Below are 42,391 nucleotides of genomic sequence, written 5' to 3'. Positions count from 1 at the left end.
ATTGGTTGCCCAGAATTGGGCAACATTAATTTAGCTCACTAAAAAGTAATTAAGTTAGCAAGAAGCAATTGATAGTTCTTCAATTACCTCTTCTTCACTCTGCTTTTCATTACCAAAAATAATCATATTTAGAAATAGATTTATGTAATACAAAGCATTTAATAAGACTAACGTAATTCCAACTTCTGGTTGAAATGAATTTTCTAGATGATAATAAACCATAAATGTAGCAATGCCCATTGCTAAAACAGAAGCGAACGTCAATCCTTTGTATCTTTTTATGTTTTCCATAATGCTTTCTGAATCATTTGCTTTTTTGCCTGTTGGTTTCCAACCCTGAGACTTTCCTGTTACATAATTGAATACAGCTTTAGCTGAAACCCACGTAATAAAACTATTCATAACAAAAAATGCCACATAACCATTTATTAAATTTTTTATAAAACTTTTATCAGAGGGTTGTTTGAAAATGTTACCAATCACATTAATAATTGAAGGTATATTTAATAACAAGACATAATAAAGCCAAAAATATGAGTCTTTATATAACAAAACCCCTAAAATAGAGAAGATCGGTGTTAAAACAGTTGTAAAAGAGAACATTTGGTTAAATATATCTAACTTTTCTTTAAAGGTGATATGATTAGAATTAATAATTTTGGAAAAATACTTGTGAGTAATTTGTAAGTTTCCATAAGTCCATCTCATCCACATTGATTCACATTCTTTTAATGAAGTAGGTACCCATTCGCCAGAATCAATCCATATTGATTTTCCATAAAATCCTTTAAAATAGCACCTCATTGAAGCAGCAACGTCTTCAACGATCATTGGCTCACCTTTGTGTTCTTCAAGCCAAGGACCAATCTTTTCAAGTGTTTGTTTAGACCAAATTGAATTGTGTCCTTGAAAAATAACAAATCCAGTTTTACCAATCAGGTTCATTGTGTAGCGCAAGAGATTTTGCGATATACAACCTATTTTAGCAAAATAACCTGACGTAAAGTTAGTGCCTTTAATAAGAAACGAAGCAAAGCCAAGCTTGGGATCTTTAATAAAATGGGGCATTACATCATTTAATGTATTCGGTAACAGAGTAGAATCAGCATCTAAAAGCATCACATATGGTTGTGAAACATGTTCCATACCAATATCTAGATTTTTGGGTTTAAATCCAACAGTTGAATTTCTATGTATAAATTTATAAGTGGTTCCATTATTTAAATTTTGATGCTCCTCCACATAATTTTTCCATTTATTCAAATCAGGATGCGCTAAATCACTGTTGTCAACAATAATTATTTCTTTTTTATGATTAGGGTAAGAGAGATTATTCGCAGAATCAAAAGTTAATTTACAAACATCAAACGGTTCGTTTCTAGTTGCTATCATCATTGAGCAACCAGGTAATTCGACATTATTTGATTGCAGCGTACTAGAGTCAAGTTTTGGTCTTTCAACTAAATATTGAATACTAATTAAAAATTTGTAGTATAGTTGAAATGTTAAAGGAGTAAGTAGGAAAATAATTGAATAGGCAATGGCGTTTTCATAAAACTGATTCATGAATAAATAATTATTAAACATGGTCATAATAGCGGGAATAATGACAAACACTTGAGATATCATAAAGCTACTATGTCTTTCAGTGTTACTAGTTAGCTTAAAATATATGAGTCCTAAAACTAAAAAAGAAAAATTTAAACTAATAGAGATTAAATCATTACTAGTCATTAAAGAGAAAAAAAATGCAAAAACATTTAATATTAAGGAAAGTACAACAATATATTTAGAAAGCTCTAAAATATTTGTTTTAGATTGTTCAGGGTTCATGTGTATTACCAAATCAATTAATTGAAAAAAATTTTAGTGGTCAATTTTACACCATTTTTGTTATCTTTTGTTATGTGAATGTTAAAACAACAATAAATATAAAAATTCTTAAATTAAATTGATTTTTCAATTTAATTTAAAATTTTGATGGATAAATATAACATGGTACATCCTATGATAAAGTCTAGAACTTTCCAAGATATCTGTTTTGAAAAATTGGTAATAAAAATCTAGATAAATAACCAAGTGATAAAAACCATAAAATTGAGGCTATAAAAGTTCCAAGTGTAAAATAAATTTTATTTAAACTATCAAATTGCGTTGAAATACTACCAATTAAAATTACAGTATCTAAATAAACGTGGGGATTTAAAAGGCTGAAAGCCAATAATGTTATAAATATTGTTTTTTTGGATTGTTTGTTTTTTGTTTTATCTTGTTTCAGGCATCTATCACTTGAGAAACAACTTTTAAAAGAGAGTAAAGCATATAGAAACAAAAATGATGCTCCACCATAAGTTGCAATCTTTAACATGATATGAGAGTTTTTGATTAACTCACCAAATCCCAGAACACCAAATGTTATTAAAAAAATATCAATGGTAATACATACAAATACACATAACAGTATATTATTTTTTCTAATCCCTTTTTGAGAACGTAGTTATTTTGTGCACCAATTGAAACAATTAAAGACAAACCAGTGCTTAATCCTGAAATTAGGGCATTCATTAAAGTAATTCCTTGAATTTAAAGTTATATATTGCATAATGCTATAGCTTTTGCTATAAGTAAAATTAATAAATATTATTGGTTATTAGATTATCTTATATGAGATTTGAGTTAAAAGGTATTGAAGCTTTATATTACATATTTCAAGAACAAAGCTTTGAAGAAGCCGCAAAAAAACTATTTATTACACAATCTGCAGTATCTCAGAGGTTGAAAAGCATACAGAAACTTTATTCAGATTCATTAATCATAAAATCAGATCAATATTGTTTAACTTCTAAAGGAAAAATTTTAATTAGATATTTTAAGCAAATTATTAATTTAGAGCAGGGGTTAGAAGCTGATTTATTTCATAAAAAAAATTACAATCTATTTCTTTTGCAATCAGTAGAGATAGTCTTGAAAGTTGGTTTATGAGGTTTTTGATTAACGACTGTTTATTAAATCAATTCAATATAGAAATTATTGCAGACAATGAAGACTTAACTTTGAATTATTTAAGAGATGGTTTGGTATCTTCAAGTTTTTCATCTAAATTAATGAATGTAAATAATTGTGAGCGAATTTTTTTAGGCAATTTGAAGTACTTTTTGGTAGCGTCTCCACGATTTATGGAAAAATTCAAAATAAAAAATATTAAAGATTTGTCTGACTGTTTTTCAATAAAATTCGATAAAAATGATAGATTAACAGATCTATATTTTGAAAATTATCATAATATAGCAACTCATGAAAATTATCATACTATTCCATCTATCGAGGGTTTTAAACAGGCTGTACTGAGTAGTAATTGTTTTGCGTTGATACCTGAAATACAAATCAAAGAAGAGCTGAAAGATGGAAGTTTAATAAAAATCGAGCCTCAAATAACTATGGATATTCCAATTTATTTTTATTTCTGGAAATATTTGGATTCTGTTGAAAAGCGATATTATGAAAACCTAATTGAAAAGATTAAAAATATTTTATGCTAAAGTGATTAAATGTGACGAATTATGATTTAGATAAAGAATTTACACCTGAAAGAAAATGTTAAAAGCTTTTAAAAAACAGACTCATGTTACAGAATATATTTAAGCTATTTAAGTTAAGCCCCAAAGGGTCACGTGTAAATTACTAAAATTTGGTTTAAAATATGTTTTATGTAAAATAATTTGACCGCTCCTGTATTGAAATAATTGGCTTTATCTGATTAAAATATGAAGAAGTTCGAGGTTATTAAACTTTTGAGTTTTAAGATAACTTTTTTCGTTGAAATTATGATGAGTATAATGCAATTAGATATCATTAAGTTAGACTCGTTGAATCACAGAATATTAGCAAAAGGAAAAAGAAAAATGAAAATTTCACTAGTTGTACCAGTTTACAATGAAGAATCTGCCATTCCTTTATTCTACAAAGCTATTAATGAAACATTAAAGGAATTTAATATTGAAATAGTATTCATTAACGATGGAAGCTCTGATGGTACGGAAGCACTAATTGATAGCCTATCAGAAAAAGATAGTAGAATTAAATCTATAAGCTTAACTAGAAATTTTGGTAAAGAGCCAGCATTAATGGCTGGACTTGAAAACGCCACTGGAGATGCAATCATTCCAATTGATGTTGACCTTCAAGATCCGATTGAGGTCATACCAAAATTAATTGAAAAATGGAAAGAAGGTTATGATGTGGTTTTAGCCAAAAGAATAGACCGTTCATCCGATACTAAATTAAAAAGATTAACGGCTTCTATGTTTTATAGTTTTCACAACAAAATAAGTGATACAAAAATAGAAAATAACGTAGGTGACTTTCGATTACTGTCTAAAAGTGTTTGCGATAATATTGTAGCTATGCCCGAAAGGAACCTATTTATGAAAGGGTTACTTTCATGGGTAACGGATAAACAAGCAATAGTAACATATAAAAGAGAGGAACGAAGTACAGGTGAAACGAAGTTTAACGGTTGGAAATTATGGAATTTAGCCCTTGAAGGAATAACAAGTTTTTCAACGGTTCCCCTTAAATTGTGGACATATATTGGCTTTTCTATTTCATTTGTCTCATTGATTTATGGTTTATTCATGATTTTTGATAAATTAATATATGGTAACCCTGTCCCAGGGTACCCATCTTTATTAGTATCCATTTTATTTTTAGGGGGTATTCAATTAATCGGTATTGGGGTTTTAGGTGAATATTTAGGTAGAGTTTATCTAGAAGTAAAGCAAAGGCCAAGGTACTTAATTAAAGATAAAGATAAAGATATTAAAAAATAATATGATTTAGAAACTATCATCTTACACGTTAGCAGGGTTACTCAATACTGAATTACATTGGGTAATCTTTTCTTTTTAGTAAGAAATGTTGAACAAGTGTAGTCAACTTCAAATGAAATAGCTTTTTGTGTTGGATTAGTTGATGGTATATTTTAAATGCTTGTTTTAATAACAGTAAAAATTTTTTCGTCCGTCAACTTACTAATTTGGTTTTTAATTAGCAATAAGATATATAATTAAATAAATATTATCAATTCTTTTTTAATGAAAGGCATCTCAACAAAGCGTTTTCGAATATTTAAATAATCTAACATTCAGATAAAGTAATATTAACCTACATTTTATCTTTCTCAAATTATTAAGTAAGATTTCAATTTATTCACTTTAATTATATCTAAAACTAATTTTTTATATCTTCACAATAAAAATATGTTAATTGAATATATATACCTACTTTTATATACTGACACATTGCAAAATTAATTTCCTTTTTAGCTAATCTAATAATTGGTTTCTTATTTAAGAAGAGTAGAATCAAGTGAAAATTCCAAAATTCGATATTATAAATTTTACTGATGTATTAAATCGTGAGCACTTTAATAAAAAAGTTTTAATGATTCTTTTAATTGCTTCCTTGGCTTTTTATTATCCAGTTATTTATGCAGGTAGTTTATACGCGGATGATGTTTTTCGTGTTTTTCAAGGTAGTTATGGTTGGAGTGGTTTAGGTCGTTTTTTCGCAAATGATATAGCAAGACTATATAGTGGTATGCATGGAGATATTCTAGATATCTCTCCATTAACCTGGTTTTTATGTATTGGTTTAATTGGTTTTTGTGCCAAATTAATATTTGTAAAATTTAACCCAAGATTTCCTAAATTTGCTTTCACCTTAGCACTTGTTTTTATCATTAATCCATTTTTTATTCAGAATCTTCTTTATCGATATGATAGCCTAGGAATGACTTTGGCATTATTTTTTGTAGTGTTGTCTTTCAGTATAAATGACGATTATAAAAATTATATATCTGCGCTTTTAAAAGTTATATTACTAATAATATCTTTGAATTTTTATCAGCCCATGTCTAATTTATTTTTAGGGTTAGTAGGCATTGAATTTTTATTGATGACTTGGGACAAAGCAAAGTTTAGATCTTTGTTTAAATTTATTCTTCTTAATGTGGCTATTTTTGTTGTAGCTAATATTTTTTACCTATTTGAATTGAAAGTATTTGGAGTGTCGTCAAGAGGTCAGCTTTTGCCTCTTGAGCTTAATTCTATTTTAAAAATTACTAATAACCTTATAGAAGGATTCATTCCATTTGTTACCTTTTGGAGTTATTACAAGAAGTCTCTAATGTTATTACTCCCTTTCTTAATTATCTCGTTAAGTTATATTTTGATACATAAAAATTATCATGTGTTAGTTGGGTTTGTTTTTTCCAGTATTATTGTGATATTTTCTGGAATTGGGGGAATGGCCATTTTAACTCAGCAAATTTATGCTCCTAGAACCCTAAGTTATTTTCCCATATTGATGATGCTCGTTGTTCTTTTTTTATCCTTCGGTAAAAACAAATTAAAATGGGCTATTTTAATTCCAATTTTTTATTGTTTCATCTTCTCTTCCAATGTGGGGAACATACTAAAAACTCAAAGTGAGTTTGAAAAACCAATCTTTGAAAATTTGACAGTAGACCTTTATAGTTTGAAAAACATCAATTTTTATCATTCTATTGGTGGAGTAAAATACTCTCATTACTTAGATAACATTCTAAAAGAAGTTCCATTTAATGGGTATCTAGAAAGATCTGGATGGAATACAGTTGGACGTATTATGGAGTATGATGGAATGAAACAAGTAAAATTTGAATGGTCTGGTCCACTCAAGAAAACACTAGAAAAGTATAATAAAATCAAAAATGACTTAGTATTAAAAATTGATAGAACTCCGTTTTATAAAATTTACACGTACAATAAAGTTGGCTATATCGTTTGGTTATAAATTAGTAATAGTTAAAGGGATTATTCATAAATAAACACCATTATTTGATGCTTAATTTTAGAGAAACCTCTGCAATACTGTTTTGTAATGTTAATGATGAATCAAATTTATATTTATAAAACGTATATATGTAAAATAGAAATTTTTATATAGGAGTTTATTATATTGTAGGAGTCAATAAACAGCTTAGTAATGTGTAGTTCAATAACTAAGCTGTTTTTTTACATAAAAAGAAAATGTTAAACAGTAAAGAATATATGGCTGTAAAAACCAATAGCAATAAAGGTACTTGCGGCGCTAAAGGCACAAAGCATTGGGGTTTTCGCGTTAGGGTAACGTTCAATAAATAATAATAAGCCCAGAAAAGTAGGATATAAACCAAAAGCATAACGAGGCATAGCATTTAAGCTTGAAAATAGAGGTATTATCAAACAGATAAACATAAATAGTGCCTCTGCGTAGTATTTGCGAGTTAGTAAATAGATATTTAAAAGAAATGCAAGTAACGATACTATTGTTAGATAGAGTTTGGCTCCACCGTTTTCAAAGCCATATATAAGCCAATGAATAGGGTTGGTTAACTGGCGTCCCCAAGCGATTTGAATATGAGCAAAAGCAAGTGCATCACCTACATGAAAGTAAAGGTAAGCCATGTATGTAAAAAAACCTAAAGGAATCACCCAAATTGCTGCCATCACTTTAAGACAGGGAGTTTTAAAGCGTAGAAAGTTATTTATTCCATAATGTTGGATAGCAATAATTAGAACTGGAAAAACCAAAAAAACACCAAGATTACGTGTGATTGCAGCTAAAAGTCCTAAAATGGCTACCCAACCCCATTGTTGTCTGTAACTAAAAAGAAACACTCCGGTGACTAAAGCAATAAAGAGAGGTTCAGTATAGCCAGCAGTTGAATATACAGTGTAAGGTGAAAAACACAATAGCCATATTGCAGCATATTGTGAAGATTTGCTAAAGTTAAGCTGTTTTAACGCCATCAAAGTCATGGGTAAGCTGATTAAAAAAGCTATGTTTGATGCAATGATTAAGCCTATACGAGCGTCGTTGATTGGATCAGAAAAAACACTGAATTTTGAAAAAAACCATCCTAAAAAGGGTTGTAATGGCATGAAAGCCCAGCTTGCAGCATTTTTTTGGCTTAACCATTGTGGTGCTAAATCATAGCCATTTTCTATAATTCTATAAAACCATACGCAATCAAATCGGCAAATAGTTTGAAGTAGAGGCTCTTCAGCATATTGACCAGAAGCAAACTCAGATACACCCCATAAGCCTAAGCTGTATATGACAATACGGCTTAAAATAACGGCGATAATAATAGTGAACCACTCATGTTTACTAATTTTGATTGAAGGTAAGTTAAGAGAAATCATTTGAACACCTCAATTTTAGAAAGAATCAACTTAATACATGTGACTCGTTTATAGTACTTAGAATAAATTAGTGACAACGTATAGTCTGGGTTTTTAAGGTTGTTATGCATTTTTGGATGACCTTATTTTAGTGATCTCAAGATGACGTTTGAATTAAAGGTATTGATTTTTTGTGGCTTATTGCATTTAAAGTTGTAAATGAAATTTTCACGTTTTTCAATAACAAAGGCGTTGACGTATTAAATTGTAAGAATTGTAAAGCATGATTGGCTTTGAATGCTACTATAGGAATTTCAGCCTCTACAATGTTAGCTCTTTTTTGTGGAGTGAATACTCCTTTCCATTTATTCATAGAAAAATGAACCGGTGAGGTCAGTGGAGACGCGAGAGTCAGAGTTACCTTGATATTTTTTTTCAGTATGAATGGTAAAGTAAAATATAATCCACCAGAGCTGTTTAACTGTCTATATCCATTATCAGCATTTTTATCCCAACCTTTACGAGATAGGTATGGAGATTTTTTTGTAACATCTAAAAATGATGGGATATTAAGTGAAAGGTTTGGTTTGTTGGGCTGCCAGAAAAGTGTCTGGGTTTTAATATAATATGCTTTGTAAGCAGTACTTACATTTGGGGTGACCGCTTTGTATAAAACCCATAGGTAATAACATGATAAAATTAAAATTAGAGCTATTAATGTAAAACGTAATGTTATTGAAGCACGATTATATTCTATTTCTTTATTTTTGGTATTACTTAAATCTTTGAATTTCATAACATATCCATAAAATTGTTTTGTATTATTGTTATTATGAATGACTAAATTTTAAATTTTTATTTTCAAAGCAATATTCATTTTACAGATAATACATATTTTTTTGTTCATTAATTATCATAGTAAAATATCACGATAATTGAACTACTGCTACCTAACACATGAAGTTGATGATCTCTCCTATTAATATGGTTACATCTAGGATACCAATTCGCTGAAGAGTTAAATATATGAGTATGGATGTAGGGTGTATATGATAAGCTTTATACTTAATATCTCCATAATGATATAGCGACACCCAATTAAATTTAATTGCTTGTTGATTTAGTATATTGGTACGACCGAGTGGATTCGAACCACCGACCCCCACCATGTCAAGGTGGTGCTCTAACCAACTGAGCTACGGTCGTATTCAGAGATAAATTTTATAAATAATAAACTTATTTGCAATATTTTTTTCTGAGTAAATAATGCATATAAATAACTTATTAAATTTACTAAACTTTTAATTATTTAATAAATTGGTACGACCGAGTGGATTCGAACCACCGACCCCCACCATGTCAAGGTGGTGCTCTAACCAACTGAGCTACGGTCGTAAAAAAGAGAATAGATTTTATAAACATTTTTTTTCTTTTTCAAGTATTTTTACTGATTTAATTCTTAATTGATTGAAATACACCCAAATAATTTAATATTATGAATATCTCTGTAGCCATATTATTGAGATTGTAATATTTGAGTAATCTCTTTAAATGTCTTGGGATGAGATATGAAAAATCCTTGAAATAAATTTATGTCTAATTTTTTACAAAGATCCCAACAAAAATTATTTTCTATACCTTCAGCAGTTACGTTGATGTTGTTTTTTTTAAATAGTTTAACTTGCTTTTTCAGCTTATGAATTTTTGAAATTTGTTGAGCATTTTTTGGAATTAAAGATTTATCAATCTTAACATTAGTAAAGTTAAAAAAGTCTAGTACTTTTGAGTTACTATAACCGGAACCAAAGTCATCCAATGATAAATTAAACCCTGCTTGTAATAACCTTTGAAAATTACTAAGGAATCTTTCGTTTCTTTTTAAACATTGAGTTTCTGTTATTTCTAAGGTTATTTGAAAAGGGTCTATATGATATTGATAACAGTTTTCGTATAGAGTTCTAAATAATTCAGGTTCGGCGATGTCTTGTGAAGATATATTAAATGATAAATGAATTTTTTTGTTTAACTCTTTTTGCCATAAGTTAAGTTTGTAGAAGCTATTTTGAATAACAAATTTAGTAAGGATAAAAATTTTATTATTCTTTTCTAAAGTATAAATAAAATGTGAGAGAGATATTTTCTTAGAATATTTTTCGTTTAATCGTAATAAAGCTTCAAGCCTCAAAATTTGCTTGTCTGCATTAATTATGGGTTGATACATTAAATAAAAGGCTCTTTCTTCGAGAATTTGTTGTGTTATTCGAGTAACCATATGCGACTGTGCTTCAATAAATTTGTTCATCATCGCTATCAACTATCACTTCAACAGTACGATGAATTTCATCAACATTACAGCTAATATGTATGCTATTGCAGCAAAAAGTACAGTCAGTATAAAAATCTTGGCTACCGTTTGTTAAGTCCAGCTCAATTTCTAAGGTATTTCCGCAATGAGGACAATTGATATTTTTGGTTATTAATGATTGCATATTAATTCAATCCGTCTTGATACATAAAATTAGTATAGTAAAAAATTTAATAACTCTATTTACTTTGCAATTTAACCTTATAAAAAGTATTATAATTTCTTCTTTTTTTTATAATAAACTAATCATGTACTACTTGGTGTGTAGTACCACTGAATAAAGGAAAATTTATGCCAATAATAACATTGCCAGATGGTTCACAAAGAATTTATGAAAATCCAGTATCTACTTTAGATGTAGCTAAAGATATAGGGCCAGGATTAGCAAAGTCTTGCATTGCAGGATTAGTGAATAATCAATTGAAAGATGCATGTGATTTAATTATGCATGATAGTGAGTTGAAAATTTTAACAACCAAAAATGAAGAGACCTTAGAAATTGTTCGTCATTCATGTGCTCATCTATTAGGACATGCTCTTAAACAGTTATATCCTCAAGCTAAAATGGCAATTGGTCCAACGATCAATAGTGGTTTCTATTACGATATTGATTTAGATGAATCTTTATCTAGTGATGACTTGGCTTCAATAGAAAAAAGGATGATGGAGTTAGCTAAGACAAAATACCCAGTTATTAAAAAAATTGTTTCTTGGGATGAGGCCAGAAATACTTTTTTAGAGAGAAATGAACCTTACAAAGTTGAAATTATCGAGGAAAACATACCTAAAGATGACCAGCCAGGTCTTTATCATCATGAAGAATATGTTGATATGTGTAGAGGCCCGCATGTACCGAATATGTCATTTTGTCAACATTTCAAATTACTGAGTATTGCTGGTGCATATTGGCGTGGTGATAGCCAGAATAAAATGCTTCAACGTATTTATGGAACAGCTTTTCATGACAAAAAATCATTGAGAGTTCATTTGAAAAAAATTGAAGAAGCAGCTAAGAGAGATCATCGCAAACTTGGAAAGCAGCTAGATTTATTTCACCTTCAACCAGAATCTCCGGGTATGGTCTTTTGGCATCATAATGGGTGGAGCATTTTTAGAGAGTTAGAAATTTTTATTCGTGAAAAACTGAATGATTACGATTATGAAGAAGTGAAAACACCTCTAATTATGGATCGTATATTATGGGAAAAATCAGGTCACTGGGATAAATATGCTGAAAATATGTTTGTTACAAGTTCTGAAAATAGAGAATATGCTTTAAAACCAATGAATTGCCCAGGACATGTGCAAATATTTAATCAGGGACTAAAATCTTATAGAGATCTTCCTATTCGAATGGCAGAATTTGGTTCTTGTCATAGAAACGAACCTTCAGGATCTCTTCATGGAATTATGAGAGTGAGGGGATTTACGCAAGATGATGCTCATATTTTTTGTACTCATGATCAAGTGCAAGATGAAGTTAAATCTTGTGTTGAACTTATTTTTGAAACATATAAAACATTTGGTTTTAAAAGAATTGATATCAAGCTTTCTACAAGGCCTGAAAAAAGAATTGGTGATGATGAAATTTGGGATCAATCTGAACAAGACTTAAAAAATGCCTTGGAGTCTATGTCTGTAGATTATGAGGTATTAGAAGGTGAAGGTGCTTTTTATGGACCTAAAATTGAATTTACTCTTTATGATTGTTTGGAAAGACCTTGGCAACTTGGTACTGTGCAATTAGATTTTAACTTGCCCCAAAGGCTTGGTGCAACTTATGTCGGAGAAAATAATCAAAAATTTGTTCCAGTTATGATCCACAGAGCAGTATTAGGTTCATTGGAGCGATTTATTGGTGTTTTAATCGAGGAGTATGCAGGTCATTTTCCAACATGGTTAGCACCTGTTCAAGTTGTTATTATGAATATTACCGATGCTCAATCTGAATATGTGCGAGAAATAGCACAAAAAATGAAAGCAGCTGGGATTAAAGTTAATGTGGATTTGAGAAATGAAAAAATTGGTTTTAAAATTAGAGAACATACTTTAAAAAGAGTTCCGTATATGTTAGTATGTGGCGCTCAAGAGGTAGCTTCTTCGGAAGTTGCAGTTAGAACAACAAAAGGTAAAGATTTAGGTAAATTTAAGATTGATGATTTTATTGATTATATATTATCAGAAATTAAAGATCGTAAATTAAATTTTTCGGAGGAATAAGGGTATTATAGGCGTGAAAAAAACTCAACAGACAGGCAAGCAAGCAGCACATAGACTAAACGATGAAATTACAGGTTTAAAAGAAGTTAGATTAAATGGATTAGAAGGAGACTCTTTAGGAATTGTAAGTCTTAAAGAAGCTCTTACAATAGCGGAAGAAGCTGGTGTTGATCTTGTTGAGATTAGTCCAAATGCTGAGCCTCCAGTCTGTCGAGTGATGGACTATGGTAAATATCTTTTTGAAAAAGCTAAAGCTGCTAAAGAGCAGAAAAAAAAGCAAAAACAGGTTCAGGTTAAAGAAATTAAACTAAGACCTGGAACTGATGTAGGCGATTATCAGGTAAAGCTGCGCAACCTGAGTCGCTTTTTAGAAGAGGGCAATAAAGTCAAAGTAACGATCAGATTTAGAGGTCGTGAAATGGCTCACCAAAACATTGGTGTTGATGTTTTAAATCGTATTAAAGAAGATACAGCTGAAATTGCTTCAGTTGAAGCTTTTCCTAGTAGGATTGAAGGTCGACAAATGATTATGGTATTAGCCCCAAAAAAGAAGTAATGAGAGCAAATTAAGTAAATTGAAATAAATTTCGCCTCATTATATGTTATTAACTTTAATCCAATGCGGAGTTATCATCAATGACTAAGATGAAAACAAATAAAGGCGCTGCAAAGCGTTTTAAAAAAACAGGTAGTGGTTTTAAATTTAAGCACGCTACTAAGAGACATATCTTAACTAAGCGTACTACTAAAAACAAAAGACAATTACGTCCAAATGCGCTACTTCCAAAATGTGAAGTTGCAGCTGTTGCTCGTATGTTGCCATTTGCTTAATAGTGTAAATTTAATTTAGTTAGGAGATAAAAATGCCTCGAATCAAACGCGGTGTACAAGCTCGTGCACGTCATAAAAAAGTTTTAAAACAAGCTAAAGGTTATTATGGAGCACGTTCACGTGTATACAGAGTAGCTTTTCAAGCGGTTACTAAAGCAGGTCAGTATGCTTACAGAGACCGTAGACAAAGAAAACGTCAATTTCGTCAACTTTGGATTGCAAGAATCAATGCTGCTGCGAGACAAAATGAAATGTCTTATAGCCGTTTAATTAATGGTTTAAAGAAAGCATCAATTGAAATCGATCGTAAAATTTTGGCTGATATTGCTGTTTTTGATAAAGCGACATTTACAGCTCTTGTTGAAAAAGCAAAAGCTGCATTATAGGATTATTAATTAATCCCCAAAATACTGATAGAAAGACCCTTGATTAGGGTCTTTTTTTTTGTAAAAAAATCATAAAAAATGTGTTGGAATTAAACGTTTGATTGTTTAATATTAAGCTTTAAATTAAAATGGAAATAGCCTAATGCAATCTCTTGATGAAATAATAGAATATGCTATCCAGTCTATCAACGACGTAAAAGACTTAAGTGAACTTGATAATATTAGAGTTCAGATATTGGGGAAGAAGGGCTCATTAACCAGCCTTTTGCAAAACTTAGGTAAATTACCACCCAGCGAAAGAAAAGAAGCTGGTCAAAAGATCAACAAAGAAAAACAAAAAGTTGTCAAACTTATTAACGAAAAAAAAGAAGAATTAGAAAAAGCTGCCCTAAAACAAAAATTGACTGAAGAAACCATTGATATTTCATTAGCTGGACGAAACTCAAATATTGGTGGTATCCATCCAGTAACTAAATCTATTAGAAGACTTGAAACGATTTTCAAAGAGTTAGGTTTTAATATTGAGACCGGACCTGAAATTGAAAATACATATTATAACTTTGAAGCTTTAAATATGCCGGAAACACATCCAGCTCGTTCAGGCCATGATACTTTTTATTTTAATCCAAATTTGTTATTAAGAACACATACCTCTGGTGTTCAAATTCGAACGATGGAGAATCAAAAACCCCCATTTAAATTTATATGTTCTGGACGCGTTTATCGAAATGATTACGATCAAACGCATACGCCAATGTTTCATCAGATGGAGGGAGTTTTAATTGATAAAAACATAAATTTCTCCCACCTCAAAGGAATTTTATTTGATGTGATAAGTAATTTTTTTGAAGAAGAATTAGAAATCAGATTAAGACCATCTTTTTTCCCTTTCACAGAACCATCAGCTGAAGTTGATATTAGGAAAAAGGGAGGTAAGTGGCTAGAAATATTAGGTTGTGGAATGGTTCATCCTAATGTATTAAAAGCAGTAAATATTGATCCTGAGGAATATTCAGGTTTCGCATTCGGTTTTGGGATAGAGCGTTTTACGATGCTTAGATATGGCGTTAATGACTTACGTTCATTTTTCGAAAATGATTTGCGGTTTTTAGAGCAGTTTAATTAATTAGGAGAAATCATTCATGAAATTTAGTCAAAAATGGGTTCAAGAGTGGTTGACTTTTGAAACTAGTACCAACGAAATGACTCACCAGTTAACAATGGCTGGTTTAGAAGTCGATGAAATTGCCCCAGTTGCTGGAGATTTTAATAAAGTCTTTGTTGGAGAAGTTGTTGAATGTTCACAGCATCCTAATGCCGACAAATTAAGTGTAACTAAGGTAGACATTGGAGCAGATGAAACTTTAGACATTGTATGTGGTGCAAAAAATTGCCGAAAAGGAATCAAAGTTGCTGTTGCAACAGTTGGTGCAACATTACCAGGTAACTTTAAGATAAAAAAAACAAAGTTAAGAGGAGAGCCATCAGAAGGAATGTTATGTGCATTTTCTGAGCTAGGTATTAATAACATAGATTCAGAAGGCATAATTGAATTACCACTGGATGCTACTATTGGTCAGGATTACAGAGAATATCTATCTTTAGATGATAAAACAATTGAAGTTGATCTGACACCAAACCGTTCTGATTGTTTGAGTATTAAAGGAATAGCTAGGGAGTTATCTGTTTTAAACAATAGTAACAAAATGAATGAACCAGCATTTACTTCGGTTAAAGATATTACAGATGAGGCTTTTGATATTGATGTTTTAAGTGTCGAAGATTGTCCTAAAATATTAACTCGTGTCGTAAAAAATCTAGACTTAAGTGTTGAAAGTCCAACTTGGTTAGTTGAAAAATTAAGACGCTCAGGTATCAGAAGTATTGATCCAATAGTTGATATTACTAATTATGTAATGCTTTTACTTGGACAACCAATGCATGCTTACGATTTAAATAAAGTTGATGATAAATTAATCGTTAGAAAAGCTAAAAATGATGAAACTTTAATTACATTAGATGAAAAAGAATTAAAATTGAAAGATAACACTTTGGTGATAGCTGATACAAAAAAAGTTTTGGGTATTGCAGGTGTTTTTGGTGGAAAAGACTCAGGTGTCCAAAAAGAAACAAAGGATATTTTATTGGAAGTCGCATTTTTCAACCCTGATTCAATTAAAGGTATTGCCAGACAATATAATCTTCATACTGATGCTTCTCATAGATTCGAGCGTGGAGTAGATTATAACCTTCAAGAAAAAGCAATGGAATACGCATGTTTCCTAATTAATGAGATATGTGGCGGAACATTTGGTGTTGTTAACACCTATAAAAATTCTGATTACCTTCCTAAAGTAGAGAGTATTTTAGTTAGAAAAGAGAAAATTTGTAAATTACTTGGACAGAACTTTGAAGATACCTTCATTACAAATACCCTAGAGTCCTTGGGTTTTGATGTTGAGTATCAAAACAATGCATGGCTTGTTCAAGTACCAAGTTGGAGGTTTGATATAGCCATTGAAGCAGATCTTATTGAGGAAATTGCTAGAATTTATGGTTATGATAACTTACCTGTAAGTCAGCCTAACGTTACGATGAAGATGAAAACTTATAGGGAATCTGATGTATCTATTGATGACATAAAAAATATTTTGGTGGATAGAGGATATAATGAAGTCATAACCTACAGCTTTGTAGATCCAAAAAAGCAAGAATTAGTTTCAGATTCTAAGGATTTTATGCTTTTACCAAATCCAATTTCTGTTGAAATGTCAGCGATGAGAACAAATCTTTTAACAGGCTTGCTTAATACAGTTAGTTATAATCATAGTAGACAACAACTGAGAACCAAATTTTTTGAAACGGGTTTGGTTTATATTAAAGATCAGAAAGCTGAAAATAATGTTAAACAAAATACTCATATTGGAGCAGTTATATCAGGCAACAAAAATATCGAAAGTTGGGATAATAAGCCAGAATTAGTTGACTTTTACGACTTAAAAGGTGATCTTGAATCTCTACTAAATTGTTATTTAGATAGTAATAATTTGAATTTTGTGCCTGCTGATAGAGACTACCTTCATCCTGGGCAAAGTGCAGATATATATTTGAATGATATCCTAATTGGCTTTATTGGCGTTATCCATCCAAAAGTGGAGAAGGAATTTGATTTGAAATCCAAGACTATATATTTTGAATTGGAATATGAGTATTTGAAGTCAAAACCAGTAATGCAATATAAAGCAATCTCAAAATTCCAAAGTAATAAACGAGATCTATGTATTATTATTCCTGAAAATATTTTAGCTAATGAAATTATTTCTAGTATTTCAACATTAAAGATTTCTGAAATTCAAAATATAAATATTTTCGATGTTTATAAGGGAGAGGGTGTTCCTGCAGGAACGAAAAGTATTGCTTTTAACTTACATATACAGTCTCTGACAGAAACTTTAGATGATACCGCGATTAATCATTATGTTGACACTGTTTTAGAACACCTAAAACATAATTTTAACGCTATCTTAAGATAAATGTTTAATTAGTGAGAAGAACTTTTGGTTCTTCTCGTTTTATGATTTTATATAAAAAAATTGGAGAAATTTTATTAAATGTCATAAACTTGCATTAAATAGTTTTATATTTGTTAATTTGTAATGAGAGAAAAAATATGGCTTTAACTAAGGCAGATTTAGCTGAAATATTGTTAGAAGAAGTAGGGTTGTCTAAACAAGATGCTAAGGATGTTGTTGAATTGTTTTTTGAAGAAATCAGAAAAAAACTTGAATCTGGTGAACAAGTTAAATTATCGGGGTTTGGAAACTTTGATATCAGAGAAAAATCAGAGCGTCCGGGGAGAAATCCCAAGACCGGAGATGATATTCCAATTTCTGCAAGAAGAGTCGTAACTTTTAAAGCAGGTCAAAAACTCAAAAATAGAGTAGAAAAGTTAAAGAAAAAATGAATATTTAATTATTTAGGTTGCATTTTAATCTGATAATACTCTTTTTCTATTCAGATGCTTTAAATGAAACATAATTTTTTATATGATGTCTTCAGTTTATATCAAATAGGATTTAGAGATTTATGTCTATGTTGCAATTAATTTCAGAGGGGAACTTTCTAAAAGCAACTCTAAATGAAGAATTAAGTGTGGAAATTGGGAGTTTTACCCTTAAAAGTGGAGTAAAGATTAACGTATTAGACAGAGGTATTATTGAAATAGTACCAAGAAAAGAGTCAGTTGATGCACTTATTGTTTCTTCTGGTATTCATGGTGATGAAACTGCCCCAATTGAAGTTGTCTCTGAACTTTTGAATAGTATTATTCAAGAAAAAATAATTCCTTCTAAAAATTTACTTCTAATTGTGGCCCATCCTAAAGCTACTAATCAACATGTAAGAGAAATTGATATTAATTTAAACCGTCTCTTTTCAGGAAAAGAACAAGGTCAGTCTATAGAGCATAAAATTGCTGAAAATTTGAAATCCAAAGTAGAATACTTTTTTAAGAAAAAACATATGTTAATAAAATTCATTTGGACTTACATAGTGCAATTAGAAAGTCAAAATACTTTGGCTTCGGGGTAAGCCCATCCTGCACAGGCAATGTTCGCAAACCTGAGTTTTTTGCTTTTTTAGCTCAAACTAAGCTAGGCGCAATAACACTTTCAGATATACCTTCTTCAACATTTAGTTGGTATACGGGAGAGTTTTACGAGTCGCAGTCAATTACATTAGAATTAGGAAAAGTAGCTAGATTTGGCGAAAATGATCATAAGTTACTACAACCAACATTTGACGCCATCTCAGAGTTAATATCTATAGATGGTTACAAAGATATTGAGTTTGATGAATCAGATATAGATATATATAAATCTACTCGTACTTTATTTAAGAAAACAAATGACTTTCATTTTACTTTTGATGCTGGTGTACCAAATTTTACTTTTTTTGAAAAAGGAATTCACCTAGCATCTGATAATGGTCAAGAGTACTATGCTGCTGAAGGAGGTGAGGCTGTTGTATTTCCAAACCCCAACGTCCAAATTGGACATAGGACTTGCATGTTAATGCAACCTACTCAAATTAAAATAGTTAACAACCAAGTTATGAAAAGTTAATTATTAGGCAAACATTAATGGTCATTACAGATTTTTAAAAAAAATATTACAATTGTTTTATCCTTGATGTTAGTGACTATTTCAATTTTTTTTCTGGTACAAAATTTATCTATTTCAGAGATATTAAAAAATAATAATTCAATAGATTTTAAGATTTTTGAAGATTTAAGATTACCTCGATTATTTGCATGTATTTTGATTGGCTCCGCTCTATCATTGTCAGGTGCTATTTTACAGGTAATCTTATCAAACCCATTAGCAGAGCCTGGCATCATGGGCATTTCTGGCGGAGCAAGTGTTGGAGTTGCATTGGTTTATTGTTTTTTATCAATTGAACCTTCTATTCTAAACATTATGTGTTTTGCTATGGTAGGTTCTTTAATTTTTACCATCATTCTAGTTGTGCTATCAGTAAAATTTTATTTTTCAGCCACTAAATTATTATTGGCAGGCTTATCTTTGGGCTTATTTTCAAGTGTTATTGTTACATGGTCTTATTACTTTAGTACAGCACTTAATATGAAACTTTTGATGTATTGGTTAATGGGGAGTTTGTCCGGTATAAGTTGGATACATGTATATGTTTTGACATTAACACTTCCTATCATGATATGGCTTTACTTCAAAAGCAATGTATTAGATTTGATCATGCTTGGTGACTTACATGCAAAACAGCTTGGTATCAATATTGAAAGGTTTAGGATTATTCTAATAGTAGTATTATCTATTGTAATTGGCCTTTGCGTTTCTTGTTCAGGAATAATTAGTTTCCTAGGATTGATTGTCCCTCATTGTATGCGTTTATTATTAGGGTCATCCAATAAACCAATACTCTTAAACTCAGCTATCACTGGTGCAATATTACTTTTAATATCAGATATCTTATCGAGATCTCTGATTTCCTATACAGAAATTCCAGTAGGAATAATAATTACTACATTAAGCGTTCCAATTTTTATTTACCTTCTCATACGATTTAATCATGAATAGCTTAATATTTGTCAATGGGTTAGAAGTCAAAGAACGATTGGAACAAATATCTTTTAGTATTGAAGCGAATGAAATTGTTCACATAATAGGGCCTAATGGAAGTGGAAAAAGCACATTAATTCATTGTTTATCAGGGTTATTTTTAGGTGCAAATAAAATTTTTTTAAATCAAAAGGCATTAAGTAATTATTCATTGAATGAATTATCTTATCTAAGAAGCTACCTTTCTACATCATCTAGACCAGTATTTCCAGTTAAGGTTTTAGAGTTTTTAAAGTTAACAGCATCAGCAATTTCAAATGTAACTGAAAAAGAAAAAGAAAAAGTTGTATTAGAAATTGCTCATAAGCTCGATCTTGAAGATAAGTTGTTGAGAAATATAAACAAATTATCTGATGGTGAGTGGCAAAGAATAAAAATAGCATCGTCAATAATACAGGTATGGCCTGACATTAACCCACATGCAAAATATATACTTTTAGATGAGCCGATGACATACCTTGATGTTAAACAACAAATTGAAACTTATAAGTTACTCGATAATTTGAAAACAAAAGGGGTTACTATAATAATGTCCAATCATGATTTACTCAAAACAAAAAACTTTTCAGATAAAGTTATTTTGATGTCAAAAGGGCAATGTATAAATTTTGAGTTGACAGAAAAGCTTATGCATCCAGTAATTTTAAAAAAAGCATATCATCTAGAATTTGATCATAACTTTAATATAAATAATTAGAGTGTTTCGTGGATAAAAGAAGGCTTAAATAATAAGCCTCTGAGAGTAAGAATATTTTGTTAATCGATAAATTGGACCATACCAGTTTTATTGGAATTTAATCTTTTAACTTTTGGTTTTCCTTTAAGAATAACATTACCGCTTCCAGAAATATCTATATTAACTTTTTTCTTTATCTGAGCATGAATATTTCCGGAATTTTCTATCACTAAATTTCCTTTTTTTGATATCATTCCTTCTGATTGATAATTACCACTATTATTAATTTGAACATTCTGAAAGTCGTTTTTTCCAGAGTTAATATTTATTTGACCACTATTAGAAATAGTAGATTGAATTTTTTCAGAGTTTAAATTATTAATATTGATTTGACCAGAATTTTGACTTCTAAATTTGAATCAATTGAAGTAAGGTCATTGATATTAATGGTTCCACTATTTTTAAGTAATAGATTTGTAACACCGGTATTATATACTTTATCAATGTCAATTAAACCACTATTTTCAACAGCTAATGTTAATTGCTTTGTGCGGAGCGGTGTTAGGATCATAATTTTACCTGAATTTACTGATTTTAAATTTTTTATCTCTTTCATGGTAATGTAATATTTAACTTGTGATGCTTCCGGCCTATTTTTTTCGATAGATAAACTTAGTTCATGGGAACTATTATCAACGTCTAAATAAGGAATTAAGTTCTTTTCTATGATAATTTTTACTGAATCCTTATTACCTTGCCTTAAATATACCGTACCACTTGAATTGATTAACAATGATGAAAATCCAGAAACATCTTTACTAATGGTTACTTCTTTTGAAAAAGTTAAGGTATTTATAGATATAAATATCATTAGAATCATTAAACTTTTATAAAACAATTTGTTTAACATTGTGTTCTCCACAGATTGATTTTTTCATATACATGATTTGATTGGGTGCTAATATTTAAAACCCTTTCTTAAATTTTTTTATATTTTTTATCGACATTAGAATAAATTAGAATTGTATTATGGATACCAAAATATAAACCAAATCTGATTATTAAAGAAAATATACTTAAGTTTTCTCTTGCCTATCCACATACTCACTGTCATTGATAATGAATACACAATACATTTTATTTTAAATATGTTTTTTTCAATATAATAGGTACGAAACGGCAATATAAGTGATAAAAAAATTAAGTAGGGATGAATTAATTGCAAAATTTTGAATGGGCTTTTAATTTTAAAAGAAGAAAAATATTTCCTTTTAATGAAAAAATAATCTGATATTATTATACAAATTTTTTGAGTCAAGGAGCTCGCTATCATTCAGACATCCAACTTAACAATTCAATTTGGAGACAAGCCTTTATTTGAAAATATTTCTGTAAAATTCGGAAATAATAATAGATATGGTTTAATAGGTGCAAATGGTTGTGGCAAATCTACTTTTGTGAAAATCTTAAGTGGGGATTTAGAGCCATCATCAGGAAACGTGTTTATTGACAAAAATACTCGTTTGGCAAAATTAAATCAAGATCAATTTGCCTATGAAAATTACTCCCTTATTGATACCGTTTTAATGGGACATAAACAGTTATGGAAAATTAAAACAGAAAGAGAACGAATATATTCACTTCCAGAAATGTCAGAGGAAGATGGACTCAAAGTTGCTGATTTGGAAATACAATTTGCGGAACTCGATGGTTATTCTGCAGAAGCTAAAGCTGGCGAATTATTACTTCAATTAGATATTGAAGAGGAATTGCACTTTGATCTTATGAGTAAAATCCCACCAGGTTTAAAAGTGAGAGTGTTATTAGCACAAGTCCTCTTTGCCGATCCTGATGTAATGTTATTAGATGAGCCGACAAATAACTTAGATATTAATACTATAAGGTGGCTTGAGGATATATTAATTCAGAAAAATTGCACCATGATTATTATTTCTCACGATAGACACTTCTTGAACAAGGTTTGTACGCATATTGCGGATTTAGATTATCAAGATCTGAAAATTTTTCCAGGTAATTATGATGATTTTATGATCGCAGCTGAACAAATCAAACAAAGAATGATTTCAGATAATGAAAAGAAAAAAGCACAACTTGCTGATTTGCAAACTTTTGTAAGTCGCTTTTCGGCTAATGCTTCTAAAGCAAAACAGGCAACTTCAAGACTTAAGTTGATGGATAAAATCAAATTGGAAGAAATGAGACCGTCTAGCCGACAAAACCCATTCATACGTTTTGAAGTAGATAAAAAATTATTTAGAAATATACTCCACATTAACAAATTAGTTCAAGGTTATGAGAATAATATTTTACTTGATGATGTTAAATTAAGAGTTGAAGTTGGCGAAAAGATTGCAATCATTGGTAAAAATGGAATTGGTAAAACAACTTTTATGGAAACTATTTTTGGTAATAAAGCACCAATAAGTGGGGTTGTTAAATGGTCAGAAAATGCCAATATTGGATATTATGCTCAAGATCATAAACATGAATTTGAAGAAGACTTGAATTTATTAGATTGGATGGATCAATGGAAACCAAAGGATAAAGATGAGCAGTTTGTTCGTTCAATTTTGGGTAGAATGTTATTCACACAAAATGATATTAAAAAATCTGTAAAGGTTTTATCTGGAGGTGAACAAGGAAGAATGTTGATCGGTAAGTTAATAATGCAAAAAGCAAATATATTATTACTAGACGAACCGACAAACCATATGGATATGGAATCTATTGAATCATTAAATTTGGCACTAGAACACTTTGAGGGAACTCTCTTATTTATCTCACATGACCGACAGTTTGTCTCTTCAATAGCAAGTAGAATTATTGAAATAACTGATAAAGGTATTATTGATTTTTCAGGAAATTATGAAGAGTATCTTCAAAAAGAAATATCTAACTAATCTAAAAAAAAAGCCACAAAATCAATTTGTGGCTAAAATAAACAAAACGAAGAAATTGCCTAGTTAATCATTTAGTGATTAACACAGGATCTTATTATACTTTTTTATAAAACTATAAAAGTGATCCAGATCACAAATATTATTGGTAATGATAATTATTTTCATTTATAACTTGAACCTTTTCCAAAAAAAAACCTTTTAGATAATTTGTTAAACATCGATATTAAAGCTGACGTTTACTTAATTAATAACGATTTTATTAATGGTGAACAATATGATAGAAAAATACTTAAAAATAATTTTTTTTAGCTTAATAATGTTTTTCCCAATATTTCCAATATATTCTGAGGTGATAGATTTATGGGATCCTCAAAAATTTATGTCCAAAATGATAAAGTAAAACTTGATAATAATATTTTTATTGCAAAATGGTGGACTAGAGGCGATAAACCACAGTTATCAACATTCGGTCCTTGGGATGTAATTAATATGGTTGTTCCTGAAAATAATACAAATAATGAAAAGGTAATTTATGAAAACTGGGATCCTGATAAAATATATGTGCAGGGTAATCGCGTAAATTATCTAGGCACGATTTACGAATCTCAGTGGTGGAATACCTCTGAAAGACCAGACTTACCAGTACCATATCCAGCTTGGAAAGAAATAGAGGTAACTATTGAGCCTGTTTATAATGTAAGTTCTGAAAATACTATAGAGAGTCAAAATGAAGTTACTGAAAATTTATCAGATGATACTGTTGAACCCGAGTTAATTTCAATAGTTGATGATCCGATAGAAGTTAATAATGACGTAACTGTCATAGAAAATACAAATGCTTCTGATGAGATTTTTGATAGTGCAAATGAAAACGAACCTACTACAGTTGTTAATAATAGTAATCAAGATAATTTATTGATACAAGAAACTCAAACTTTGAGTTCAGAAGAGTTATTAATTATATATAATGATTCTATGAAATTGGCTCAAAATGAGGTTGTTGAGTCAGTCATTCCTTTAAGTCCAATGAATCCAGATAATGTAAAAAGAGTTGAAAGAATATTGAGTTCAGATTCTTGGGATTATCTATTTCCAGTTAGAAATTTAGCCTATACATACAGTAACTTTTTAAAAGCTGTCGCTAAATTTACTCAATTTTGTAAGACACATGATAATAATGTGAACTCTGATTATGTGTGTAGAAAACATTTAACCGTGTTATTTGCGCATATGGTACAAGAAACAGGAATGTCTTCAAGTTACGAGGAAGCCGAGCTGTGGAGACAGGGATTGTTTTATTTAAGAGAAATTGGATGGGATGAAAATTCTAGGAATGGATATAATGATGAGTGCTCAGAAAATGCTTGGCAGAGTCAAGTATGGCCTTGTGGTCGTTTTAGTAATGGGGACTTTAAAAGTTTCTATGGTAGAGGAGCTAAACAACTTTCGTATAATTATAATTACGGCCAATTTTCAAAATTTATGTTTAATGATGTGAGTGTTTTGTTAAATAGTCCTGAATTAGTAGCAGATAGTTGGTTAAATTTATCTAGTGCTATCTTCTTTTATATGAATCCACAACCACCGAAACCTAGCATATACTTGGTTGTAGAGGGTGTATGGAAGCCAAATTCAAGTGATTTATCGCGAAATTTAAAGGTTGGTTTCGGAGTTACAACTCAAATTATAAATGGAGGAGTTGAATGCAATAAAGGAGAGGAGTTAAGTCAATCACTAAGTCGAATAAGCTATTATGAAAGTTTTGCAAATTTTTTTGGTGTTACTATAAATCCTGAAGAAAAGCTAAATTGCGCAGATATGCTTCCATTTAATTCTGAGGGTGCCGCATCTGTAAATATTTTTTGGGATAGAAATTATGAGGATAATAGTGCCGAACAATACTCGTGTAAGCTTGTTTCTTATCAAACAGCATTCACTTCATTAATTGCAAATGACTATAATGAGTGTATTGAATTCCATTTTGGCACGAATATTAATCCAAATAATCCACAACCAACAGACAATAGTGATGAAACCAATATCGTTTTCTCTGAGGATGATAGTAATGAAAATGATATTAGTTCGACTATCGATACGAGTTTCGAAACGGGTGAATTAAATTTTCGATCAAATATTATTTTAGCTTCAAATAATAACATTAACTATATCGGTCGATGGAACCGTAGTGATCTACAAAATCCCACAACAGGGTGGGGAGCAACGGGTATAAAAGCTAAATTCACTGGTACTAGTATAACAGTCTTACTTGATGATGATAATAGATGGGACTATAGAATTAATGGTGGTGAATGGTTATACCTTAACCCAACTGGTAGAGATATATTAGCTAATAATTTAGTTGATGGTTCTCATACTATAGAATTATTTAGAAGAAATGAGGGTGGAACGTTATCTACTTTTAAAGGATTTATTCTGGATGAAAATAGAATTTTAGTTGAACCTGATCCTCGTTCAAATAGAAAAATAATTTTTATTGGTGATTCAATTTCGGCAGGGTATGGTTGTGAATGCAATCTTTGGGGTGGTTGTAATTTAGGGCCAACTAATGATAACTCTAATGCAAACAAGGCGTGGCCAGCCAGAACAGCTAGACTAAGTAATGCAGACTTCCAGGTTATTGCAAGATCAGGAGCAGGCTTATTTATGAATGGTGCTGGTGATTTGAATGATGTATTACCAATTTATTATAACCAAACTGAATTTGCTTGGTATAATCCAGGTATATGGGATTTTGATTTCTGGGAAAACCCAAGTGTTCCTGATCAGAGTGCTGATTTAATTGTTATTATGCTTGGAACAAATGATTTTTCTACATATGGAAAAACAACTGTGCCGACTAAATTTGAATGGAAAAGTACTATGAATAATTTTATTGATAGATTGAAGTTAGATCACCCTAATTCTAAAATTATGTTAATTGGAACTTTATATGGCCGAGCAACACCTGATTTAGCAAAAGCTCTCGATTGGAATAATGAAATTGTTGAAGATAGGGGAGATGATTGGCTATATTCAATAGATCCATCAAGTTGGGTAAGTATTAACCCTGTTGATGGCGACATGATGTCGGATTGGACACATCCAGTTTGTGATAGTTCAAGTACTGGAAGTGGAAAGATATCGTCTGAACTTTATTCTAACTATATATCTCCTATTATGGGGTGGTAATGTAGATTATTAAAAAAGAATTATTCTCTATTACCTTAGTTAATAGAGAATATGTAGGTAATTATCTGACGAACACAATATAATCAAAATTTTTGTGTTCGTTTTTATATTCTACTCAATACAGAACACTCTTTATATATTTAGAGGATAGTAACTTCCCTAAAGTAAAAAACTGGTTTTTTATTTAAATAAATACGCTTTGGATTATAAAAAAACTAAATTAAAACAAAAGGTATCAAATAAATCATTATTTATCTTTAAGTTGGAACTTAATGATATTTTTTGTTGTTAGAATAGCTCTATTATTATTCCAACAACAAAATAAGAGGAAATAAAAAAATGACAACTTTAAAATTAAACAGCCAAGACATCACAGAAGGTCAACTCAAAGATAAACGCTTTTCATTTAACAGTTTTGGAAACGATGGTGACAACATTTCTCCACAATTATCATGGGAAAACGCGCCAGAAGGCACGAAAAGTTTTGCAATCACTTGTTTTGATCCCGATGCGCCAACTGAAAGCGGTTTCTGGCACTGGCAAGTGATCAATATTCCCGCATCAACAACATCAATCGAGCAGGGCGCATCAGGTAAAATTGCCTCTGGTTTAGAGATGCGTAATGATTATGGCTCTATGGGTTACGGTGGCGCTTGTCCTCCAGAAGGTCACGGTATGCATCGTTATCAATTTACTGTCTGGGCTCTGCCAGTAGAAAAGCTTGAAGTACCTGAAGACGCATCATGTGCATTAGTGAGCTACATGCTGAATGCAACAGCGTTAGGTAAATCAACGATTACTTCAACGTATGTACGCTAATTAACACTTATATTATTAACTAAAGGAATAAACTTTGTGTCTATTTATTGCTATTATCAATAAATGGTTACAAGGTTTATAAAAAGAAAACATGTCAGGCATCATAAAGCTTAATTATTACAATGGGAATCGACCTCAGAATCTTCGTAATGTACCTGTGATTTATCCTTCAATATTCTGGATTGAAAAAGTTAATAAACAACTGCCAAAATAAGTTAACCCAATATTTTAATGATGCGCCCAAAGCCAATCACATCATTGCATCGGTATGTGATAATTTTGTACTAAGTAAATCGACATTAATGAGACGATTAAAATATGAGAATACCCAATTTAGGGATGTATTAGCCGAGCTAAGAATGGGGTATGTATTGAGCTTGTTGCAAACTAAGCCATATTCACACATAGAGCTTGCGCATTTATGTGGCTACAAATCAGAAGCACGATTTGCTCAACGATTTCAACATCAATTTGGTTTGAGCCTAAAACAATATAAAAAAAAATTGAATCTTTCTAAGATAAATACTGTTCACTTACCTTACTTATTCTATTAATATTCTGATTGTGTAAATAAAACAAAATAAGTTAAAAAAGAGCAAACAGAGTCTCAAGATTAATTAATTTCCATAAAAAAACCCTCAAAATGAGGGCTTCAAAAAAATGAATATAAATAAACAAGGAAAAATGAAAAAATTCTATACCTATATAGAGTGCACTTTTTCCTTAAAGTTCAATTTTGTTGTCAATTTATTTTTAACTTTGTAATTGAGAGACATATTAAGAATACAACTAAACATTTGTATGAATAAATGTTGTGTTTTATAACGCATTATAACTTATTGTTAATAAATTAATTCCTTTTTAAATAAAAAATATAACAAAATATTAGTTTGCAATATAAACAATAGAAAATTTCATTTAATTGAAATAATTGTATGCCAATATACTTTTTTTAATAAATAATGGATATCATTGTGAATCTTAAATACTTTTTTCTTTTAACTATATGTGCTTTATCATTAAGTTTATTTGCAAAAGATCCTGTATCTAAACAAAAATTTTGTAATGAATATAATGAGACTCCACAATATGATATTTTTTTAATTGTTCCAAATAAATTGCAAAAAACTGCAAAAATTTTTGACGAAAAATCAAGAAAATACACTATGTCAAAAAATAAAGGACACTATATACATGTAACATTGTATTTAGCTCACTTTCAACCTAATAGAATTGAAGATATTCAGGATACTCTGAAAATAATTTCTAAGAGTGTATCTAAGAAAGATATTTCAATTGAAATAAATAAAAGTACGACATCTTTTTCTGGAGCATTTTTAATGTTGAACTTAAAAAATAATGTAACACTACAAGCGCTTTCAGATAAGGTTACTGCGAAATTTTTTGCTATGCGAGATCAAAGAGCTACCATACCATGTTGGGCTAAGGATCGAAAAAATGCCATTAATTTATTCAAAGACTTTGGAACTCCTACAGGGTTTTTATCTTATAAACCCCATATAACCTTATTATCGCCCTCAGATTTTTTAAATGTAAAGATTAGTAATAGATTAAAAGAACAACTTAATGGTGTCATTGAGAAAACTTATTTTAAACTACCTAAAAAATTAAGTGCTGTTGGGATTGGAATAGCTGAGGTAAATAATGATGGTCAAATTTATAAGTCGGATCCAACTTCAAAAATAATTAAGCTATTTTACTTTAAAAATCATACCGTAAAAAAATAAACACTTGAAAAATTGTGGTATATTTTGACAGCTATATATAAATACGATCGGCCTCATAAAATTATTTAATTGATTTGAAGCCGACTTTTTATTTTTTTAATGCAGTTTTAAAACATCAGTTTTCTTTATCATCGAATAATAGTTAATAACATAGTCAGCTTCTTTTGTAAGGATATTATCAATAATGATAGAGCTGCAATTACCTTCTTTAATTGCTTTACAAATAATTAAATCATTATCATGTTCATTAAAATTATTGAAAACAATGACTTTATCTAAATTTATTCCTTCCTCAAATAATTTTTTCTTATTTATTTTTAAGTCATTAGTTATAAATAATATCCAACGTTTCTCGTCGTTATATTTTTTAACTTGTTTTAAAATAGAGTTTATGTTGCTTGATGTATTATCGTAATTAAAAGTAGTGCCGTTATTTATATCATTAACGTAAATCATGCTCAATTCCATTTTTACCTGTATTACTGTATATATATACAGTAATATACAGTAAAACATTTATCAAGTTTTTTTGATCAAAATTTAAAAAAAATATTGAAGACGTGCTAATTTTACTTAAGCAGAGAAATAAAATGATTATGAAATTCATTTATTTTTGTTTGCAAAATATATTTTGGTCATAAAAAGAGTGTGTTAATGGTAGAAAAAGAAAGCTTTAGCCTTAAATTGTTTTTTTGGTACATTGTATTTTTAATTATTAAAAAAGTTTGGTTAACATTTAACGTCGCATATATATATTATTCTCATGGCCAAGTATTGAAATATAAGGGAGATGTTGTCAAATCATTTCACCCATCATATTTATATGAATTAATTATTGAAACAGATCATCACTTAATTAGTTTTGCATCATTACTAATCGCCGTAATTTTTTTATTCCTTTTTATGGCTAGAATAAACAATTCCTCACTCAGAAAAACTGTAATTTACCCTTTGATTTCTATAATAATTTATTACTTATTTCTAATAAGTTTGTATACTTTTTTTCATTATAATAAAGAAACATTTTCATTAAACTGGTTGTTGAATAAAGTCATTATGCATAACGAAAGTATGTTTGATATTATAATTTTTTATTTCCTTTTAATAGCGAACAAAAGAACAAACTTTATGCTCTTAACACATAAAACATTTCAAAAATTAATTAATCAACGAAAACAAGACGAATCTAAAACTAACATAAAAGCAAAAACTAATAATGATATTAGTGTTATTCTTGTTGATAAAGGACATGAAAAAGTAGTTTTAAAAGTTGATGATATTGTTTATTTTAAATCAGACCGTAACTACATTGATATACACTATAACAAAAATGTTTACGTGATTAGAAAAACTTTAAAGGAAATTCAATCGCAACTTCCGATAGTTTTTGTTCAAGTTCATCGCTCATTCATAGTTAATATAAAAAGAGTTAGAGGTATTGTATCTACCTCTAAGAAGCATTATGTAATTAAAATGGAAAATAATGAAGAATTAATTATATCGCCAACCTATCAAAGTACATTTAAAAACATGTGGTTAAACGAAAAATGATTCAATTTATTCCGTTATTTTATTTGATTAGATATATTTTTTAACTTTTTTTCAGCTTTTTGAATTTCAACTTTCATCATTTCTATTTTTAATAAAAGTAATTGTGCGGCTTGTTTAGGTGATAATTCATTTTTTCTTTTTAAATTAATTATATGCTTTTTTTTCATACAGATACCTCCATGTACAGGTTATTTTTTGAATAACCAAAGTTTTCTTCATAAAATAGTATAGTACATGTGTTCTAAAGTACTACATTGTCTATGATAACTATATAATTTATTATGACACTGACTTTGATTTTTCTAATAAAAAATTTTCAGTCTTTATGTTTGGATTTTTCAACCAACAACAAAGAATATATAAATCTTCCAATAAATAAACCACTACAAATACCACAAATAAATATATATGAAACGTCAAACATGTGATTTTTAATGAGAATTGATGGGTGAGCAGCAATCATATATCCAAAATAGAACTTTGTTACGAAAATAAGAAGTATCAAAATAAGAGTAGTCCACGTTCCAGGACTTTCTATTTTTTTTGTTTTCCTGTTATAAGAATAGCCAATTTTTTTTGATTGTAAGATTCCTCCCAATACCCCAACTATGAGAGAAATTATTAAAATTGTTATGTTTGATAAGGATACAGATGTCTGTGTAATTAAACTATGAAAAGTTAAATAAGTGAAGATAACAGGGAGAATTGAAATTTTTAAGAGCGAAACCTCAGATGGCTTTGATGCTTTTATCCCAATATTTATTAAAAAAATGAACAGGATATAAACCCAAAGTGGGGTATTGGATAATATTTGTAATATTTGAGTCATAATGTATAAAAAGAATAAAATAAGTATATATAAATATAATACTAAAAACACAAAAAGTGTTAAAATAAAAAAATGCATTTTAATCAGTCAGTTATATATTTGTGACTATTACATAGACAGGTCATTACATGAAATATTCAATTTTAGGAAATACAACATCTAAAATCAGTAGAATTTGTTTAGGTACAATGACATGGGGTCATCAAAACACAGAATTAGAAGCATTTGAGCAGATGGATTTTGCATTATCAAAAGGAGTAAATTTTTGGGATACTGCTGAGATGTACCCTGTTCCCCCAAACGCTAATAGCTATGGCAAAACAGAAATTATTATTGGTAATTGGTTAGCATCAAGAAAACAGCGTGATGAGGTTTTTTTAGCTACAAAAATTTCCCCAATATCTTGGGCTAGAAATGAAAAGTCTCCATCTATAAATTCTGAAAATATAAAATTAGCTGTGAACAATAGTCTGAAAAGATTAAAAACAGATTATATTGATTTATTTCAGTTGCATTGGGTTACAAATAGGCCTAATTATCATTTTGCCAATTGGTGGGGATATGAGCCTCCAGAAAATAACAAATCTAAAAATCAAATATGCGAAAATATAATTGAGATATTAAATACATGTGATGGTTTGATTAAAGAGGGGAAAATAAAGCATATTGGGCTATCTAATGATTCAGCATGGGGCATTAATCAGTTTTGTCGATTGTCAGAAAAATTTAATTTACCGCGTATTGTCAGTGTTCAAAATGAATATAATCTTCTAAGAAGGAGAGATGAGCATGATGTAATGGAAACATGCTCGCTCGAAGGTATTTCTTACTTGTCTTGGTCACCATTACAGATGGGTGTATTAAGTGGTAAATATTTAGAAGGCATACCATTAAAGGGGACAAGATTCTCAAAAGAATGGGATCCTCATGGACGTTACGCACCTAGAATTAATCCTAAAGTTCAACTAGCAGTCCAGCATTATTTGGAAATCGCAAAAAAATTTAGATTAGATCTTTGTCAGCTATCCATTGCTTTTACTTTAAGAAAAAAATATATGTCCTCATCAATAGTAGGTGCAACTAGTTTAGAACAGTTAAATAATAATATTAACTCTATTGAATTAAATCTTAATAAAGAGATATTAGAACAAATAGAATTGGTTAGGAAGGAGTTTCCAGTTCCATTTTAATTTATTTTTTGATTGAGATCACTTTGAAAAATTTAACCTTAACTTGATAATTATTTTTGAGGATACATATATTATATATCAATGAAATACTAAAGTTATGGAGTGATTAAGATGCAAGAACAAGAAAGACTTTTGATTGAAAATTTAGCACAAAGATTAAAATCAACTCAAGTGGAGCACGTTGACGTAGAAGCAAATGATTTAATCAATAAATTGATTGCTTCTGAAAAAAATGCTTTATATTTATTAACACAGGCAGTTTTATTACAAGAACAAGCATTAACTAGTGCCCAAGAAAAAATAAAAGAGCTTGAGGATAAGATTGAGTCTTTAGAGAAGGAACCCCCAAAGACTAGTTTTTTAGGTGGTTTATTTGGCAACAATGCCGCAAAACAGGAAACTGACTCAAACTCAGGACAATCTAGACAAAGTGCAGCTTCGAAAGATTTTGATCCAAGAGACTATGCTTCTTCTCAAAGACAAGAACCACCTATTCAGAATGGGCAATTTCAACAAGGAGCTGCTGGCTCAAATCGAATGAGTGGCGGAAGCAGTTTTCTAGCTCAAGCAGCATCAACTGCCGCAGGGGTAGCCGGTGGAGCTTTATTGTTTCAGGGTATTTCTCATTTATTTTCGGGTTCATCAAATGGTTTTTTAGCAGGTTCAGGTCAAACTTCTGAAACTGTAAATAACGAGACTATAAATAATGAGACTATAAATAATGCAAGTGTTGATGATCCATCAATTGCCGACCATGTCGCACAAAATGATTCATATTTACAAGATAATCAAATAGATAATGACCTTTCATCTGACTGGGGTGATGACAGCGGTGGCTTTGGTTTTGATGATTTTGGTGGAGACGACTGGTAAAGCTTTCAAAAAATATGAAATAAAGACTTACAATTTAATCAAGTAAGTCTTTTTAATTGAAGTTTGGCTGGATTTAATATTTTTTAGTAATCAAGTTTGCTTTAAATACTATGAAATATTTCTATCAAATTAGAATGAGAAATTTGTGGACCAGCATGATCATATTTAGCTCTTGATTCTTGCCTATTAAGTGTAAGGTTCTCAAAGTCAAAAACTTTTTCATCAGCAAGTTGAGAAGAACTAATATTTCTAATACTGTTAAATATATTTTCAATTCGACCTGGATGATCTTTTTCCCAAGTCAAAAGCATTGACTTGATCACTTTGCGTTGAAGGTTTTCCTGAGAACCACATAAATTACAAGGGATGATCGGAAACTGACAAATTTTTGCATATTTTGCAATATCGCTTTCTCTACAAAAGGTTAATGGACGTATAACAATATTTCTCTTGTCGTCACTCAACAATTTTGGGGGCATTGCTTTTAATTTTGCATTATTGAACATATTTAAAAATAGGGTTTCAACAACGTCATCCATATGGTGACCTAAAGCGATTTTAGTTGCATTAATTTCCTCTGCAAAGCTATACAGTGAACCTCTTCTTAATCTAGAACATAATGAACAAGTTGTCTTACCTTCGGGTAATTTTTCTTTTACAATAGAGTATGTATCTTTGTCGATAATGTAATAATCTATATTATGTTTTTCAAAATATTCTGGTAATACATGCTCTGGAAAACCGGGCTGTTTTTGATCCAAATTAACCGCGACAACTTCGAATTTGATTGGAGCAACTTTTTTAAAGTGTAAAAGAGTATCTAGCATCACGAAACTATCTTTACCGCCTGAAATAGCTGCAATAATTTTGTCACCATCTTCGATCATATTATATTGTTTTATGGCTTTTCCTGTTAATCCCCTAATTTTCTTTTGTAATTTAAGTTGATTATTTGAAAGTTTTTGTAACATACTTACCTTAGCCTCAGTTTTCAGTTTTTGTTTACATGTTTTGCAATGAAAAGACTGTGAATTATACTATGTGGTTAATATAAAGCAAAGTGATTGTTAAACGATATAAAATTTGTTTGAAACATTTGGAGAGAGAGAAGGTTTGATATAGAAAACCTAAAAAATCTAGGTTTTCAAAATTGAAGATTATTTGAAATTATCAAGAGTTATATAAGTTTTCTGGATCTAGGGGACTTACATAACCATCGGGTTTTATAGCTAAAACATCTGACTTGACTTTATCAATTATACTTTCAGCTGTATTTCCAATAAATACGGCTGATAACCCTGTTCTACCAGTAGTTCCAAGAACAACAACTTCTGCGTTATGATCATCACAAAACTGGGGGATAATATCACTAGGTATGCCTTCTAAAACAAAAGTTTTTTCCTCTGGAAGGCCAAAGTTTTGTCTCAAAGCTTTCATACCTAGTATATGATGATTTCTCATTGTTTTAGAATAAGTATTTGGGTCAAACTCAGGAATTTCTACCGTTATGTTGACCGGTGTTGGTGGGTATGAATTTAGCAAATTTACTTCACCATCTAATATTTTGGAAATTTTTATGGTTTCGGCAACTATTTTTGAATTTAGTTTGATGTGGTCTTTATTTTCACTACCAACATGAACAGAAGAAACGATTTTTTGGCCTGGTTGCCATTCTAAATTTTTCACTAATAATAGAGGGGAAGGACATTTTCTAAGAAGATGCCAGTCTGTAGGAGTGAAAATTAAAGAGCCTAACTTATCATGATGATGAGTTGCTTTGATAACAAGATCATTTTTGTTATCGATAACATGGTTGATGATTGCTTCAAAAGGACGATTATGCCAAAGAACAGAAATACTAACATCAAAATTGTGCTCATTTTGTTCTTTAATAGCCTCGAATATCCAGTTTTTTTGTTGTTTTAAAACTGCATCACGCATATTGTGACGTTCTTCTTTTGAAATCATCGATGTCATCTCGAAGGAGAAATCATAAATGACCATTAATACTTCAATTTTCACATCTTTTTCTTTTAAGGCAAAATTAAAAGCTTTTTTAATGAAATTTGCTCTTTTTTTTCGGGGTCAATAACTACTAGAATATTTTTATATTTGTCCATAATATTATTTTTCATTAGTTAGTATTAAAATTAAGATATCAAATATTTTACTTAAGATGTATACCTTTATATTAAATCTTATTTTTAATTTTAGATACTTAATACAGATCTTAGATTTAATATAATTGAGAATAGACCATAAATTACAAGAGATAAACCGCCTATATATTTAATGTATTTTTTAAAAATTAGCCCTTTTGATTGAAGCGATGCTTTACCAACAAAAAACATCATAGGCAAGGTCCCCAATCCAAAACATAGCATTATAAGACTTCCTTGGAGTATATCACCCGTTAATGCGGCATAGCTTAATGAAGAATAGACTAATCCACAAGGAATCCAACCCCAAATAAATCCAGTGAAAATCCTTGAAGTCAGTGAGTTAGATGAAAACGGCTTGGTTAATTTTGAAAATGATTTAGTCCAAATAAAAAAACCAAAATGTTCCAAAGATTTTATAATTGAACTTATACCCAAAAGATATAAGCCAATAAAACAGACTAAAAGATTAGCAAGTATTTTCAAAGTGATGAGGTACTTTGATAAACTTATTAATGAAAAAAGCAAAGAGGATAAATAAGTAACTAAAATACCAGCAATAACATAACTTGATATTCTTCCAAGGTTATACATTATAATATGAATATTGGAGTTTTTTTTGTTCATACATACTAAACAAGAAATACCTGCACACATAGATAGACAATGAGTAGAGCCTATTACACCGATGAAAAAAGATGATAAAAATATATCAATCATTTTTTTTATTTTTAGTATGTAAATTTGGACTGCCTTCATTAAAAATATTGAAAGTCTCTTTTTCTAAATCTTCATATTGCTTTTGTTTGATAGCCCAATGAAAAAAATAAATAGCAATAATGGTAAAAAAAATAGCGATAGGAATTAAAATAATTAAGATTTTTAAAGTCATAAAAAACTCCTTTTCTTAGTTAGTCTTAATGAGTTAAGTATTACCACAATAGAGCTTAATGACATACCAGCTGCTGCAATCAAAGGTGATAAAAAACCAAAGAATGCCAAAGGTATCATTACGATATTATAAAAAAAAGAAATGATGATATTTTGTTTAATGATTAAATTTGCAATAGTTGTATATTGAAAAAGCTTTTTAATTAATGAGATATTATCTTTGGCTAAGATGATATCAGCAGACTGCTTTGTAATATTGGCTGATTGATTCATGGCAACAGATAAATATGATTCAGCAAGAAAGTTTGCATCGTTTGCTCCATCACCAACAGACATCATTATTTCATTTTTGTTTTTTTTAATAACTTCATGCTTTTGATGTGCTGTCATATCCGCACATATGTTGTTAATCGGGAGCTCTTTAAGTAGAGTTTGCGTATTTTTTTGTGTATCGCCTGTTAAAATAATTACCTTTTTCTTTAATTTTGCAAAAAAACTTAAAACAGAAGCTGTATCGTTTCTTAACTTATCTTGAAGTAGAAAAGCGGCAATAATTTTATTATTTTTACTCAGAAAAACATTATAATTTAAATCATTTTTCTTGGAGGTACTTTGTTCCACAAAGTCAATCTTTCCAATTTTATAAGTATCGCTGTTAAATCTACCCACAACTCCTTTTGATGCAAAAACTTTTACACTTGATACATTAACTTTTTCATCCACATACTTTAAAAAAGGCTTTCCTATTGGGTGAGTGGAGTTTTTTTCCAATGAAGCACAAATAGCTAATATCTTATTTTTATCAAATTGATGAAATCCTTTATACAATTTAACTTTTATTAATGAAAAATCACCTTTAGATAAGGTACCTGTTTTATCAAAATAAATAGTTTTAATCTTTGGGATTATTTCAATAATACTTCCTTTTTTAATAAAAAACCCTTCTCGATTTAATCGAAACAACAAGCTTGCTACAGCCGCAGGAATTGATAATGTTAAAGCACAAGGACAACTTGCAACTAGAACGGTTATTGAAAAGTAGAGTGCTTGATTTGTATTAGCACCGGCCCAGAATAAATAACATAGAAATGAGAGGGTAAATATAAAAAGCAAAAAGTATTGAGATGTTTTTTCCGCCCATAACAATATATGCGGCTTGTGCATTAATGCCTTTTCATTAATTGAGCTAATTTGATTGATATAAAACTCAGAGGGTATTTTACCTACGGTAACTATAATTTCAGAATCGATATTTTTAGTACCTGCAAAAACAGAGTCTTTTTTTGTTTTTTTTTGAGGTTTAAACTCTCCTGTTAAAATACTTTCATTTACAGAGGAAACCCCCGATGAAACTTGACCATCAGCCCCAATAATATGACCCGCAGGGACAATTATTTCATCTCCGACTTTTAGCTCGTCGGTTAAAATTATTTCATTATTTGTGTTTTTAACCGTCAAAGGCAGATCTGAACTGTATTGTGTTTTAAAAAATGTTTTATGAAGAGTGGTTTTTTGAAAATATTTACAGGACAATATGATTGTTACAAACATACAGATCGACTCATAATAAACTTCATGAGTCATTGTAATGGTGTAATAAAAGCTAGAAAAGAATAAAGCAATAATGGCTACGGAAATAGTACAATCCATATTAATCATTTTTAGTTTAAAACCTTTGTATGTGTTTTTATAAAACTCAGAAGCACAATAGGTAATTACGGGTAAACAGAAAATAAAACATAACCATCTAAAAATTTGAATATAGGTTGACTCTATAAAATTAAAAAATTCATAATATAGTATTATGGTAAACATCATAACTTGCATTGAACAGATTGAAGATATTCCAATTTTTTTTATTAGTTTTTTTTGTTCTTGAATAAAATTTTCTTCTTCATTTGTTTTGTTGTAGGGTACACCTTTAAAGCCCAGTTGATGAATCTTAAATAAAATATCAGAAAGTTTTAATTCTGTTGGGTTCCAATGAATATGTGCTCGTGAGGATTGACTGTTTACTTTAACTGATATAATGCCATTTGCTCTTTCTAAGCTTTGCTCGATCACCCATGAGCAAGCAGCACAAGAAATATTTGATATTACAAGGGTAATTTCATTGGTGTTTACTTTAGTTGAGGAGGTATATTTTTTTTGAACGTTTTCATGATCAAATACTTTTAAATTTTCTGGAATTATTTGAGTTTGATTTTTGTCCTTTCTGAACTGATAAAATGATAATAGATTGTTTTCTTTTAAAATATTTGCAATTGAAAGACACCCAATGCAACAAAAAACTTCCTGTTTATTATTTATTTCTAAAAATAATTCTTTATTTTTTATGGTTTCTCCACAATGGAAACATTCTTGCTTACACATTGATATTAGCCTTTTGAATCACTATCCAGTCACCATCTAATGGTTCTACTGAAATATTAAAAATGGAAGGCTCTTTTAATTGAGTATCTATATTGTAATAACCATTATTATCTTTACTTTTCACAATAAAGGTGCGATCAAGATCCTTCATTGTTTTATGATATACTTTGATTTTTAACAGCGGGTATTTGCTAAGAAGTCCTTTTTGTAAATGAACGACCAGTTGTGTTTTTTGAAAAGTAACATCAATTTTTATTTTCATTTTTTTTGCGATAAGAATCTTGTCCTCATTTAAGTTCTTATATTTTTGAGATTTTATGTGATTTTCAGAATTAAAAATAACATGCTCTTTATGAACTTGGCTCAAATAAATAGCTATGATCCCAATAATTAAGGATAAAATAGGTATACCCAGAATTAAAAATAATACTCCATTAAGACTTCTCTTTTTTATCATTAAGTTTATTTTCCTTTTGGACAATATCAAGGTATTGAAAATGTTTAATATAGGCAATAATTAGTAAGATTTTATTTTCAGATAATATATCCCCCCATGCGGGCATAACCCCCTTTCTACCAAGAGCTATGGAATGGTAAACATCATCCCGACTTCCGCCATATAACCAGTTTTGATCAGTTAAATTAGGTGCGCCTAAAGTTATGTTGCCCTGGCCAGAAATGCCGTGACAGCCAGCACAGGCTGTAAATAATTTTTTTCCAGATTCAGCTGATTGCAGGTTTACCGTTCGACCTGATAAACTTAATACATAGGAGACTAAGTCTTTAATCTGAGTGTTCGTGAAAGTATTTTGCCATGGAGGCATTCTATTAACTTTTCCATTTTTTATGATATTAGTAATTTGCTCTAATGAATCACCATGAATCCAGTCGCTATCAGTTAAATTTGGAAAAGATTTTTGTCCTTGCGCATTTACTCCATGACATTGAGAGCAGTTTTGCTCAAATAAATTTTGTCCGATTTGTATTGCGTCTAAATTTTGCACTAGTTCAGTTATATTTTTCTTTTTTCCATTATCGTCATAAAGAATCTTTTTTAAAACTTTATCATATTTTTGTTCCGCCAATTTCATTTCCGCAATATATCCATCCCAAACATTCGTTTTGTCGGCATGTTTGAGGCTTTCAATTATGTCATGTTTGGATGAAATGTTTTTTTCAGAGCTTTGCCAGTTTAAAATTCCCTTGAAATTGGAAAAGCTAGGGTAGAGCAACATATAAATAACAGCAAAAATTATTGTCATCCAAAACATTTTTACCCACCAACTAGGAAGTGGGTTATTTATTTCTTTGATTCCATCGTACTCATGGTCCATCTCTTGTCCTTCAGGAACATCACAGATATTTTTATTTATATAAATTATTAAGACAGCGATGAATAGGAGAGTGATGACAGTGAAAAAAATTACCCACAAGTCCCAAAAAACATTCATTTTTCTTCCTTACCACTTTGATCGGAGTCGAGTATACTTTTTGCTATTTGTTCAAAGTTAGATTTGTTTTTTCGACTGAATGCCCAAAAAATGATGCCAATAATTGTAATAAAGATTACGATTGTCCAAATAATGTGAATATTTAATATGTTCATATTTATGATTACCTCATAGCATGCCCAAGTGATTGGAGATAAGCGATAAGCGCATCCATTTCAGTTTTTCCATTAACAAGATTACTAGACTCTTCAATATCTTCTTCGGAATAAGGAACACCAAAATGATCTCTAAAAATTTGCATCTTTTTTTTTGTTAAAGAACTATCAATTAAGTTTTTTTCAAGCCAGGGATAAGCTGGCATGTTTGATTCTGGAACAACATCTCTGGGATTAATTAGATGCAATCGATGCCATTCATCGGAATATCTTTTTCCAACTCTTGCTAAATCAGGCCCTGTTCTTTTTGAGCCCCATAAAAAAGGATGTTCCCAAATACTTTCTCCTGCTACGGAGTAATGGCCATATCGTTCAGTTTCGGAGCGAAATGGCCTTATCATTTGACTGTGACAAACATGACAGCCATTTGCAATATACACATCTCTTCCTTCCAACTCTAACGCGGTATAGGGTCTTAAATTTTCAAGTTTGTTTGTTTCTTTTTCTTTGAAAATAAGTGGTACGACTTCGACAAAGGAACCAAAACTAATTGCGATAACCGTTAATATTGCTAGTAAACCAATGTTTTTTTCTATTATGAGATGCTTATTTTTCATTAATTAAACCTTGTTCTAATATTTTTTTATTTTTATAGAAAAAACTAAACTTAAAGGTTAATTTTAGATCTAACGTTTTATATACGTTATAAACCATTAAAATCATTCCAGATAAGAAAACAACTCCTCCAACAAATCGAGAAAAGTAAAAGGGCTGAGAAGCAACAATTGACTCGATAAAGCTATATTTTAGAGTTCCATCATTATTCAAAGCTTTCCACATCAATCCTTGCATGATACCTGAGCACCACATGGATATGATATATATAAAGGTGCCCAAAGTAGCTAACCAGAAATGGGTATTTATTAGAGCGACTGAATACATTTTTTCTTTGTTGAATAATTTGGGTATTAGGTAATACAAAGATCCAATTGTAATCATTGCAACCCATCCAAGTGCACCAGAATGAACATGGCCTATTGTCCAATCAGTGTAATGTGATAACGCATTTACACTTTTAATTGCCATCATAGGGCCTTCAAAAGTTGACATACCATAGAAAGATAACGATATCACTAAAAACTTGAGGATTGGATCAGTCTTTAATTTATCCCATGCACCTGATAACGTCATGATTCCATTTATCATTCCTCCCCAAGATGGAACAAATAATATGATAGACATTACCATTCCTAAGGATTGAATCCAATCAGGCAGAGCTGTGTAATGTAAATGATGTGGACCAGCCCAAATATATAAAGAAATGAGCGCCCAAAAATGGACAATTGATAGTCTGTATGAATAAATCGGGCGGTTAGCTTGTTTTGGAACAAAGTAATACATC

General features: G+C 30.1%; 44 protein-coding genes and 2 tRNA genes (1 of these 46 cut by a window edge). 23 read left to right on the top strand and 23 right to left on the bottom strand.

Annotation, left to right across the window (positions count from 1 at the left end; translation table 11 throughout):
- Nucleotides 1–54: 54 nt before the first annotated feature.
- Entirely contained in the window at nucleotides 55–1,833 is a 1,779-nt protein-coding gene (locus tag CF386_RS07345) for a glycosyltransferase (protein WP_089073728.1), read from the bottom strand.
- 184 nt (nucleotides 1,834–2,017) lie between these two features.
- Nucleotides 2,018–2,479 (bottom strand): LysE/ArgO family amino acid transporter, encoded by a 462-nt coding sequence (locus CF386_RS07340; RefSeq protein WP_089073727.1) that lies wholly within the window; start codon nucleotides 2,477–2,479, stop codon nucleotides 2,018–2,020.
- Between the two features lie 185 nt (nucleotides 2,480–2,664).
- Here CF386_RS07340 and CF386_RS07335 point away from each other — a divergent pair, with 185 nt between their 5' ends.
- The 4 genes from CF386_RS07335 to CF386_RS07320 all read left to right on the top strand — a co-directional run bounded on the left by CF386_RS07335 (nucleotide 2,665) and on the right by CF386_RS07320 (nucleotide 6,834).
- A complete protein-coding gene (locus tag CF386_RS07335) occupies nucleotides 2,665–2,982 on the top strand; it encodes a LysR family transcriptional regulator (protein WP_089073726.1) in 318 nt (105 codons plus the stop codon).
- On the top strand, nucleotides 2,979–3,539 hold the full coding sequence (locus CF386_RS07330) for a hypothetical protein (RefSeq protein WP_089073725.1): 561 nt from the start codon (nucleotides 2,979–2,981) through the stop codon (nucleotides 3,537–3,539). The genes CF386_RS07335 and CF386_RS07330 overlap by 4 nt, the downstream gene beginning before the upstream one ends.
- Before the next feature lie 363 nt (nucleotides 3,540–3,902).
- Complete coding sequence (locus CF386_RS07325; protein ID WP_089073784.1) at nucleotides 3,903–4,829, top strand: glycosyltransferase family 2 protein; 927 nt, start codon at nucleotides 3,903–3,905, stop codon at nucleotides 4,827–4,829.
- Between the two features lie 538 nt (nucleotides 4,830–5,367).
- The gene (locus CF386_RS07320; protein WP_089073724.1) at nucleotides 5,368–6,834 is read left to right on the top strand and encodes a glucosyltransferase domain-containing protein; all 1,467 of its coding nucleotides are present in this window, start codon (nucleotides 5,368–5,370) and stop codon (nucleotides 6,832–6,834) included.
- 239 nt (nucleotides 6,835–7,073) lie between these two features.
- Here CF386_RS07320 and CF386_RS07315 read toward each other — a convergent pair whose 3' ends face one another.
- The 6 genes from CF386_RS07315 to CF386_RS07290 form a co-directional block, all read right to left on the bottom strand.
- A complete protein-coding gene (locus CF386_RS07315) occupies nucleotides 7,074–8,228 on the bottom strand; it encodes a hypothetical protein (RefSeq protein WP_089073723.1) in 1,155 nt (384 codons plus the stop codon).
- Between the two features lie 136 nt (nucleotides 8,229–8,364).
- Nucleotides 8,365–9,003, bottom strand: a complete 639-nt coding sequence (locus CF386_RS07310) for a riboflavin synthase subunit alpha (protein ID WP_089073722.1) — start codon at nucleotides 9,001–9,003, stop codon at nucleotides 8,365–8,367.
- Between the two features lie 333 nt (nucleotides 9,004–9,336).
- Nucleotides 9,337–9,413 (bottom strand) — tRNA-Val (locus tag CF386_RS07305).
- A 112-nt stretch (nucleotides 9,414–9,525) separates the two neighbouring features.
- A tRNA-Val gene (locus tag CF386_RS07300) sits at nucleotides 9,526–9,602 on the bottom strand.
- 121 nt (nucleotides 9,603–9,723) lie between these two features.
- Nucleotides 9,724–10,512, bottom strand: a complete 789-nt coding sequence (locus tag CF386_RS07295; protein ID WP_089073721.1) for an EAL domain-containing protein — start codon at nucleotides 10,510–10,512, stop codon at nucleotides 9,724–9,726.
- Nucleotides 10,493–10,696 (bottom strand): CPXCG motif-containing cysteine-rich protein, encoded by a 204-nt coding sequence (locus CF386_RS07290; protein WP_089073720.1) that lies wholly within the window; start codon nucleotides 10,694–10,696, stop codon nucleotides 10,493–10,495. The genes CF386_RS07295 and CF386_RS07290 overlap by 20 nt, the downstream gene beginning before the upstream one ends.
- 167 nt (nucleotides 10,697–10,863) lie before the next feature.
- Here CF386_RS07290 and thrS point away from each other — a divergent pair, with 167 nt between their 5' ends.
- From thrS to CF386_RS07235, 11 genes are all read left to right on the top strand, one after another.
- Nucleotides 10,864–12,792, top strand: a complete 1,929-nt coding sequence (thrS, locus tag CF386_RS07285; protein ID WP_089073719.1) for a threonine--tRNA ligase — start codon at nucleotides 10,864–10,866, stop codon at nucleotides 12,790–12,792.
- Nucleotides 12,793–12,805: 13 nt separating this feature from the next.
- On the top strand, nucleotides 12,806–13,348 hold the full coding sequence (infC, locus tag CF386_RS07280; protein ID WP_089073718.1) for a translation initiation factor IF-3: 543 nt from the start codon (nucleotides 12,806–12,808) through the stop codon (nucleotides 13,346–13,348).
- Between the two features lie 80 nt (nucleotides 13,349–13,428).
- Entirely contained in the window at nucleotides 13,429–13,623 is a 195-nt protein-coding gene (gene rpmI, locus CF386_RS07275) for a 50S ribosomal protein L35 (protein WP_089073717.1), read from the top strand.
- Between the two features lie 32 nt (nucleotides 13,624–13,655).
- Entirely contained in the window at nucleotides 13,656–14,009 is a 354-nt protein-coding gene (rplT, locus tag CF386_RS07270; RefSeq protein ID WP_089073716.1) for a 50S ribosomal protein L20, read from the top strand.
- Between the two features lie 142 nt (nucleotides 14,010–14,151).
- Nucleotides 14,152–15,135 (top strand): phenylalanine--tRNA ligase subunit alpha, encoded by a 984-nt coding sequence (gene pheS / locus CF386_RS07265; RefSeq protein ID WP_089073715.1) that lies wholly within the window; start codon nucleotides 14,152–14,154, stop codon nucleotides 15,133–15,135.
- Between the two features lie 16 nt (nucleotides 15,136–15,151).
- Nucleotides 15,152–17,542, top strand: a complete 2,391-nt coding sequence (pheT, locus tag CF386_RS07260; RefSeq protein ID WP_089073714.1) for a phenylalanine--tRNA ligase subunit beta — start codon at nucleotides 15,152–15,154, stop codon at nucleotides 17,540–17,542.
- A 137-nt stretch (nucleotides 17,543–17,679) separates the two neighbouring features.
- On the top strand, nucleotides 17,680–17,973 hold the full coding sequence (locus tag CF386_RS07255; protein WP_089073713.1) for an integration host factor subunit alpha: 294 nt from the start codon (nucleotides 17,680–17,682) through the stop codon (nucleotides 17,971–17,973).
- 122 nt (nucleotides 17,974–18,095) lie between these two features.
- Complete coding sequence (locus CF386_RS13375; protein WP_089073712.1) at nucleotides 18,096–18,599, top strand: M14 family metallopeptidase; 504 nt, start codon at nucleotides 18,096–18,098, stop codon at nucleotides 18,597–18,599.
- On the top strand, nucleotides 18,548–19,132 hold the full coding sequence (locus CF386_RS13370) for a succinylglutamate desuccinylase (RefSeq protein WP_158522330.1): 585 nt from the start codon (nucleotides 18,548–18,550) through the stop codon (nucleotides 19,130–19,132). Before CF386_RS13375 ends, CF386_RS13370 begins: the two co-directional genes overlap by 52 nt.
- Nucleotides 19,133–19,198: 66 nt before the next feature.
- Entirely contained in the window at nucleotides 19,199–20,122 is a 924-nt protein-coding gene (locus CF386_RS07240) for an iron chelate uptake ABC transporter family permease subunit (protein WP_089073710.1), read from the top strand.
- Nucleotides 20,115–20,861 (top strand): ATP-binding cassette domain-containing protein, encoded by a 747-nt coding sequence (locus CF386_RS07235; protein WP_089073709.1) that lies wholly within the window; start codon nucleotides 20,115–20,117, stop codon nucleotides 20,859–20,861. The genes CF386_RS07240 and CF386_RS07235 overlap by 8 nt, the downstream gene beginning before the upstream one ends.
- A gap of 59 nt (nucleotides 20,862–20,920) precedes the next feature.
- Here CF386_RS07235 and CF386_RS12790 read toward each other — a convergent pair whose 3' ends face one another.
- A complete protein-coding gene (locus CF386_RS12790) occupies nucleotides 20,921–21,199 on the bottom strand; it encodes a DUF2807 domain-containing protein (protein WP_264080488.1) in 279 nt (92 codons plus the stop codon).
- An 11-nt stretch (nucleotides 21,200–21,210) separates the two neighbouring features.
- Nucleotides 21,211–21,750: a GIN domain-containing protein gene (locus tag CF386_RS07230; RefSeq protein ID WP_089073708.1), complete on the bottom strand. Its 540-nt coding sequence runs from the start codon at nucleotides 21,748–21,750 to the stop codon at nucleotides 21,211–21,213.
- A 418-nt stretch (nucleotides 21,751–22,168) separates the two neighbouring features.
- Between CF386_RS07230 and CF386_RS07225 the strand changes: the two genes are divergently transcribed.
- From CF386_RS07225 to CF386_RS07205, 5 genes are all read left to right on the top strand, one after another.
- The gene (locus CF386_RS07225) at nucleotides 22,169–23,761 is read left to right on the top strand and encodes an ABC-F family ATPase (protein WP_089073707.1); all 1,593 of its coding nucleotides are present in this window, start codon (nucleotides 22,169–22,171) and stop codon (nucleotides 23,759–23,761) included.
- Nucleotides 23,762–24,121: 360 nt separating this feature from the next.
- Complete coding sequence (locus CF386_RS07220; RefSeq protein ID WP_089073706.1) at nucleotides 24,122–26,950, top strand: glycoside hydrolase family 19 protein; 2,829 nt, start codon at nucleotides 24,122–24,124, stop codon at nucleotides 26,948–26,950.
- A 339-nt stretch (nucleotides 26,951–27,289) separates the two neighbouring features.
- A complete protein-coding gene (locus CF386_RS07215; RefSeq protein WP_089073705.1) occupies nucleotides 27,290–27,769 on the top strand; it encodes a YbhB/YbcL family Raf kinase inhibitor-like protein in 480 nt (159 codons plus the stop codon).
- Nucleotides 27,770–27,951: 182 nt separating this feature from the next.
- Entirely contained in the window at nucleotides 27,952–28,323 is a 372-nt protein-coding gene (locus CF386_RS07210; RefSeq protein ID WP_225971702.1) for a helix-turn-helix domain-containing protein, read from the top strand.
- A 420-nt stretch (nucleotides 28,324–28,743) separates the two neighbouring features.
- A complete protein-coding gene (locus CF386_RS07205; protein ID WP_089073704.1) occupies nucleotides 28,744–29,517 on the top strand; it encodes a hypothetical protein in 774 nt (257 codons plus the stop codon).
- A 96-nt stretch (nucleotides 29,518–29,613) separates the two neighbouring features.
- Here the strand turns inward: CF386_RS07205 and CF386_RS07200 are convergent, their stop codons facing one another.
- Entirely contained in the window at nucleotides 29,614–29,973 is a 360-nt protein-coding gene (locus CF386_RS07200; RefSeq protein WP_158522329.1) for a SulA-like leucine-rich domain-containing protein, read from the bottom strand.
- A 198-nt stretch (nucleotides 29,974–30,171) separates the two neighbouring features.
- On the opposite strand from CF386_RS07200, the gene CF386_RS07195 reads away from it, so the two are divergent.
- Nucleotides 30,172–31,068: a LytR/AlgR family response regulator transcription factor gene (locus tag CF386_RS07195; protein WP_089073702.1), complete on the top strand. Its 897-nt coding sequence runs from the start codon at nucleotides 30,172–30,174 to the stop codon at nucleotides 31,066–31,068.
- 14 nt (nucleotides 31,069–31,082) lie between these two features.
- Here the strand turns inward: CF386_RS07195 and CF386_RS12785 are convergent, their stop codons facing one another.
- Together CF386_RS12785 and CF386_RS07190 are read right to left on the bottom strand one after the other, a co-directional pair.
- Nucleotides 31,083–31,235 carry a hypothetical protein gene (locus CF386_RS12785; RefSeq protein ID WP_158522328.1) on the bottom strand — a complete coding sequence of 51 codons (153 nt, stop codon included), beginning with the start codon at nucleotides 31,233–31,235 and terminating at the stop codon, nucleotides 31,083–31,085.
- A 149-nt stretch (nucleotides 31,236–31,384) separates the two neighbouring features.
- Nucleotides 31,385–31,897 carry a DUF6622 family protein gene (locus CF386_RS07190; RefSeq protein WP_145955021.1) on the bottom strand — a complete coding sequence of 171 codons (513 nt, stop codon included), beginning with the start codon at nucleotides 31,895–31,897 and terminating at the stop codon, nucleotides 31,385–31,387.
- 128 nt (nucleotides 31,898–32,025) lie between these two features.
- Between CF386_RS07190 and CF386_RS07185 the strand changes: the two genes are divergently transcribed.
- Nucleotides 32,026–33,087: an aldo/keto reductase gene (locus CF386_RS07185; RefSeq protein ID WP_089073700.1), complete on the top strand. Its 1,062-nt coding sequence runs from the start codon at nucleotides 32,026–32,028 to the stop codon at nucleotides 33,085–33,087.
- Between the two features lie 111 nt (nucleotides 33,088–33,198).
- Complete coding sequence (locus tag CF386_RS07180; protein ID WP_089073699.1) at nucleotides 33,199–33,960, top strand: DUF2076 domain-containing protein; 762 nt, start codon at nucleotides 33,199–33,201, stop codon at nucleotides 33,958–33,960.
- Between the two features lie 101 nt (nucleotides 33,961–34,061).
- On the opposite strand, the gene ttcA is transcribed toward CF386_RS07180, so the two are convergent.
- From ttcA to ccoN, 10 genes are all read right to left on the bottom strand, one after another.
- Nucleotides 34,062–34,931 (bottom strand): tRNA 2-thiocytidine(32) synthetase TtcA, encoded by an 870-nt coding sequence (ttcA, locus tag CF386_RS07175; protein ID WP_089073698.1) that lies wholly within the window; start codon nucleotides 34,929–34,931, stop codon nucleotides 34,062–34,064.
- A 199-nt stretch (nucleotides 34,932–35,130) separates the two neighbouring features.
- Nucleotides 35,131–35,982 (bottom strand): universal stress protein UspE, encoded by an 852-nt coding sequence (gene uspE / locus CF386_RS07170; RefSeq protein WP_318778969.1) that lies wholly within the window; start codon nucleotides 35,980–35,982, stop codon nucleotides 35,131–35,133.
- 188 nt (nucleotides 35,983–36,170) lie between these two features.
- A complete protein-coding gene (locus tag CF386_RS07165) occupies nucleotides 36,171–36,839 on the bottom strand; it encodes a sulfite exporter TauE/SafE family protein (RefSeq protein WP_158522327.1) in 669 nt (222 codons plus the stop codon).
- The gene (gene ccoS, locus CF386_RS07160; RefSeq protein WP_089073696.1) at nucleotides 36,832–37,011 is read right to left on the bottom strand and encodes a cbb3-type cytochrome oxidase assembly protein CcoS; all 180 of its coding nucleotides are present in this window, start codon (nucleotides 37,009–37,011) and stop codon (nucleotides 36,832–36,834) included. Before ccoS ends, CF386_RS07165 begins: the two co-directional genes overlap by 8 nt.
- Complete coding sequence (locus tag CF386_RS07155; RefSeq protein WP_089073695.1) at nucleotides 37,008–39,383, bottom strand: heavy metal translocating P-type ATPase; 2,376 nt, start codon at nucleotides 39,381–39,383, stop codon at nucleotides 37,008–37,010. The genes ccoS and CF386_RS07155 overlap by 4 nt, the downstream gene beginning before the upstream one ends.
- Nucleotides 39,376–39,840: a FixH family protein gene (locus CF386_RS07150; protein WP_089073694.1), complete on the bottom strand. Its 465-nt coding sequence runs from the start codon at nucleotides 39,838–39,840 to the stop codon at nucleotides 39,376–39,378. The genes CF386_RS07155 and CF386_RS07150 overlap by 8 nt, the downstream gene beginning before the upstream one ends.
- Nucleotides 39,818–40,834, bottom strand: coding sequence for a c-type cytochrome (locus CF386_RS07145; RefSeq protein ID WP_089073693.1), 1,017 nt, complete (start codon nucleotides 40,832–40,834; stop codon nucleotides 39,818–39,820). Before CF386_RS07145 ends, CF386_RS07150 begins: the two co-directional genes overlap by 23 nt.
- Entirely contained in the window at nucleotides 40,831–40,989 is a 159-nt protein-coding gene (locus CF386_RS07140; protein WP_089073692.1) for a CcoQ/FixQ family Cbb3-type cytochrome c oxidase assembly chaperone, read from the bottom strand. The genes CF386_RS07145 and CF386_RS07140 overlap by 4 nt, the downstream gene beginning before the upstream one ends.
- Nucleotides 40,990–40,997: 8 nt before the next feature.
- Complete coding sequence (gene ccoO / locus CF386_RS07135; protein WP_089073691.1) at nucleotides 40,998–41,606, bottom strand: cytochrome-c oxidase, cbb3-type subunit II; 609 nt, start codon at nucleotides 41,604–41,606, stop codon at nucleotides 40,998–41,000.
- A protein-coding gene (gene ccoN / locus CF386_RS07130) for a cytochrome-c oxidase, cbb3-type subunit I (protein WP_089073690.1) crosses the window boundary here: on the bottom strand, nucleotides 41,596–42,391 show its 3' portion. It continues 656 nt past the right edge of the window; 796 of the gene's 1,452 nt are visible here — the last part of the coding sequence; its start codon lies beyond the right edge, outside the window — the gene reads right to left on this strand; its stop codon occupies nucleotides 41,596–41,598. The genes ccoO and ccoN overlap by 11 nt, the downstream gene beginning before the upstream one ends.

The sequence above is a fragment of the Paraphotobacterium marinum genome (assembly GCF_002216855.1).
Classification (GTDB): Bacteria; Pseudomonadota; Gammaproteobacteria; order Enterobacterales; family Vibrionaceae; genus Paraphotobacterium; species Paraphotobacterium marinum.
The sequence above is the reverse complement of the archived record's forward strand: the minus strand, read 5'-3'. Positions and strand labels throughout refer to the sequence as shown.

Excerpts from the sequence above, each read along its gene's own strand:
- CF386_RS07345 (WP_089073728.1), bottom strand. The coding sequence starts at position 1,833 with ATGAACCCTGAACAATCTAAAACAAATATTTTAGAGCTTTCTAAATAT.
- CF386_RS07335 (WP_089073726.1), top strand. The coding sequence starts at position 2,665 with ATGAGATTTGAGTTAAAAGGTATTGAAGCTTTATATTACATATTTCAA.
- CF386_RS07330 (WP_089073725.1), top strand. The coding sequence starts at position 2,979 with ATGAGGTTTTTGATTAACGACTGTTTATTAAATCAATTCAATATAGAA.
- CF386_RS07325 (WP_089073784.1), top strand. The coding sequence starts at position 3,903 with ATGAAAATTTCACTAGTTGTACCAGTTTACAATGAAGAATCTGCCATT.
- CF386_RS07315 (WP_089073723.1), bottom strand. The coding sequence starts at position 8,228 with ATGATTTCTCTTAACTTACCTTCAATCAAAATTAGTAAACATGAGTGG.
- CF386_RS07310 (WP_089073722.1), bottom strand. The coding sequence starts at position 9,003 with ATGAAATTCAAAGATTTAAGTAATACCAAAAATAAAGAAATAGAATAT.
- CF386_RS07295 (WP_089073721.1), bottom strand. The coding sequence starts at position 10,512 with ATGATGAACAAATTTATTGAAGCACAGTCGCATATGGTTACTCGAATA.
- CF386_RS07290 (WP_089073720.1), bottom strand. The coding sequence starts at position 10,696 with ATGCAATCATTAATAACCAAAAATATCAATTGTCCTCATTGCGGAAAT.
- thrS (WP_089073719.1), top strand. The coding sequence starts at position 10,864 with ATGCCAATAATAACATTGCCAGATGGTTCACAAAGAATTTATGAAAAT.
- rpmI (WP_089073717.1), top strand. The coding sequence starts at position 13,429 with ATGACTAAGATGAAAACAAATAAAGGCGCTGCAAAGCGTTTTAAAAAA.
- rplT (WP_089073716.1), top strand. The coding sequence starts at position 13,656 with ATGCCTCGAATCAAACGCGGTGTACAAGCTCGTGCACGTCATAAAAAA.
- pheS (WP_089073715.1), top strand. The coding sequence starts at position 14,152 with ATGCAATCTCTTGATGAAATAATAGAATATGCTATCCAGTCTATCAAC.
- pheT (WP_089073714.1), top strand. The coding sequence starts at position 15,152 with ATGAAATTTAGTCAAAAATGGGTTCAAGAGTGGTTGACTTTTGAAACT.
- CF386_RS07255 (WP_089073713.1), top strand. The coding sequence starts at position 17,680 with ATGGCTTTAACTAAGGCAGATTTAGCTGAAATATTGTTAGAAGAAGTA.
- CF386_RS13375 (WP_089073712.1), top strand. The coding sequence starts at position 18,096 with ATGTCTATGTTGCAATTAATTTCAGAGGGGAACTTTCTAAAAGCAACT.
- CF386_RS07240 (WP_089073710.1), top strand. The coding sequence starts at position 19,199 with ATGTTAGTGACTATTTCAATTTTTTTTCTGGTACAAAATTTATCTATT.
- CF386_RS07235 (WP_089073709.1), top strand. The coding sequence starts at position 20,115 with ATGAATAGCTTAATATTTGTCAATGGGTTAGAAGTCAAAGAACGATTG.
- CF386_RS07230 (WP_089073708.1), bottom strand. The coding sequence starts at position 21,750 with ATGTTAAACAAATTGTTTTATAAAAGTTTAATGATTCTAATGATATTT.
- CF386_RS07220 (WP_089073706.1), top strand. The coding sequence starts at position 24,122 with ATGGGATCCTCAAAAATTTATGTCCAAAATGATAAAGTAAAACTTGAT.
- CF386_RS07215 (WP_089073705.1), top strand. The coding sequence starts at position 27,290 with ATGACAACTTTAAAATTAAACAGCCAAGACATCACAGAAGGTCAACTC.
- CF386_RS07200 (WP_158522329.1), bottom strand. The coding sequence starts at position 29,973 with ATGATTTACGTTAATGATATAAATAACGGCACTACTTTTAATTACGAT.
- CF386_RS07195 (WP_089073702.1), top strand. The coding sequence starts at position 30,172 with ATGGTAGAAAAAGAAAGCTTTAGCCTTAAATTGTTTTTTTGGTACATT.
- CF386_RS12785 (WP_158522328.1), bottom strand. The coding sequence starts at position 31,235 with ATGAAAAAAAAGCATATAATTAATTTAAAAAGAAAAAATGAATTATCA.
- CF386_RS07190 (WP_145955021.1), bottom strand. The coding sequence starts at position 31,897 with ATGACTCAAATATTACAAATATTATCCAATACCCCACTTTGGGTTTAT.
- CF386_RS07185 (WP_089073700.1), top strand. The coding sequence starts at position 32,026 with ATGAAATATTCAATTTTAGGAAATACAACATCTAAAATCAGTAGAATT.
- CF386_RS07180 (WP_089073699.1), top strand. The coding sequence starts at position 33,199 with ATGCAAGAACAAGAAAGACTTTTGATTGAAAATTTAGCACAAAGATTA.
- ttcA (WP_089073698.1), bottom strand. The coding sequence starts at position 34,931 with ATGTTACAAAAACTTTCAAATAATCAACTTAAATTACAAAAGAAAATT.
- CF386_RS07165 (WP_158522327.1), bottom strand. The coding sequence starts at position 36,839 with ATGATTGATATATTTTTATCATCTTTTTTCATCGGTGTAATAGGCTCT.
- ccoS (WP_089073696.1), bottom strand. The coding sequence starts at position 37,011 with ATGACTTTAAAAATCTTAATTATTTTAATTCCTATCGCTATTTTTTTT.
- CF386_RS07155 (WP_089073695.1), bottom strand. The coding sequence starts at position 39,383 with ATGTGTAAGCAAGAATGTTTCCATTGTGGAGAAACCATAAAAAATAAA.
- CF386_RS07150 (WP_089073694.1), bottom strand. The coding sequence starts at position 39,840 with ATGATAAAAAAGAGAAGTCTTAATGGAGTATTATTTTTAATTCTGGGT.
- CF386_RS07145 (WP_089073693.1), bottom strand. The coding sequence starts at position 40,834 with ATGAATGTTTTTTGGGACTTGTGGGTAATTTTTTTCACTGTCATCACT.
- CF386_RS07140 (WP_089073692.1), bottom strand. The coding sequence starts at position 40,989 with ATGAACATATTAAATATTCACATTATTTGGACAATCGTAATCTTTATT.
- ccoO (WP_089073691.1), bottom strand. The coding sequence starts at position 41,606 with ATGAAAAATAAGCATCTCATAATAGAAAAAAACATTGGTTTACTAGCA.